This window comes from Mycobacterium sp. E2238 (genome assembly GCF_001672665.1).
Taxonomy (GTDB): Bacteria; Actinomycetota; Actinomycetes; order Mycobacteriales; family Mycobacteriaceae; genus Mycobacterium.
Genome location: NZ_LZKF01000182.1, coordinates 1 through 55,367 on the forward strand (window position 1 = coordinate 1; position 55,367 = coordinate 55,367).

44 protein-coding genes, 1 tRNA gene and 1 pseudogene are annotated in these 55,367 nt (G+C 68.4%); 16 read left to right on the top strand and 30 right to left on the bottom strand.

The genetic code is table 11. The features are described from left to right. A partial coding sequence (locus A5711_RS16290; protein ID WP_197520809.1) for a PirG occupies positions 1-927 on the bottom strand: 927 nt, incomplete at its 3' end. Between the two features lie 265 nt (positions 928-1,192). Between A5711_RS16290 and glf the strand changes: the two genes are divergently transcribed. The 11 genes from glf (at position 1,193) to A5711_RS16345 (ending at position 20,453) form a co-directional block, all read left to right on the top strand. Then, positions 1,193-2,416 (top strand): UDP-galactopyranose mutase, encoded by a 1,224-nt coding sequence (gene glf / locus A5711_RS16295; protein WP_067948242.1) that lies wholly within the window; start codon positions 1,193-1,195, stop codon positions 2,414-2,416. Further along, positions 2,416-4,305 carry a glycosyltransferase gene (locus tag A5711_RS16300; protein WP_067948244.1) on the top strand — a complete coding sequence of 630 codons (1,890 nt, stop codon included), beginning with the start codon at positions 2,416-2,418 and terminating at the stop codon, positions 4,303-4,305. Before glf ends, A5711_RS16300 begins: the two co-directional genes overlap by 1 nt. Beyond that, positions 4,298-4,837, top strand: coding sequence for a phosphatase PAP2 family protein (locus A5711_RS16305; RefSeq protein ID WP_067948246.1), 540 nt, complete (start codon positions 4,298-4,300; stop codon positions 4,835-4,837). Before A5711_RS16300 ends, A5711_RS16305 begins: the two co-directional genes overlap by 8 nt. Next, positions 4,830-5,747 carry a decaprenyl-phosphate phosphoribosyltransferase gene (locus A5711_RS16310; RefSeq protein WP_067948248.1) on the top strand — a complete coding sequence of 306 codons (918 nt, stop codon included), beginning with the start codon at positions 4,830-4,832 and terminating at the stop codon, positions 5,745-5,747. The genes A5711_RS16305 and A5711_RS16310 overlap by 8 nt, the downstream gene beginning before the upstream one ends. Then, positions 5,734-7,704, top strand: coding sequence for a terminal beta-(1->2)-arabinofuranosyltransferase (gene aftB / locus A5711_RS16315; protein ID WP_304442479.1), 1,971 nt, complete (start codon positions 5,734-5,736; stop codon positions 7,702-7,704). Before A5711_RS16310 ends, aftB begins: the two co-directional genes overlap by 14 nt. Positions 7,705-8,032: 328 nt before the next feature. After that, entirely contained in the window at positions 8,033-9,085 is a 1,053-nt protein-coding gene (locus A5711_RS16320; protein WP_067948253.1) for an esterase family protein, read from the top strand. A 156-nt stretch (positions 9,086-9,241) separates the two neighbouring features. Next, on the top strand, positions 9,242-10,144 hold the full coding sequence (locus A5711_RS16325) for an esterase family protein (RefSeq protein ID WP_067948319.1): 903 nt from the start codon (positions 9,242-9,244) through the stop codon (positions 10,142-10,144). Between the two features lie 183 nt (positions 10,145-10,327). Further along, the gene (locus A5711_RS16330; protein ID WP_067948255.1) at positions 10,328-11,338 is read left to right on the top strand and encodes a cutinase family protein; all 1,011 of its coding nucleotides are present in this window, start codon (positions 10,328-10,330) and stop codon (positions 11,336-11,338) included. Positions 11,339-11,626: 288 nt separating this feature from the next. Next, a complete protein-coding gene (gene fadD32 / locus A5711_RS16335; protein WP_067948257.1) occupies positions 11,627-13,525 on the top strand; it encodes a long-chain-fatty-acid--AMP ligase FadD32 in 1,899 nt (632 codons plus the stop codon). Between the two features lie 11 nt (positions 13,526-13,536). Then, positions 13,537-18,879, top strand: a complete 5,343-nt coding sequence (pks13, locus tag A5711_RS16340; protein ID WP_067948259.1) for a polyketide synthase Pks13 — start codon at positions 13,537-13,539, stop codon at positions 18,877-18,879. 8 nt (positions 18,880-18,887) lie between these two features. Then, on the top strand, positions 18,888-20,453 hold the full coding sequence (locus tag A5711_RS16345; protein WP_156744970.1) for an acyl-CoA carboxylase subunit beta: 1,566 nt from the start codon (positions 18,888-18,890) through the stop codon (positions 20,451-20,453). Positions 20,454-20,587: 134 nt separating this feature from the next. On the opposite strand, the gene A5711_RS16350 is transcribed toward A5711_RS16345, so the two are convergent. From A5711_RS16350 to A5711_RS16390, 9 genes are all read right to left on the bottom strand, one after another. Further along, positions 20,588-22,381, bottom strand: coding sequence for an acyl-CoA dehydrogenase family protein (locus tag A5711_RS16350; protein ID WP_067948263.1), 1,794 nt, complete (start codon positions 22,379-22,381; stop codon positions 20,588-20,590). A 10-nt stretch (positions 22,382-22,391) separates the two neighbouring features. After that, positions 22,392-22,838 (bottom strand): FHA domain-containing protein, encoded by a 447-nt coding sequence (locus tag A5711_RS16355; RefSeq protein ID WP_067948265.1) that lies wholly within the window; start codon positions 22,836-22,838, stop codon positions 22,392-22,394. Then, a complete protein-coding gene (locus A5711_RS16360) occupies positions 22,835-23,299 on the bottom strand; it encodes a hypothetical protein (protein WP_067948267.1) in 465 nt (154 codons plus the stop codon). Before A5711_RS16360 ends, A5711_RS16355 begins: the two co-directional genes overlap by 4 nt. Before the next feature lie 108 nt (positions 23,300-23,407). Next, complete coding sequence (locus tag A5711_RS16365) at positions 23,408-23,914, bottom strand: hypothetical protein (RefSeq protein ID WP_067948269.1); 507 nt, start codon at positions 23,912-23,914, stop codon at positions 23,408-23,410. 158 nt (positions 23,915-24,072) lie between these two features. Continuing rightward, positions 24,073-27,270 carry an arabinosyltransferase domain-containing protein gene (locus A5711_RS16370; RefSeq protein ID WP_067948270.1) on the bottom strand — a complete coding sequence of 1,066 codons (3,198 nt, stop codon included), beginning with the start codon at positions 27,268-27,270 and terminating at the stop codon, positions 24,073-24,075. Then, positions 27,267-30,593, bottom strand: a complete 3,327-nt coding sequence (locus A5711_RS16375; RefSeq protein WP_067948272.1) for an arabinosyltransferase domain-containing protein — start codon at positions 30,591-30,593, stop codon at positions 27,267-27,269. The genes A5711_RS16370 and A5711_RS16375 overlap by 4 nt, the downstream gene beginning before the upstream one ends. A 67-nt stretch (positions 30,594-30,660) precedes the next feature. Further along, complete coding sequence (locus A5711_RS16380; RefSeq protein ID WP_067948274.1) at positions 30,661-31,284, bottom strand: maleylpyruvate isomerase family mycothiol-dependent enzyme; 624 nt, start codon at positions 31,282-31,284, stop codon at positions 30,661-30,663. Beyond that, a complete protein-coding gene (locus A5711_RS16385; protein ID WP_067948276.1) occupies positions 31,281-31,766 on the bottom strand; it encodes an SRPBCC family protein in 486 nt (161 codons plus the stop codon). Before A5711_RS16385 ends, A5711_RS16380 begins: the two co-directional genes overlap by 4 nt. Continuing rightward, positions 31,763-32,089: a helix-turn-helix transcriptional regulator gene (locus A5711_RS16390; protein ID WP_067948278.1), complete on the bottom strand. Its 327-nt coding sequence runs from the start codon at positions 32,087-32,089 to the stop codon at positions 31,763-31,765. The genes A5711_RS16385 and A5711_RS16390 overlap by 4 nt, the downstream gene beginning before the upstream one ends. A gap of 131 nt (positions 32,090-32,220) precedes the next feature. Here A5711_RS16390 and A5711_RS26935 point away from each other — a divergent pair, with 131 nt between their 5' ends. Further along, the gene (locus tag A5711_RS26935) at positions 32,221-32,571 is read left to right on the top strand and encodes a hypothetical protein (protein ID WP_068010502.1); all 351 of its coding nucleotides are present in this window, start codon (positions 32,221-32,223) and stop codon (positions 32,569-32,571) included. Positions 32,572-32,574: 3 nt separating this feature from the next. Here A5711_RS26935 and A5711_RS16395 read toward each other — a convergent pair whose 3' ends face one another. The 9 genes from A5711_RS16395 to A5711_RS16435 form a co-directional block, all read right to left on the bottom strand. Continuing rightward, a complete protein-coding gene (locus A5711_RS16395) occupies positions 32,575-35,853 on the bottom strand; it encodes an arabinosyltransferase domain-containing protein (RefSeq protein ID WP_156744969.1) in 3,279 nt (1,092 codons plus the stop codon). Beyond that, positions 35,853-37,730, bottom strand: coding sequence for a galactan 5-O-arabinofuranosyltransferase (locus tag A5711_RS16400; RefSeq protein ID WP_067948282.1), 1,878 nt, complete (start codon positions 37,728-37,730; stop codon positions 35,853-35,855). Before A5711_RS16400 ends, A5711_RS16395 begins: the two co-directional genes overlap by 1 nt. A 2-nt stretch (positions 37,731-37,732) precedes the next feature. Beyond that, positions 37,733-38,497 carry a decaprenylphospho-beta-D-erythro-pentofuranosid-2-ulose 2-reductase gene (locus tag A5711_RS16405; RefSeq protein WP_067948284.1) on the bottom strand — a complete coding sequence of 255 codons (765 nt, stop codon included), beginning with the start codon at positions 38,495-38,497 and terminating at the stop codon, positions 37,733-37,735. 10 nt (positions 38,498-38,507) lie between these two features. Then, positions 38,508-39,899, bottom strand: coding sequence for an FAD-binding oxidoreductase (locus A5711_RS16410; RefSeq protein ID WP_067948286.1), 1,392 nt, complete (start codon positions 39,897-39,899; stop codon positions 38,508-38,510). Between the two features lie 32 nt (positions 39,900-39,931). Further along, complete coding sequence (locus tag A5711_RS16415; protein ID WP_067948288.1) at positions 39,932-40,360, bottom strand: GtrA family protein; 429 nt, start codon at positions 40,358-40,360, stop codon at positions 39,932-39,934. Between the two features lie 52 nt (positions 40,361-40,412). Further along, a complete protein-coding gene (locus tag A5711_RS16420) occupies positions 40,413-40,892 on the bottom strand; it encodes a GreA/GreB family elongation factor (RefSeq protein WP_067948290.1) in 480 nt (159 codons plus the stop codon). Between the two features lie 97 nt (positions 40,893-40,989). Next, a complete protein-coding gene (locus A5711_RS16425) occupies positions 40,990-42,129 on the bottom strand; it encodes a flotillin family protein (RefSeq protein WP_067948292.1) in 1,140 nt (379 codons plus the stop codon). Between the two features lie 57 nt (positions 42,130-42,186). Beyond that, positions 42,187-42,402, bottom strand: a complete 216-nt coding sequence (locus tag A5711_RS16430) for a hypothetical protein (protein ID WP_082953347.1) — start codon at positions 42,400-42,402, stop codon at positions 42,187-42,189. Positions 42,403-42,445: 43 nt separating this feature from the next. Then, positions 42,446-42,967 (bottom strand): 6-carboxytetrahydropterin synthase, encoded by a 522-nt coding sequence (locus A5711_RS16435; protein ID WP_067948296.1) that lies wholly within the window; start codon positions 42,965-42,967, stop codon positions 42,446-42,448. 90 nt (positions 42,968-43,057) lie between these two features. On the opposite strand from A5711_RS16435, the gene A5711_RS27660 reads away from it, so the two are divergent. Then, a complete protein-coding gene (locus A5711_RS27660; RefSeq protein WP_231986878.1) occupies positions 43,058-43,423 on the top strand; it encodes a DUF732 domain-containing protein in 366 nt (121 codons plus the stop codon). 56 nt (positions 43,424-43,479) lie between these two features. Here the strand turns inward: A5711_RS27660 and A5711_RS16445 are convergent, their stop codons facing one another. The 5 genes from A5711_RS16445 to A5711_RS16465 are packed head-to-tail and all read right to left on the bottom strand — an operon-like array spanning position 43,480 to position 48,565. Then, on the bottom strand, positions 43,480-44,310 hold the full coding sequence (locus tag A5711_RS16445; protein WP_067948300.1) for an ABC transporter permease: 831 nt from the start codon (positions 44,308-44,310) through the stop codon (positions 43,480-43,482). Then, a complete protein-coding gene (locus tag A5711_RS16450; protein WP_067948302.1) occupies positions 44,307-45,221 on the bottom strand; it encodes a glycosyltransferase in 915 nt (304 codons plus the stop codon). The genes A5711_RS16445 and A5711_RS16450 overlap by 4 nt, the downstream gene beginning before the upstream one ends. Next, positions 45,214-46,053 carry an ABC transporter ATP-binding protein gene (locus tag A5711_RS16455; RefSeq protein ID WP_067948305.1) on the bottom strand — a complete coding sequence of 280 codons (840 nt, stop codon included), beginning with the start codon at positions 46,051-46,053 and terminating at the stop codon, positions 45,214-45,216. Before A5711_RS16455 ends, A5711_RS16450 begins: the two co-directional genes overlap by 8 nt. A 10-nt stretch (positions 46,054-46,063) precedes the next feature. Further along, positions 46,064-46,570 (bottom strand): bacterial proteasome activator family protein, encoded by a 507-nt coding sequence (locus tag A5711_RS16460; RefSeq protein ID WP_067948307.1) that lies wholly within the window; start codon positions 46,568-46,570, stop codon positions 46,064-46,066. Between the two features lie 21 nt (positions 46,571-46,591). Then, a complete protein-coding gene (locus A5711_RS16465; RefSeq protein WP_067948309.1) occupies positions 46,592-48,565 on the bottom strand; it encodes a DUF6541 family protein in 1,974 nt (657 codons plus the stop codon). Between the two features lie 118 nt (positions 48,566-48,683). On the opposite strand from A5711_RS16465, the gene A5711_RS16470 reads away from it, so the two are divergent. Continuing rightward, a complete protein-coding gene (locus A5711_RS16470) occupies positions 48,684-49,880 on the top strand; it encodes a cysteine desulfurase-like protein (protein ID WP_067948311.1) in 1,197 nt (398 codons plus the stop codon). Between the two features lie 14 nt (positions 49,881-49,894). On the opposite strand, the gene A5711_RS16475 is transcribed toward A5711_RS16470, so the two are convergent. Then, positions 49,895-50,863, bottom strand: coding sequence for an NAD(P)H-quinone oxidoreductase (locus A5711_RS16475; RefSeq protein WP_067948321.1), 969 nt, complete (start codon positions 50,861-50,863; stop codon positions 49,895-49,897). Between the two features lie 37 nt (positions 50,864-50,900). On the opposite strand from A5711_RS16475, the gene A5711_RS16480 reads away from it, so the two are divergent. Continuing rightward, a tRNA-Ser gene (locus A5711_RS16480) sits at positions 50,901-50,987 on the top strand. Positions 50,988-50,991: 4 nt separating this feature from the next. Here A5711_RS16480 and A5711_RS16485 read toward each other — a convergent pair. From A5711_RS16485 to A5711_RS16500, 4 genes are read right to left on the bottom strand one after another with little or no spacing between them, the layout of a single operon-like run. Further along, positions 50,992-52,110 (bottom strand): hypothetical protein, encoded by a 1,119-nt coding sequence (locus A5711_RS16485; protein ID WP_067948313.1) that lies wholly within the window; start codon positions 52,108-52,110, stop codon positions 50,992-50,994. 34 nt (positions 52,111-52,144) lie between these two features. Next, positions 52,145-52,336: a hypothetical protein gene (locus A5711_RS16490; protein WP_066953390.1), complete on the bottom strand. Its 192-nt coding sequence runs from the start codon at positions 52,334-52,336 to the stop codon at positions 52,145-52,147. Positions 52,337-52,365: 29 nt separating this feature from the next. Then, complete coding sequence (gene lipE, locus A5711_RS16495; RefSeq protein WP_067948315.1) at positions 52,366-53,601, bottom strand: lipase LipE; 1,236 nt, start codon at positions 53,599-53,601, stop codon at positions 52,366-52,368. Between the two features lie 25 nt (positions 53,602-53,626). Next, on the bottom strand, positions 53,627-54,451 hold the full coding sequence (locus A5711_RS16500; protein WP_067948317.1) for a crotonase/enoyl-CoA hydratase family protein: 825 nt from the start codon (positions 54,449-54,451) through the stop codon (positions 53,627-53,629). A 23-nt stretch (positions 54,452-54,474) separates the two neighbouring features. Between A5711_RS16500 and A5711_RS16505 the strand changes: the two genes are divergently transcribed. Continuing rightward, the gene (locus A5711_RS16505) at positions 54,475-55,113 is read left to right on the top strand and encodes a TIGR03086 family metal-binding protein (protein ID WP_082975756.1); all 639 of its coding nucleotides are present in this window, start codon (positions 54,475-54,477) and stop codon (positions 55,111-55,113) included. 83 nt (positions 55,114-55,196) lie between these two features. Here A5711_RS16505 and A5711_RS16510 read toward each other — a convergent pair. Continuing rightward, positions 55,197-55,367, bottom strand: a pseudogene (locus A5711_RS16510) (TIGR03086 family protein); the annotation flags it as partial.

Sequence of the window (55,367 nt, forward strand, 5' to 3'; positions counted from 1 at the left end):
GGTGGCGGTGGCACCGGCCTCGGCGGCGGTGGCGGCAGCAGCAGTGGCGGCGGCGGCCTGGTCAACGACGTGCTGCATGCCCTGCGTGATTGCCGGCATTACCAGGCCTTTGAGCAGGTCGATGGCCTGGCCTGCACCGAGCTGGTTGGCCGCCTGCATCACGTCGTTGACCAGGCCGCCGCCGCCACTGCTGCTGCCGCCACCGCCGCCGAGGCCGGTGCCACCGCCACCGAGCGGTGATCCGTTGCCGAAGGACGACGGGTCGCCGAGGATCGGGTAGGTGCCGTCGGCGCCCGGGTCCAAACTGGCCGGAGCGGTGATCGGCACTTCACCCGCGGCCGTCGGGGTGCCCAGTCCGGGCGCGACTCCGGCCGGGCTGGTCAGCCCGGGGTTGGAAAGCGCCGGGTTGAGCCCCGCGCCCGGGGTCGCCACTCCGGCGCCCGGGGTGGTCGGCAGCGCGCCGGGCGCGGTGAGTCCCGGCGTCGTGGGCGTCAGGCCGGGGCTCGCCAGACCTGGGCTCGTCAGGCCCGGGCTCGTCAAGCCGGGGCTGGTCAAACCGGGACTGGTGAGTCCCGGGCTCGTCAAGCCCGGACTGGTCAGGCCTGGCGTCCCCAGCCCTGGCGTCCCCAGTCCCGGGGTCCCCAGCCCGGGGGTGGCCAGGCCAGGAGTGCTGGCGGCGGTGCCGCCGTTCAGCGCGGGCACCGGGGGCAGGTTAATCCCGAATTGCGACAGCCCCTGCGACAGCGCTCCCATCAGCTCGCCGGGCAGGTCGGTCATCACGGCAGCCTGCTTGAAGTCGTGGTGCTCGGGCTGCTTGCTGCCGGCCGTCGATTCGTAGACAAGGAAGTATGCGCAAGGACTCGCCACTGCCAGGGCGGCGACCGCGCTCATGGCTGTCGAAAGCTTGCGTCGGCGTCGGTTCGGCACGGAAGTCTCCTCAATCTGGACAACTCAATCTCAACTGTGTTGTTTCGGTGCGGCCTGCCGTTCTAGCCGGCGAGAACCACACAGAGTCGATGGTACGAGTGAGATTGCTGTGACTAGAGTGGCGATATTGAATCGTGAGGTAATTGCGACTCGGGCTGTGATCCTCCTTGGAGGCGTCCCGCGGGCGCCGTCATTTGGCCGAAGGCGGACTCCCTGGCCTCGCCAGATGGGTTAGGCCGACGCGGTCGGATACCCTAAGCAACCGATGACCGCTCGTTTCGATCTCCTCGTCGTCGGCTCTGGATTCTTCGGCCTGACCATTGCCGAGCGCGTGGCTACCCAACTCGGGAAGCGCGTGCTCGTGGTTGAACGCCGCCCGCACATCGGCGGCAACGCCTATTCCGAGGCCGAGCCGCAGACGGGCATCGAGGTCCACAAATACGGCGCCCACCTGTTCCACACCTCTAATAAGAGGGTCTGGGACTACGTGCGGCAGTTCACCGACTTCACCGACTACCGGCACCGGGTATTCGCCATGCACGACGGGCAGGCCTACCAGTTCCCGATGGGGCTGGGCCTGGTGTCGCAGTTCTTCGGCAGATACTTCACCCCGGACGAAGCGCGCAAGCTGATCGCCGAGCAGGCCGCCGAGATCAAAACCGAGGACGCGCAGAACTTCGAGGAGAAGGCGATCTCACTGGTCGGCCGGCCGCTCTACGAGGCATTCCTCAAGAACTACACCGCCAAGCAGTGGCAGACCGACCCCAAGGAACTGCCCGCGTCCAACATCACCCGGCTGCCGGTGCGCTACACCTTCGACAACCGATACTTCAGCGACACCTACGAGGGTCTGCCGGTAGACGGGTACACGGCGTGGCTGCAGAACATGGCCGCCGACGACCGCATCGAGGTCCGGCTGGACACCGACTGGTTCGAGGTCCGCGACCAGCTGCAGGCGGAAAGCCCGGATGCGCCCGTCGTGTACACCGGCCCGCTGGACCGCTACTTCGACTACGCCGAGGGCCGGCTCGGTTGGCGCACACTGGATTTCGAGGTCGAGGTGCTGCCGATCGGTGATTTCCAGGGCACCCCGGTGATGAACTACAACGACCCGGACCCGCCCTATACCCGCATCCACGAGTTCCGCCACTTCCACCCCGAGCGCGACTACCCCACCGACAAGACGGTGATCATGCGGGAGTTCTCGCGGTTCGCCGAGGACGACGACGAGCCCTACTATCCGATCAACACCGAGGCCGACCGCACCCTGCTCGCCGCGTACCGAGCGCGGGCGAAGGCCGAAACCGCCTCCAACAAGGTGCTTTTCGGTGGCCGGTTGGGCACCTATCAATACCTGGACATGCACATGGCGATTGCCAGCGCACTGAACATGTACGACAACACCGTCGCGCCGCACCTGCGCGACGGCAAAGCTTTAGTGGAGGAAGGCGCGGGGGGCGCGCCGGCGACGGGGAGGAGCGGCGCCTGATGACTGCTGTAAGCCTGCTTTCCAGGATCATCCTGCCGCGTCCGGGGGAGCCCCTCGACGTGCGCAAGCTGTACCTGGAGGAATCGACCACCAATGCGCGGCGCGCGCACGCGACCAGCCGCACTTCGCTGGAGATCGGCAAAGAGTCCGAGGTGTCGTTCGCCACCTACTTCAATGCGTTCCCCGCGAGCTACTGGCGTCGCTGGTCGATCTGCACGTCGGTGGTGCTGCGGGTAGAGCTGACCGGAACCGGACGCGTCGACCTGTACCGGACGAAGGCCACCGGGGTGCGGATCTCCGTGGACGGCCGCCAATTCGTCGGCACCGACGACCAGCCGGCAATCGTGGAGATCGAGGTGCCGCTCAAGCCGTTCGAGGACGGCGGCTGGATCTGGTTCGACATCACCACGGACACCGCGGTCAACCTGGTGAGCGGTGGCTGGTATGCGACCGAGCCCGCCCCGGGCACGGCCAACATCGCCGTCGGCATCCCCACGTTCAATCGGCCCGCCGACTGCGTCAACGCGCTGGCCGACCTGACCGCGGATCCGTTGGTGGACGAGGTGATTGGGGCGGTGATCGTCCCCGACCAGGGCACCCGCAAGGTGCGCGATCACCCGGACTTCCCGGCCGCCTCCGCCGGCCTGGGCAACCGGCTGTCCATCCACGACCAACCCAATCTCGGCGGTTCCGGCGGCTACAGCCGCGTGATGTACGAGGCGCTGAAAAACACGGACTGCCAACAGATTCTGTTCATGGACGACGACATCCGCATCGAGCCGGACACGATCCTGCGGGTGCTGGCGTTGCACCGCTTCGCCAAGACGCCGATGCTCATCGGCGGCCAGATGCTCAACCTGCAGGAGCCGTCGCACCTGCACATCATGGGCGAGGTCGTCAACCAGTCGAACTTCATGTGGACGGCCGCACCGCACGCGGAGTACGACCACGACTTCGCCCAATTCCCGTTGAACGACAAGAACGCCCGGAGCGCGCTGCTGCACCGGCGCATCGACGTCGACTTCAACGGCTGGTGGACGTGCATGATCCCGCGGCAGGTCGCCGAGGAGCTGGGCCAGCCGCTGCCGCTGTTCATCAAGTGGGACGACGCGGAATACGGCCTGCGTGCGGGAGAGCACGGGTATCCGACCGTCACGCTGCCCGGCGCGGCGATCTGGCACATGGCCTGGAGCGACAAGGACGACGCCATCGACTGGCAGGCGTACTTCCATCTGCGCAACCGACTGGTCGTCGCCGCGATGCACTGGGACGGTGACATCACCGGACTGGTTCGCAGCCACCTGAAGGCAACGCTGAAACACCTTGCCTGCCTTGAGTATTCGACCGTGGCGATCCAGAACCGGGCCATCGACGACTTCCTGGCCGGCCCCGAGCACATCTTCTCGATCCTGGAATCCGCTCTGCCCGAGGTACATCGGCTGCGCAAGGAATATCCGGACGCGGTGGTGCTCCCGGCGGCGAGCGAACTGCCGCCGCCGTCGAACAAGACCAGGGCGATGAAGCCGCCGGTCAACCCGGTGTCGATCGGTTATCGGCTGGCCCGCGGCATCGCGCACAACGCCACCAAGGCCGATGCCGAAGCCCACCGCCGCCCGCAATTCAACGTGCCGACCCAGGACGCGCGCTGGTTCCGGCTGTGCACCGTCGACGGCGTTACCGTGACGACGGCCGACGGGTGCGGCGTGGTGTACCGGCAGCGCGACCGCCGCAAGATGTTCCAGCTGCTGTTCGCCTCGCTGCGGCGGCAGCGCCGGCTGGTGAGCCGGTTCGACGAGATGCGCAAAACGTACCGGGACGCGTTGCCCGTGCTGTCCAGCAAGCAGAAGTGGGAGACGGCGCTGCTACCTGCCGAGCGAGAGCATGCCTGAATCGCCACCCCCTACGGGTGAGGTGGCCGCGCTGGTGGCTGTGCAGTCGGCCCTGGCCGACCAGCCCGGCGTGCTGACGGCGGCGCGCGGTCTGTCGCACTTCGGCGAGCACAGCATCGGTTGGCTGGCCGTCGCGGCCGTCGGCGCGCTGCTGATGCCGAAGCGGCGCCGGGAGTGGCTGGTGGCCGGGGCCGGCGCGTTCGCCGCACACGCCGCCGCCGTGTTGGTCAAGCGCGTGGTGCGGCGTCAGCGGCCCAACGATCCGGCGGTCGTGGTGAACGTCGGCACGCCCAGCCGGCTGAGTTTCCCGTCAGCACACGCCACCTCGACGACGGCCGCGGCCATCCTGATGGGCCGGATCACCGGCCTGCCGCTGCCCGCCGTCTTGGTTCCCCCGATGGCGTTGTCACGCATGCTGCTGGGGGTGCACTATCCCAGCGACGTGGCCTGCGGCATCGCCCTCGGAGCCATCGTCGCTCGAATCACCGTCCGGCTCGAGGGCCGGGCGCGGAAGGTCTGGCCGAATGAGTGAGGACGTGGTGACGGGCCCGTCGGGCAACGTGGTGATCGGGGTCGTCAAGGCGATCCGCCCGCGCCAGTGGGTGAAGAACGTTCTGGTGCTGGCCGCGCCGCTGGCCGCGTTGGGCGGCCCGGTGCGCTACCACTACCACGACGTGCTGGACAAGGCATACCCCGCCTTGGGCGCGTTCGTGGCGTTCTGCCTCGCCGCGTCGGCGATCTACCTGATCAATGACGTGCGCGACGTCGAGGCCGACCGCGAGCACCCCACCAAGCGGTTCCGCCCGATCGCCGCGGGCGTCGTGCCGGAATGGCTGGCGTATGCCCTGGCGGTGGTACTGGGCGTCGCCTCGCTGGTCATCGGCTGGTGGATCACCCCCAATCTGGCGTTGGTGATGGCCGTCTACCTCGCCATGCAACTGAGCTACTGCTATGGCCTCAAACACCAAGCGGTGATGGACATCTGCATCGTGTCGTCGGCGTATCTGCTGCGGGCCATCGCCGGGGGCGCGGCCACCGACATCCGCCTGACCCAGTGGTTCTTGCTGGTGATGGCCTTCGGGTCGCTGTTCATGGTGGCCGGCAAGCGGTACGCCGAGCTGCAACTGGCCGAGCGCACCGGGGCCAAGATCCGCAAGGCGCTGGAGAACTACACCAGCACCTATCTGCGGTTCGTCTGGACGTTGTCGGCCACGGCGCTGGTGGTTTGCTACGGGCTGTGGGCGTTCGACCGGGAGCACGGCGCGGCCGGCTGGTTCGTGGTGTCGATGGTCCCGTTCACCATCGCCATCCTGCGGTACGCGGTGGACGTGGACGGCGGGCTGGCTGGCGAGCCCGAGGACATCGCGCTGCGGGATCGGGTGTTGCAACTGCTGGCGCTGACGTGGATCGCGACAGTTGGAGCCGCCGTTGCCTTCGGCTAGCTCCGAACTGCAGGCCCTCAAGGCGCGCATGATGCGCGGACGGCCGGTCATCAGGCGGTTGGGCTGGCCGGTATTCCCCTACACCGCCCTGGTCCGGGTCAGCCTCTGGATCAGCGTGGTGGTTGTCGCCATCCTGTTCGCCTGGGGCGCCTGGCAGCGGCGCTGGATCGCCGACGACGGGCTGATCGTGCTGCGCACGGTTCGCAACCTGCTGGCCGGCAACGGCCCGGTCTTCAACCAGGGCGAGCGGGTGGAGGCCAACACCTCGACGGCCTGGACCTATCTGATGTATGTCGGCAGCTGGGTGGGCGGGCCGATGCGCATGGAATACGTCGCGCTGGCGCTGGCCCTGACGCTTTCGGTTGCGGGTGTGGCGCTGCTCATGCTGGGGGCCGCCCGGTTGTATGCGCCCAGCCTGCGGGGCCGCAGGGCCGTGATGCTGCCCGCCGGGGCGTTGGTCTACGTCGCGCTGCCGCCCGCGCGTGACTTCGCCACCTCGGGGCTGGAGAGCGGGCTGACCCTGGCTTACCTCGGGTTGCTCTGGTGGATGATGGTCTGCTGGGCCCAACCGGTGCGCAACCGCCCGGATCGCAGGCTCTTCATCGGTGCGCTGGCGTTCGTGGCCGGTTTCAGCGTCTTGGTCCGGCCCGATCTGGCGCTGATGGGCGGGCTGGCGCTGATCATGATGTTGATCGCGGCGCGGACGTGGCGCCGCCGGGTGCTGGTCGTGGTGGCGGGCGGCCTGCTGCCGGTGGGCTATGAAATCTTCCGGATGGGCTACTACGGCCTGCTGGTGCCCGGCACCGCCCTGGCCAAGGACGCGGCCGGCGACAAGTGGTCCCAGGGCATGATCTACCTCTCGAATTTCGATGCGCCCTACGCGGTCTGGGTGCCGGTGGTACTCCTCGTGCCGCTCGGGGTGCTGCTGCTCGCCGCCCGCCGCCGGCCCTCATTCCTGCGCCCCGCGCTGTCGCCCAACTACGGGCGGCTCGCCCGGGCGGTCCAAAGCCCCCCGGCCGTCGTGGCCTTCGTTCTGGTGAGCGGCCTGCTGCAGGCGCTCTACTGGATCCGGCAGGGCGGCGACTTCATGCACGGGCGGGTGCTGCTCGCGCCACTGTTCTGCCTGCTGGCCCCAGTGGCCGTGATCCCGGTGGCCATACCGGACGGCCAGGATTACTCGCGGGAGACGGGCTATTGGGTGCTCGGCGCGGCGAGTGCGCTGTGGCTGGGTGTGGCGGGTTGGTCGCTGTGGGCGGCGAATTCACCGGGAATGGGTGACGACGCCACCCACGTCACCTACACCGGCATCGTCGACGAGCGGCGCTTCTACGCGCAGGCCACCGGTCACGCGCATCCCCTGACCGCCGCCGACTACCTGGGGTATCCGAGGATGGCGGCCATCCTGACGGCGCTCGACAACACCCCGGACGGCGCGTTACTGCTGCCGTCGGGCAACTACATCCAGTGGGACTTGGTGCCGCAGGCGCAGCAGGGCCCCGACAAGCCGCCCCAAAAGCCGCAGCACACAGTGTTTTTCACCAACCTCGGCATGGTGGGCATGAACGTCGGGCTTGATGTCAGGGTGATCGACCAGATCGGATTGGCGAATCCGCTTGCGCAACACACGGAACGGTTGAAGCACGGCCGCATCGGGCACGACAAGAACCTCTTCCCGGATTGGGTGATCGCCGACGGACCGTGGGTGAAGGTGTATCCCGGCATCCCGGGTTATCTGGACCAGCAGTGGGTCGCGGAGGCGGTGACGGCCCTGCAATGCCCCGAGACGAAGGCGGTGCTGAGTTCGGTGCGCGCACCGATGACCCCGCACCGATTCCTTTCCAACCTGCTGCATTCCTATGAATTCACCAAATACCGGATCGACCGCGTTCCGCGTTATGAGCTCGCCAGGTGCGGTCTCCCAGTGCCCGAAGAGGTCCCGCCTCCGCCTCGCGAGTAAGCCGCGCGCAGAACTATTTTCAACCGATCTCAAAACGATCACGATTCACGCCCATGAAAGATTGCCAGCAACATCACATTTGGGCCTTCACCAGCTGGCACTCGTGCCCAAGCACATGCGCAAACGCCGCATAAGGCGTCGATGTTTCGCCTGGAAAACCCCGGGTAACGACCGCCGAATGACGCTTTGCGGGGCGGCCTCGATGCGACTCGACGGCTGTAGGTGTGGTTGACTACACGAGCACTGCTGCGCGGAGATCGTATGCAGTACGACCCAAATCATGGACGCGTCCGGGTGATGGGCGCGCCGAAAGGATGAGGAAGCAAGGATGACGCTTGTCGACAGGTTTCGCGGCGCCGTGGCAGGTATGCCGCGCCGGCTCGTGGTGGCGGCCGCCGGTGCGGCCCTGCTCTCGGGCCTGATTGGCGCCGTGGGGGGCTCGGCGACCGCCGGCGCGTTCTCGCGCCCCGGTCTGCCGGTGGAGTACCTGCAGGTTCCTTCCGCAGGAATGGGCCGCGATATCAAGGTCCAGTTCCAAAGCGGTGGGGCCAACGCACCCGCGCTCTACCTGCTCGACGGTATGCGCGCCCAGGACGACTTCAACGGCTGGGACATCAACACCCCGGCGTTCGAGTGGTACAACCAGTCGGGCATTGCCGTGGTCATGCCGGTCGGCGGCCAGTCCAGCTTCTACTCCGACTGGTACAAGCCCGCCTGCGGTAAGGCCGGCTGCACCACCTACAAGTGGGAGACCTTCCTGACCAGCGAGCTGCCGGCGTACCTCGCCGCGCAAAAGCAGGTCAAGTCGACCAACAACGCCGCCGTGGGTCTGTCGATGGCCGGATCGTCGGCCCTGATCCTGGCCGCATACCACCCGAACCAGTTCACTTACGCCGGCTCGCTGTCGGCGCTGCTGGACCCGTCCCAGGGCATGGGGCCGTCGTTGATCGGCCTGGCCATGGGTGACGCGGGTGGCTACAAGGCCGCCGACATGTGGGGCCCGAAGGAGGACCCGGCGTGGGCGCGCAACGACCCGTCGCTGCAGGTCAGCAAGCTGGTCGCCAACAACACCCGGATCTGGGTGTACTGCGGTAACGGCAAGCCGTCCGACCTCGGTGGCGACAACCTGCCCGCCAAGTTCCTGGAGGGCTTCGTGCGGACCAGCAACCTGAAGTTCCAGGACGCGTACAAAGCCGCTGGCGGCAACAACGCGGTGTGGAACTTCGACGCCAACGGCACGCACGACTGGCCGTACTGGGGTGCGCAGCTGCAGGCGATGAAGCCTGACCTGCAGGCGACCCTGGGCGCCACGCCTGGCGCCGGTCCGGCCACGGCCGCTCCGGCTCCCGCCGCTGCTGCCGGCAACGGCCAGGGCACCTAAGCCCAAGAACGACGCGACTGGCGGCGGAAACCTTCGGGTTTCCGCCGCTGGTTGTTTTGGTGTGTGATTTGTTTCACTACCCCGCGGGCGGGGGAGCTACGGCGCTGGCTAATGTGCTCCACAGCGACTAGACGATGGAGGGTGGACATGAGGGTCGTGCGGGGTATGCCAGCGCTTCTTCGGATGATCTCCGTGGTCGCGCTGGCGGTCGGCTTGATCGGTGTGACGGTGACGGGCGGACCGGCCGGCCGCGCGCGGGCGGCCGGTTACGAGAGTTTGATGGTGCCGTCGGCGGCGATGGGCCGCGACATCCCGGTGGCCTTCCTGGCCGGCGGTCCGCACGCGGTCTATCTGCTGGACGCATTCAACGCGGCCCCGGACGTCAGCAACTGGGTCACCGCGGGCAACGCGATGAACACGCTGGGCGGCAAAGGCATCTCGGTAGTGGCGCCTGCGGGCGGTGCGTGGAGCATGTACACCAACTGGGAGCAGGACGGCAGCAAGCAGTGGGACACCTTCCTGTCCAGCGAGCTGCCCAACTGGCTGTCCGCCAACAAGGGCCTGGCGCCCGGTGGCCACGCCGCCGTCGGCGCCTCGCAGGGTGGCTATGGCGCGATGGCGCTGGCCGCCTTCCACCCCGACCGCTTCGGCTTCGCGGGTTCGCTGTCCGGATTCCTGTATCCGTCCAGCACCAACTACAACGGCGCGATCCTGGCCGGCCTGCAGCAATTCGGCGGTGTGGACGGCAACGGGATGTGGGGCGCCCCGCAGCTGGGCCGGTGGAAGTGGCACGACCCCTACGTCCACGCCTCTCTGCTGGCGCAGAACAACACTCGCGTCTGGGTCTACAGCCCGACCAATATGGGCGGCGACGACGCCGCCATGATCGGCCAGGCGGGCGCGGCGATGGGCAGCTCCCGGGAGTTCTATCAGCAGTACCGCAGCAACGGCGGGCACAACGGTCACTTCGACTTCCCGGGCGGCGGCGACAACGGCTGGGGCTCGTGGTCGGGGCAGCTGGGCGCCATGTCGGGTGACATCGTCGGCGCCATTCGCTAGCGGCGATCGCGAGCGCGGCGCAGCCGGGTGAAGCGGGTCGGCGCCATTCGCTAGCGGGTCGGCGCCATTCGCCTGTGGTCGCTGTCCGACGGACGTCGTCGGGCGAGCCGGTACCGTGTAGTGGTGTGCGGCAGGGGTCGGGAGGACCGCGTCGCGATCCACCCACTCTGCTAGCAGGAGAACATGGCTACCAACGCCCAGCGTAAGCGCCACCGAGTCCTCGCCTGGGCCGCCGCGTGTGCGATGGCGGTCGTGGTGCTGTTGGTGATCGTGGCCGTGGTGGTCTTGCTGCGCCACCGCGAATCGCCGCCCAGTGCGGTGCCGCCCGGCGTGCTGCCGGCGCCGTCCACCACCACCCACCCGCACAAGCCCCGGCCCGCTTCGCAGGACGCGTCGTGTCCCGACGTCCAGTTGGTCAACGTCCCCGGCACCTGGGAGTCCGCCCCGCAGGACGATCCGGCCAACCCGATGCAATTTCCCAACGCGTTGCTGCACAAGGTGACCGCGGCGATCAGCCAGCAGTTCCCCGCGTCCAGGGTGCAGGAGTACACCACTCCCTACACCGCGCAGTTCCACAACCCGCTCAGCGGTGACACGCAGATGTCGTACAACGAAAGCCGCGCCGAGGGCACCCGTGCGACGGTCCAGGCGATGACGGACATGAACGCCAAGTGCCCGCTGACCAGTTACGTCTTGATGGGCTTTTCCCAAGGCGCGGTGATCGCCGGTGACATCGCCAGCGACATCGGCAACGGTCGCGGACCCGTCGACGACGACCTGGTGCTCGGTGTGACCTTGATCGCCGACGGTCGCCGCCAGCCCGGGGTGGGCAACGATGTCGGGCCCAACCCGCCGGGGCAGGGCGCCGAGGTCACGCTGCACGAGGTGCCGGTGCTGTCCGGGCTGGGGTTGACGATGACCGGGGCGCGGCCCGGAGGCTTCGGTGCGCTCAACGACAAGACCAACGAGATCTGCGCGCCGGGCGACCTCATCTGCGCCGCGCCGCAGGAGGCGTTCAGCGTGGCCAACCTGCCCAACACGCTCAACACGCTGGCGGGGAATGCCGGACAGCCAATCCACGCCTTGTACGCGACGACGGAGTTCTGGAATGCCGACGGGCAGGCGGCGACGGATTGGACCTTGAATTGGGTTCAAGGACTGATCAATAATGCGCCCCACCCCAAACATGGATGACCGGCGGCGGGACACAGCAGCCAGGAGCCCGTCACGGGTTCATATCAGCGGTACCTTGTGATTTGGTGTGCTGCGGGCAGCCCCTTAACATTAAGAGGAATTTAAGAGCTATAAGACTTTGTTGCGGACCCGGTCCTGCTAGACGCCGGCCTGTGATGAGCAGGAGGCCGGCGCCCGTGGCGCCGCGCGAGGGCTGGTCCGCGTAGAGATGGAAACCGTCGGCGTCGCCGACCAGAGGACAAAACGTCGGCGCACGCCGACCTAAAACAGGTGTGACAGGAGAGCGGAATGCCGTACCACAACCCGTTCATCGTGAATGGAAAGATCAGGTTCCCGGAGAACACCAACCTGGTCAAGCACGTTGAGAAGTGGGCGAGGGTCCGCGGCGACAAGCTTTCCTACCGTTTCATCGACTACTCCACCGAGCGCGACGGGGTGTACCGCGACATCGTCTGGCGCGACTTCAGCGCCCGCAACAGGGCGGTGGGCGCCCGGCTGCAGCAGGTCACCCAGCCCGGTGACCGCATCGCCATCCTGTGCCCCCAGAACCTGGACTACCTGATCGCCTTCTTCGGCGCGCTGTACGCCGGCCGGATCGCGGTGCCGCTGTTCGACCCGGGCGAGCCGGGCCACGTGGGCCGGCTGCACGCGGTGCTCGACGACTGCACGCCGTCGACCATCCTGACCACCACGGAGGCCGCGGAAGGCGTCCGCAAGTTCATCCGCGCGCGCTCGGCCAAGGAACGGCCCCGCGTGATCGCCGTCGACGCGGTGCCCAACGAGGTGGCGTCCACCTGGGTCGAGCCCGAGGCCGACGAGAACACCATCGCCTACCTGCAGTACACCTCCGGCTCCACCCGTACCCCGACCGGCGTGCAGATCACCCACCTGAACCTGCCCACCAACGTGCTGCAGGTGCTCAACGGCCTCGAGGGCAAGGAGGGCGACCGCGGTCTGTCCTGGCTGCCGTTCTTCCACGACATGGGCCTGATCACGGCGCTGCTGTCGCCGGTGCTCGGTTACAACTTCACGTTCATGACTCCGGCGGCGTTCGTGCGCCGGCCCGGCCGCTGGATCCGGGAGATGGCACGCAAGCCCGAAGACGCGCCGAACTGCGAGGTCGTCACCGTCGCGCCGAACTTCGCGTTCGAGCACGCCGCGGTGCGCGGCGTGCCCAAGGACGGCGAGCCACCGCTGGACCTGAGCAACGTCAAGGCGATCCTCAACGGCAGCGAGCCGGTGTCCCCGGCGTCGATGCGCAAGTTCTACGAGGCGTTCGCGCCCTACGGCCTGCGCGAGACGGCGATCAAGCCGTCCTACGGCCTGGCCGAGGCCACGCTGTTCGTGTCCACCACGCCCATGGACGAGGCGCCCAGGGTCATCCACGTCGACCGCGACGAGCTGAACAAGCAGCGCTTCGTCGAGGTGGCCCCCGATTCGCCCAAGGCCGTCGCGCAGGTTTCCGCCGGCATCATCGGCGTCGACGAGTGGGCCGTCATCGTGGACCCCGACACCGCCAGCGAGCTGCCCGACGGGCAGATCGGCGAGATCTGGTTGCACGGCAACAACATGGGCACCGGCTACTGGGGCAAGGAAGACGAGACCACCGAGACCTTCCGCAACCTCCTCAAGTCGCGCATCAGCCAGTCGCACGCCGAGGGCGCCCCGGACGACGGCATGTGGGTGCGCACCGGCGACTACGGCACCTACCACGACGGTCACCTCTACATCGCGGGCCGGATCAAGGACCTCGTCATCATCGACGGCCGCAACCACTACCCGCAGGACCTCGAGTACTCGGCCCAGGAGGCAAGCCGCGCCCTGCGCACCGGCTACGTGGCCGCGTTCTCCGTGCCGGCCAACCAGCTGCCGCAGGAGGTGTTCGACAACCCGCACACCGGCCTGAAGCACGACCCCGACGACAGCTCCGAGCAGTTGGTGATCGTGGCCGAGCGTGCCCCCGGCACGCACAAGCTCGAGTACCAGCCGATCGCGGACGAGATCCGGGCGGCCATCGCCGTCCGTCACGGGGTGACCATCCGCGACCTGCTGCTGGTGCAGGCCGGAACCATTCCGCGTACCTCCAGCGGGAAGATCGGGCGCCGCGCGTGCCGCGCCGCCTACCTCGACGGCAGCCTGCGTAGCGGTGTCGGTTCGCCGACCGCCTTCGCCGGCGCTAACGACTGAACCCAGGAACCATGGCTGAACTAGACGACCCCCAGGACCAGCAGGAGAATCCGCCCGCCAAGAAGACGGACTTAACGGTCCCCGAGATGCGCGAATGGCTGCGCAACTGGGTGGGCCGGGCCGTCGGGAAGTCACCGGACGACATCGACGAGTCGGTGCCGATGGTCGAGCTCGGCCTGTCGTCGCGCGACGCCGTGGCGATGGCCGCCGACATCGAGGACATGACCGGTGTCACCCTGTCGGTCGCGGTGGCGTTCCAGCATCCGACCATCGAGTCGCTCGCCACGCGGATCATCGAGGGCGAGCCCGAGATCGACACATCGGGCGACGACGTTTCGGACTGGACGCGCAACGGCCCGGCCGAGCGCGTCGACATCGCGATCGTGGGCTTGTCGACCCGGTTGCCCGGCGACATGAACAGCCCCGACGAGACGTGGCAAGCGCTGATGGAGGGCCGCGACGCGATCACCGACCTACCGGAGGGTCGCTGGGCGGAGTTCCTGGAGGAGCCGCGGCTGGCCGAGCGGATGGCGAAGGCCCGCACCCGCGGCGGCTACCTGAAGGACATCAAGGGTTTCGACTCCGAGTTCTTCGCGGTGGCCAAGACCGAAGCCGACAACATCGACCCGCAGCAGCGGATGGCGCTGGAGCTGACCTGGGAGGCGCTCGAGCAGGCGCACATCCCGGCGTCGAGCCTGCGCGGACAGTCCGTCGGCGTGTACGTCGGCGTCTCCAACAACGACTACAGCTTCCTGGCGGTGTCCGACCCGACCGTCGCGCACCCGTACGCCATCACCGGAACGGCGACGTCGATCATCGCCAACCGGGTCTCCTATTTCTATGACTTTCGGGGTCCGTCGGTCGCCGTCGACACCGCGTGCTCGAGCTCGCTGGTGGCCATCCACCAGGCCGTGCAGGGCCTGCGCAACGGCGAGGCCGACGTCGCGGTCGCCGGGGGTGTCAACGCGCTGATCACTCCCGTGGTGACGCTCGGTTTCGACGAGATCGGCCAGGTCTTGTCGCCCGACGGCCGGATCAAGTCGTTCTCCTCCGACGCCGACGGTTACACCCGCTCCGAGGGCGGCGGGATGCTGGTGCTCAAGCGGGTTGACGACGCCCGCCGCGACGGCGACCAGATTCTGGCCGTGATCGCGGGCAGCGCGGTCAACCACGACGGCCGGTCCAACGGCCTGATCGCGCCCAACCAGGACGCGCAGGCCGACGTGCTGCGCCGGGCCTACAAGGACGCCGGCATCGACCCGCGCACCGTCGACTACATCGAGGCGCACGGCACCGGGACCGTCCTGGGCGACCCCATCGAAGCCGAGGCCCTGGGCCGCGTCGTCGGCCGGGGACGTCCGGCCGACCGCCCGGCGCTGCTGGGTGCGGTGAAAACCAATGTGGGCCACCTGGAGTCGGCGGCCGGCGCCGCCAGCATGGCCAAGGTGGTGCTGGCCTTACAGCACGACAAGCTGCCGCCGTCGATCAACTTCGCCGGGCCCAGCCCCTACATCGACTTCGACGCGATGCGCCTGAAGGTCATCGACCAGGCCACCGACTGGCCGCGGTACGGCGGTTACGCGCTGGCCGGGGTGTCCAGCTTCGGCTTCGGTGGCGCCAACGCGCACCTGGTGGTGCGCGAGGTCTTGCCCCGTGACGTCGTGGAAAAAGAGGCGCGTGAGCCGGAACCCGAGCCCGAGGTGAAGGCCGCCGCTGACGCAGCCGAGGCCCCCACGATGGAAAGCCACGCGCTGCGGTTCGACGACTTCGGCAACATCATCCCGGATGCCGAGGCCCCCGAGGAGGACGAATACGAGCTGCCGGGCGTCACCGACGAGGCGCTGCGGCTCAAAGAGATCGCGCTGGAAGAGCTCGCCGCGCAGGAGGCGGAGGAGCCGACCAAGCCGCTGATCCCGCTCGCCGTGTCGGCGTTTCTGACCTCGCGCAAGAAGGCGGCGGCCGCCGAGCTGGCGGACTGGATGGAAAGCCCGGAGGGCCAGGCGTCGTCGCTGGAATCGATCGGGCGGGCGCTGTCGCGGCGCAACCACGGCCGCTCCCGCGCGGTGGTGCTGGCGCACGACCACGAGGAGGCCATCAAGGGCCTGCGCGCCGTCGCCGAGGGCAAGCAGCGGCCGGGCGTGTTCAGCGTCGACGGGCCGGTGACCAACGGCCCGGTGTGGGTGCTGGCCGGGTTCGGCGCGCAGCACCGCAAGATGGGCAAGAGCCTGTACCTGCGCAACGAGGTCTTCGCCGAGTGGATCGAGAAGGTCGACGCGCTGATCCAGGACGAGCTGGGCTACTCGGTGCTCGAGCTGATCCTCGACGACTCGCAGGACTACGGCATCGAGACCACCCAGGTCACCATCTTCGCGATCCAGATCGCGCTCGGTGAGCTGCTCAAGCATCACGGCGCCAGGCCCGCCGCGGTGGTGGGCCAGTCGCTGGGCGAGGCCGCCTCGGCGTACTTCGCCGGCGGTTTGTCGCTGCGCGACGCCACCCGGACGATCTGCTCCCGCTCGCACCTGATGGGTGAGGGCGAGGCGATGCTTTTCGGCGAGTACATCCGGCTGATGGCGCTGGTGGAGTACTCCGCCGACGAGATCAAGACGGTGTTCTCCGATTTCCCGGACCTGGAGGTGTGCGTCTACGCCGCCCCCACGCAGACCGTCATCGGCGGTCCGCCCGAGCAGGTGGACGCGATCATCGCCCGCGCGGAATCCGAGGGCAAGTTCGCCCGCAAGTTCCAGACCAAGGGCGCCAGCCACACGCAGCAGATGGACCCGCTGCTCGGCGAGCTCGCCGCGGAGCTGCAAGGCATCAAGCCGACCAGCCCGACCGTCGGCATCTACTCGACCGTGCACGAGGGCACCTACATCAAGCCCGGCGGCGAGCCGATCCACGACGTCGACTACTGGAAGAAGGGCCTGCGCCACAGCGTCTACTTCACCCACGGCGTCCGCAACGCCGTCGACAGCGGGCACACCACCTTCCTGGAGCTCGCGCCCAATCCGGTTGCGCTCATGCAGGTCGGGCTGACCACGGCCGCGGCCGGGCTGCACGACGCCCAGCTGATCCCGACGCTGGCCCGCAAGCAGGACGAGGTCGAATCGATGATCTCGACCATGGCGCAGCTCTACGTCTACGGCCACGACCTGAACATCTGGACGCTGTTCACCCGCGCCGCCGGGCCGGCCGACTACGCGAACATCCCGCCGACCCGGTTCAAGCGCAAGGAACACTGGCTGGACGTGCACTTCTCCGGCGACGCGTCGGTGATGATGCCGGGCAACCACGTCGCGCTGCCGGACGGTCGCCACGTGTGGGAGTACAAACCCCGCGGCCAGGCGGACCTGGCGGCGTTGGTGAAAGCCGCCGCGGCGGCGGTGCTGCCGGATGCGCAGCTGGCCGCCGCCGAGCAGCGCGCGGTTCCCGGCGAGAACGCCCGGCTGGTGACGACGCTGAGCCGGCACCCGGGCGGGGCCTCGGTGCAGGTGCACGCCCGCATCGATGAGTCCTTCACGCTGGTCTACGACGCGCTGGTGACGCGGGCCGGGGAAGCCGGCGTCACCCTGCCGACCGCGGTCGGTGCCGCAGCCGCGATCACGGCCCCGTCCAACGGAGCGGCCGTGTCGGAGGCCCCCGTCGACGAGGCGGATGCGGAAACCCTGACGGACAGCCTGACCAACCGGTACTTCTCGGGCAGCGTGGGCAAGTGGTCACCTGACACGGGCGAGACCGTCGCGGAGCGCCTGGGCATGATCGTCGGCGCGGCCATGGGCTACGAACCCGAGGACCTGCCGTGGGAGGTCCCGCTGATCGAGCTCGGCCTGGACTCGCTGATGGCGGTGCGAATCAAGAACCGGGTCGAATACGACTTCGACCTGCCGCCGATCCAGCTGGCCGCGGTGCGCGACGCCAACCTCTACAACATCGAGGAGCTGATCAAGTACGCGGTCGAGCACCGCGACGAGGTCGAGCAGCTGCACGAGTACCAGAAGACGCAGTCGGCCGAGGAGATCGCCCGGCTGCAGGCGGAAATGATGAGCGGCGCGTCGCCGAGCACGGTGACAGCCCCGGCGCCCGACCCGCAGGCGGAGCCGGAAACGCAACCAGCGCCACCGCCGCCGGCCTCGGACGTCCCCGTCCCGCCGCCCCCCACGGACCCGTCGGGACCCAACGGCAAAGGCGCCCAATCCAATGGGGCGGCGCAGCCGGCACCCAACCTGGCCGGGGCCGCCGAGGCGCTGAACCAGCAGGCGGTCGCCGCGGCGCTCAACTCCGACGTGCCGCCGCGCGACGCGGCCGAGCGGGTCACGTTCGCCACGTGGGCGATCGTCACCGGCAAGTCCCCGGGCGGCATCTTCAATCCGCTGCCCAAGCTGGACGACGAGCAGGCCGCCAAGATGGCGCAGCGCTTGTCGGAGCGCGCCGAGGGTCCGATCAGCGTCGAGGACGTGGTGACGTCGGAGAACATCGAGGCGCTGGCCGAGAAGGTGCGCGAGTACCTGGAGGCCGGCGTGATCGACGGGTTCGTCCGCACGCTGCGGCCGCGGCCCGAGGGCAGCACGAAACCGCCGGTGTTCGTGTTCCACCCGGCCGGCGGCTCGACGGTCGTCTACGAACCGCTCCTGAACCGGTTGCCCTCGGACACCCCGATGTATGGCTTCGAGCGGGTCGAGGGGTCGATCGAAGAGCGTGCCGCGCAATACATTCCGAAGCTGATCGAGATGCAGGGCGACGGGCCGTACATCCTGGCCGGCTGGTCGCTGGGCGGCGTCCTGGCCTACGCGTGCGCGATCGGGCTCAAGCGGCTCGGCAAGGACGTCCGGTGGGTCGGGCTGATCGACGCGGTCCGCGCGGGCGAAGAGGTCCCGCAGACCAAGGAGGAGATCCGTAAGCGCTGGGACCGCTACGCCCGGTTCGCCGAGAAGACGTTCAACGTCACCATCCCGGAGATCCCGTACGAGCAGCTCGAGGAGCTCGACGACGAGGGCCAGATCCGGTTCGTGCTCGAGGCGGTCAGCCAGAGCGGTGTCCAGATCCCGGCCGGGATCATCGAGCACCAGCGCACGTCGTACCTGGACAACCGGGCCATCGACACCGCACAGATCCAGCCGTACGACGGGCATGTCACCCTCTACATGGCCGATCGCTACCATGACGACGCGATCATGTTCGAGCCGCGGTACGCCGTTCGTCAGCCGGACGGCGGCTGGGGCGAGTACGTGTCCGACCTCGAGGTCGTGCCGATCGGTGGCGAGCACATCCAGGCCATCGACGAGCCGATCATCGCCAAGGTCGGCGCACACATGACCGAGGCACTCAACGCGATCGAGGCGAAAGTAGGCAAGTAGTGACGGAAATGCTGCCCGCTCCCGTTCAGCATTCGACGGCCGAGAAGCTGGCCGAGTTGCACGTTCGCCTGGAATTGGCCAAGGAGCCGGGCGGTGAGAAGGCGGTCGCCAAGCGCGACAAGAAGGGCATCCCCAGTGCCCGCGCCCGCATTCACGCGCTGGTCGACCCGGGCACCTTCCTCGAGGTCGGGGCGCTGGCCAAGACGCCGAACGACCCGAACGCGCTCTACGGTGACGGCTGCGTCACCGGGCACGCCATGATCGACGGCCGGCCGGTCGGGGTGTTCTCCCACGACCAGACGGTGTTCCAGGGCACGGTGGGCGAGATGTTCGGCCGCAAGGTCGCGCGGCTGATGGAGTGGTGCGCGATGGTGGGGTGCCCGATCATCGGCATCCAGGACTCGGGTGGCGCCCGGATTCAGGACGCGGTGACCTCGCTGGCGTGGTACGCCGAGTTGGGCCGCCGCCACGAGGCGCTGTCCGGGCTGGTGCCGCAGATCTCCCTCATCTTCGGCAAATGCGCTGGGGGAGCGGTGTATTCGCCCATCCAAGACGATCTGCTCGTCTCGGTGCGCGACCAGGGTTACTTCTTCGTCACCGGTCCCGACGTGATCAGGGAGGTCACCGGCGAGGACGTCACCCTCGACGAGCTCGGCGGCTCCGACGCGCAGGCCCGCTACGGCAACATCCACCAGGTGGTGGATTCGGAGGCCGAAGCGTTCCAGTACGTGCGTGAGTTCTTGTCGTTTCTGCCGTCCAACTGCTTCGACAGTCCGCCGATCATCAACCCCGGGCTGGAGCCGGAGGTCACGCCGACCGACCTGGAGCTCGACGCGATCGTGCCGGACTCCGACAATGCGGCCTACGACATGCACGAAATCCTGCTGCGCATCTTCGACGACGGCGACTTCCTCGAGGTCGCCGCGCAACACGGGCCGGCCATCATCACCGGGTACGCCCGGGTCGACGGGCGCCCCGTCGGCGTCATCGCCAACCAGCCCATGCACCTGGCCGGGTCGATCGACAACGAGGCCTCCGACAAGGCCGCGCGGTTCATCCGGTTCTGCGACGCGTTCAACATCCCGCTGGTGTTCGTGGTGGACACCCCGGGCTTCCTGCCGGGCGCCGAGGAGGAGAAGAGGGGCATCATCAAGCGCGGCGGCCGGTTCCTCTACTCGGTGGTCGAGGCCGACGTGCCGAAGGTGACGATCACCGTGCGCAAGTCCTACGGCGGCGCCTACGCCGTGATGGGATCCCGGCAGCTGACGTCGGACTTCAACTTCGCCTGGCCCACCGCGCGCATCGCGGTGATCGGCGCGGAGGGGGCCGCGCAGTTGCTGATGAAGCGGTTCCCGGATCCGACGACGCCCGAGGCGCAGCAGATCAAGAAGGACTTCATCGAGGGCTACAACCTGAACATGGCGATTCCGTGGACCGCCGCCGAACGCGGCTTCATCGACGCGGTCATCGACCCGCACCAGACCCGGCTGCTGCTGCGTAAGTCGCTGAAGTTGTTGCGGGACAAGCAATTATGGTTCCGCACCGCGCGCAAGCACGGGCTGATCCCGGTTTAACTCTGCTGCGGCACAATCACATTGGTCACACCCGCACCGCGGGTCCGACTATGCGCCGACCGCGAAAAGCGATATCGCAGGCGATATCGAATCTGCGGATTGGGTGGTGTGCCCGGCGTGCGACGGCGTGACTTCTAGCTCGTGAACGCGCCGTCGATGAGTTCGTCGAAGCGCTCCAGCGCCTCGTCGCAGTCGGCGTCGATGCCCCGCAGCGCCCCGCGGTCGGCGAGATACCGCTGCGCGTAGAGCCGGGCGACCAGCGCCTTGCGCTCCCCGCCGCGGGTGGCACGCTCCCAGGCGGCCTGCTCGGTGAGCAGCGCCGCCGCGTACACGTCACCCATGAATTGGGCCAGCGGGAACAGGCGCGCCTCGGCGATGTCGCGGTCCAGCTTGGACCATGCGGTGATCGCCGCGTCCAAATCCTCGATGCGCCCCGCGACCAGCCGGGTGGTGTCGTCGTCATCGGAAACCGACACGGCATCGCGTAGCCGCGCCAACAACGGCTCATGGGCGCGGGTCTGCTCGATGCCACGCCGCACGTCCAGGCAGAGGATGTTGTCGGGCCCTTCCCAGATGGTGTTCACCTGCGCGTCGCGCAGCAACCGGGCCACCGGCCAGGTCTCGATATAGCCGTTGCCGCCATGGATTTCGATCGCGTCGGACGCGGCGGTGATCCCGAGCCGGCACACCTTGAGCTTGGTGACCGGCACGGCGATGCGTTGCCGCATGCTGCGGGGCTGACGATGGTTGGTGGCGCCGGTGCCGTCGAAAACCATCGCCTGCGCGGCTTCGACGTCGACGACCAACTCGGCGAGCTTGCGCCGCATCAGCGGCTTGTCGATGAGTGCCCCGCCGAACGCGTGCCGCCGCCGGGCGTAACACAGCGACTCGACCAGGGCGCGGCGCGCGTTGCCGAGCCCGAACAGGGCGATGCCCAGGCGCGCGGCGTTGGTCAGCTCCATCATGCGGCCCAGCCCCTTGCCGTCCGACGGTCCCGCGTGTCCTCCTGAGCCGCTCGGCTCCTCGGATAGCAGAAACGCCTCGGCGTCAACGAATTCCACCTCGCCGGAGGCCACCGATCGGGTGCCGAGCTTGTCCTTCAGGCGGCGAACCCGCACCCCGTTGCGCGAACCGTCACGGCGGGTACGCAGCACCAGAAAGTTGGCGATGCCCCGCGACGAGTCGGGCGCGCCCTCCGGCTTGGCCATCACGACGAACGCCTCGCCGCCACAGTTTGACGCAAACCACTTGAAGCCGTTGAGAATCCACGCACCTTCATTTTCGCCGCTTACGCGTCGAGCCGTCGTCTCGAGCGCGGCCAGGTCCGAGCCGCCGGTGCGTTCGGTCAACAGTTGCGCCGTCTCGCCCGCCCACTCGCCCGAGGCGAACTTGGCCAGCACGTGCTCTCGCACGTCGGCCGGCGCGTAGGCGGCCACCAGCGACTGGACCATGCCGCCGCCGGTGCCCAGCGCGCAGCCCATCCCGATATCGGCCTGGTTGAGTAGATAGTTGGACGCGAACAGGCCTAGGCCCGAGCTCACTTTGGCGGCGCGCGCGTCGTCGCGCAGGGCCTGCTGGGCATCCAGGACCGCGCGCTTGGACTGGGTGAACGAGGCCGGCATGACGACCTGGCTCACGTCGTGTCCCCAGCGGTCATAACGCTCCAGCCGGGGCGGGTTGCGGTCGGTCTCCTCCGCCCATCGCGCGACCGGGCCGGCCATCAACTCGCCCATCCGCACCAGATGCGGCTCTACGACCGCGAGTTCGTCCGGTTGCAGGTAGTACGCCATGGTGAACTGCAGGGTGGGATCGGTGCGATACCAGTTGAGACCCACGGCCCCGCGGTAGTTTTCGGTTTGGTAGCGCTGCGACTTCTCCTCCGTGGAGAAGGGCAGCCTGTCCACCGCCTCTACGGCGTAGTCGCTCATGGAAGAGACGCTACGCGCCCGTGAGGAAAACCAGGCGAACCCTGCCGATCTGGATCTCGTCGCCGTTGGCCAGCACCGCCGAGTCGACGGGCTCCCGGTTGAGATAGGTGCGGTTCATACTGCCCACGTCGACGATGCGGAATTGGCCACCCTCGCTGCGCAATTCGGCGTGCCGACGGCTGACGGTGATGTCGTCGAGGTAGATGTCGCTTTCCGGATGCCGGCCCGCCGACATGACGGGTTGGGTCAAGGCAAACCGCGAGCCGGCGTTGGGGCCGCGCGTGACGACGAGCAGCGCCGAGCCCGGGCTCAGTGTCGGTGTGTCCTCGAGCGCCGCGGCGGCTGCGGTCGCAGGCGCGTCGAACTCGGCCGGCAGCGCGGTGCCGATGTCGCCGGTGAGTTCCTCCGAGCCTTCGCGCTGCGTCGGCCGGTTCGGCGTGGACCCGGTGCTGCTCACGCGGCTCGCGGCAGATCCGGGTTGGCCGCGGCCGCCTGCGACGTCGGCCGCGTCGGTGCCGGTGCCCAGCCGACGTAGGTCAGGTACACACCGACGAGGGCGAAGACGACGCACGCGGTGATCCACCAGGCCTGCGCGCCGATCATGTCGTTGGCGAGCGAGGCGAAGAACTTGGGGAAGGCCACCAGCAGCAGGCCCCGCAGCACGATCAGCCAGCCGAGCAGGGAAACGATGATCGCCGCGGCGCCGCGCCAGCTCTGGTGAGCGGCGACAATGGTCAGGCCGAGCAACAAGATGAAGGCGCCGGTGACGAAGGTCCACATCGAGTTCGCCTCGAACTGCGACAGCAGCGACTGCATGTCGGACACGCGCGCCACCGCCGTCACATCGACAATGACGAGGAAGGGACCGAGCACGCGGGAGAAGAAGCGTGTCGTGTGCGACTGTTGTGGAGCGTTCATTGCCGTACCTCTCATGCGGCGCCGGTCATTCGGCGATCTCCTTTATCGGAGCACTTGACCGCGGCGTCGAGATAGGGACTTATGGCACTGCCTGGCAGGGCGTGGGGCTTATACCGGTGCCACGAACTCGGACGTGTAAAACTCCGCCGGATTCTGCGAGTTCGGGTTGGCCCGCTCGATAATCACCCACACACCAGTGGTGCCGGGGTGAATGGTGTCTTGCACGGTCGCCGTTCCGTTGCCCGCCGGGTCGATGTCCATGCCGGAGAAGGCGGTGCCCGGATCACCCGGCCCGCAGGGACTCGACGACGGCCGCGGCATCTGGATGAGCCCGACGTCGAAGTGGGTGCCCGGCTCGGGCTCGTCGTACAGGTGCACCTCGGCGACCGCTTTTGACCCGGAGGTATGGATCAGGGCCGAACCGGTGCCCAGCCCGGGCCGGGGCACCTTGGGGGCGACGCTGACGCGGCTGAAATCGCAGCGCCGATAGTAATTGTCCAGGGCTACCGTGGTGCCGCCCTCGGCGGCCGCTTTGGCAATTTCGAACGCCGCCGCGGGGGTGATCACCACGGTGATCGTCGCCGCACATGTTCCGAGTCGTGTCAGCGCGTGCATGGGGGCCGCCTATTGGGTCCGTGTGAAGGGGATCACAGCGGAATAAGTATTGACCCGAAATTGGCGGAAATAAACCTACCGCGGACAATTACTCGACCGTCAATTTAATGCGGCTATTTGTCGGCTGACCAATTACTGGCGAGATCTATATAAAGCGGCTAAGGCTTAATGCGGATCGGTCCCGGGGACCACCACCCGGTGCGGGTCGCGGTGCCGAGGTCGAGCAGCGCGGGCTGGGCGTCGGCGACGGTGTCGAACTTGCGCAGCGATCCCCAGTCGCGGCCCCAGTCGTGGGACAGGTAGGTCGACATCACGTGAGCACGCAGGAGCAGGTCGGTGATGCCCAGCAGGCCGCCGTTGACCCCGTCCTGCCAGGTGTCGGTGTCCTGTTTTTTGGCGTTGTAATCCGGAGTGATCCGGAACTTGGGGATCTCGGTGACGCCGTTGGCGTGCAGCATCGGGTGCTGACACGGGAAGGCCAGCCCGACCGCCCAGTCCATCAGCACCGGCTGCGTCGAGCCGACGTACTCCTGCAACGAGCGCAGCTCCGGCACCCGCGGCGGGGTCAGAGCGATCCAGTCGTCCGGCGTGAGGGAGAGGTCTTCGGCGACCACCCGCACCGCGACGGCGTCGGCGGGCATCTGGGAGCGGGCGAAGCGCAGGTTCCGCCAAACCTTCGGTTGTTCCCCGTACAGGTCGTAAGGCACCAGGCGCCCGGCCGGAAGCACGGCGCCGCCGGGACCGGGCTTGCCGAATTCCAATTCCACGGTCTGCCCGTTGGTGTGGTGGTGCAGGATGCTGTTGCCGGCGATCGTGCCGGCGGCGGTCACCACTACCAGCGGGTGTCCGGCGTCGGGCTTGGGCAGTTGATACCACGCCGAGGTCAGCTTGCTCTGCTGTTGCGCGCCGCTGGTGTAGCTGCCCGCCAGCGGAACCTGATCGGGGTTGAGGCCGTACGGCAGCGGCACCGTCGATCCGTTGATACCCGGCGTCGTCAGCTTGAGCGGCGCGTCCCAGTCGTAGTCGGTGCCGGGCTGTGGCACTGACGTCTCCTTGACCGACTCGGCCAGCGTGCGATCCGGTACGCCGTTCGGGGTGAATCCGGTTGGGTTGACGCCACCCAGCGGCCCCAACGGGCCGTAATTGTCGGGCAGCGGCGCCATGAAGCCGGCGTTGCTGTCCGGCTCGACGAGCACGTCGTCGGCCAGCCCGCAACCGCCGCTGAATTCCCTCAGGTTGTCCCAGGCGTTGGAGTAGGTGGGGTACTGACGCACGATGCCGGCCGTCATCGACGCGATGAACACCACCGCCATGAATCCCGCCGCGACGGGAATGGGCGCTGCCGTCACCAGCCGCGCCAGCCGTCCCTCGCCGCGGCTCCTGGATGCGAAATGCAGGTACATCGCCCACAGGGCGGCGATCGCGAACAATGCGAAAAAGATTGTGCTGATCGTGATTCCGCCGATTTTCGGCATGCTGCTGTTGAACGGCACGCCGTAGCTGGAGACGTACCACCAGCCGTTGGTGGTGGCGAAGCACAGCGCCAAGATGAACAGCACCGCCGCCAGGAACGCCATCCGGTTGCGCGACCAGCGCAGCACCTCATGCGACACCAGCACCGCGGTCAGGGCGGCCATCGCGGCGCCCACCGCGGCGAACAGTCCGAAGTGGTGCACCCACTTGGTGGGCGTGAACATCAGGAAGAACATGGTGCCGAAGATGACGCCCATCAGCCGCCACGCCGGCCCGCGGGCCACACCGGGAACTCGCTTGCGCCGCAACATGATGAACACCGCCGTGAACAGGCACAGCGCGGTGATCAGGAAGCCGAAGCGGCGCGAGAGCGATCCGTCGACGGTGGGCAGAATCAGGTAGTAGTAGCGCAGGTTCTCGGTGTACCAGGCCTGGCTGGGCCCGATGTCGGTGCGAATCCTGGTGGCTTCCAACACCGTTGACAGCGTCTGATCGGCGAACACCACGGTCAGGATGACCGTGCCGGCGGCCAGCATGGGTGCCACCAGCGGCCAGGTGCCGACCAGGCGATGGCGGCGGACCAGAATCCGCAGGATCGGACGGCCACCGGCGACCAGCGCCGCCACCGCGATCAGTCCGGTGGGCTGGACGCCGAGGGTGAATGCCGCGGTGACGACCGCCAGCGCCGCGGGCGTCAGCCGGCTGTAGCGCATGGAGCGCTCGATCAGCACATAGGTGATCAGCGACCCGACGGCGATGATCGGCTCGGGTCGCAGACCGTTGTCGAACGGCATCCACGCGGTCAGCAGGACCAAGCCCGCCGCCCAATTCGCCGCCTTGCTGCCGGCCACCGCGGGCCCCAGCCGGGGCAGCACCTCACGCGAAAGCAGCAGCCAGCAAACGATTCCCGCGATCAGGTCCGGCAACCGCATCCACAGGCTGGCGTCGCTGACGTGTGTCATCAGCGCCAGCAGGTTGTAGTACCAGCCGAAGGGGTCCTCGGGGCTGCCGAACCAGCGGAAGTAGTTCGACATGTAGCCCGCGTGGTCCGCGACCCGGGCCATGCCCAGGATGTAGCCGTCGTCGGAAGAGTTGGCCCCGATCACGTGCCAGAGCACGAAACCGAAGATCACCACGACATCGGCCAGGGTGAAGGTGCGCCAGTTCGCGGGGATGAGCCGGCGCATCCGGTGGCCGTCCAGCTGGTCGAGGCGCCACAGCGCAACCAGCGCAACGATGGTGGACACGATCGCCACCACCATTGCGACCAGTTTCAAAGTCGTTGGGGTGGTGGAGAACCGGGTGTCGATGGTGGCCGACAGTTTCAACCCAGGCGGGGCGGGGCCGGTCAGGTCGGTGAACACCCCCACGATCTGTGGCCGCAGGTTCGGGTCGGGGAAGCCGCCGCTGATGGGTTTGCCCGCCGGATCATTCAGCCCGACGAAGGTGGCGAAGGCGCCGGCCTTCGTCGAGGTGATCTCGATGCGTTGACATTGCGGGGAGGCCACCTGGTCGCGCGCCGCGCTGGCGATCACCACGTTGCGGTCGGTGACGTCCACGCGCTTGCCGTTGACCACAACGAACAACGCGTTCAGCGCGGCGTCCTTGCCCTTTTTGGGTGCCGTGCTGAGCACCACCCCGCCCTCCGGCGGCAGGGCGCGCACCGCGGAGCAGGGCACGGTCGCCGTCACGTCGACCGGGGTGAGCGAAATCAGCGGGGCGGTAACGCTATTCAGTTGACCGCTCTGTGGCCAGTTCAGGGTCGCGGTGGTCTGCACGACGGGCAGCAGCGGGGTGGCCACCGACAACACGAATCCGACCAGGCCGGCGATGGTCGCCACCCAGCGCGTCACCCGCACGTCCTTGACGGTCTGCACGCTCATGGGAGTGCCCGAATCGGTCCCTGCCGGCTCCAGCCGCGCACTGTCATCACACCCTGTTCGATTACGGCGTCCGGCGCCTGATCAGCCGGCACCAACCGGAAGTACTGCTCCACGGATCCCCAGTCGCGGTACCAGTCGCCCCGCAGATACGTCGCGACCGTCGAGGTGCGCAGCATGGTCTGCAGGAACAGGAACGGTCCGCCGGCCTCACCGGACTGCCACCCGTTCGACGACGACGCCGTTTGTTTGTGATCGGGCAGGATTCGGTACTGCGGAAGTTCGGCAACGCCAAGGTGTTCGGAGAACGGCCGCTGGCACGGGAAATTCGCGGCGGTCGCGATGTCCATCAGCACCGGTGTCTGCGATCCCATCAATTGCTGCAGGGTTTGCAGCACCGGGACCCGCGGCGGCGTGAACGCGAACCACTGATCCGAACTCAGGTTCGGGTCGTAGGCGACGATGCGCGCCACATTCGCCTCGGGCGGCGCCCAGGTCAGCGGGAACCGCAGATTGCGCCACGCCGGCTCGGGCCCGATGTCGATCGGCTGCACCTCCCCGAGCGGCTGGGTGCTGCCGTCGGGGCGGGCGATGCCCCACTGCAATTTGAGCGACTGTCCGTAGGTGAAGGTGCCGTCCTCCTTGTACGACCAGATGGCGCCGGACGCCGACACCACGACGATCGGGCGGTCCGGCGTGCGGGGCGGCAGCTGGTACCAGGCCGAGGTGGCGGTGGCAGCCAGCGAGTTCTCGCCGTAGCTGCCCATCACCGGCGTGCGGGCCGGGTCTAGGCCGAACGGCAGCGCCGCGTGCGAGCCGTTGACGCCGGCGGGGCCCTTCCCGCCAGCGGTGCCCGCGGAGTCACTCATGGCGGCGTTCGGCTTGTTCGGTGACGCGTCGGAATTCACCACCCCCGGTTTGGTGACCACCGGATAGGACCTCAGGTCATCGCCGACGCCGTCGGGTTTGAAGCCGACCGGGTTGGCGCCGCCGAGCGGCCCGTCCGGGCCGAACGTCTGCCCGGGCGCCGGCTGCAGCATGCCGGCGTTGGGGTCGGGCTCGGTCAGCACGTCGTCGGCCATCGCGCAGCTGGCGGGCGACAGGCCCGAACTGATGGCGGCCAGATTGGCCTTCCCGGTGGTGTAGAGCGGGTAGCGGAACACCGCGCCCTTGGTCAGCGAGGCGACTTCGCCGACCACCATGATGGTCGCGACCACCAGCAGCGGGGTCGACGCCAGCACCCGGTTGCGCCGGTTGTCCTTGACCTCGGTGTGTCCGGCGTAGTCCATCCGGAAGTGCTGCCAGGCGGCCAGCAGCCCGGTGAGGATCGACAACGTCAGGAACATCGACGTCACGGGGTGGCTGGCGACCACCGGCTGGATGTCGTACCACGGCACCCCGTAGTTGCCGACGTAGAACCAGCCGTTGATGCCGGAGGTCGCCACCGCCACCACGAACAGCAGGGCCGTGACGTACAGCGTCAGGTTGCGGCGGTTGTGCAGGCCGATCCGCGCCAGCGCGAACGCGGTTACCGCACCCAGCGCCCCGGCCAGTCCGGCGAACGCGCCGAACTGGACGGCCCACTTCGTCGGGGTGAACGTCAAGAGCAACAGGCCGACGGCCGTGGTGCCGATCAACCGCCAGGCCGGCCCGCTGGCGACCCCGGGCACCCCGCCCCGGCGCAGCAGGATGACCAGCATGCCGAACAGGCACAGCAGCAGCACCAGCACCGCGAATCGCCTCGCCATCGACCCGTCGGGGTTGGACTCCACCGTGAGGAAGTAGTAGCGAAGCCAGTCCTGGTACCACGCGATCGTCGGCCCGACCTTGTATTTGATGCGCGCCGACTCGGCGACGGTCGCCAGCGTTTGGCTGCGGAACACCACGACGGTGATCAGCGACAGCGACGCCGCCAGCACCGCCAGCGGGGCGAGCAGCCCGTCGGTCACCCGGCGCCGCCGGATCGTCTGGGCGACGGCCCGCGCCCCGGTCAGCAGCGCCGCGACGGCGATCAGGCCCTGCGGCGCCAGCGTCGCGGTGAGCATCGCGACGAAGATGGCGACGGCGGCCGGGGCCAGGCGTTGCAGCGCGATCGCGCGTTCGACCAGGATCCAGGTGACCAGCACGCCGAGGGCGATCAGCGGCTCGGGCCGCAGACCGTTGTTGAACGGCAGCCAGGCGGCCAGAAACACCGCGCCCGCGGTGAAGACGGCCACCCGGTTCGCCGCCAGTCCGCCCCTGGCGGGCCCCAGCCTGCGCAGGATCAAGTGGCTGATCACCAGCCAGCAGGCGATGCCGGCCAGCGTGGCCGGCAGCCGCATCCACACGCCTGCGGTGCTCACCGACGCCAGCCTGGACAGCAGCCCCAGGTACCAGTCGAACGGCGCGTCCGTCGTGCCGAAGTAGCGGTAGTAGTCGACGATGTAGCCGGCCTTCGGGGCGACGCGGGCGATGGTCAGGTTGTAGCCGTCGTCGGACGATGTGGCGCCGATGACGTGCCAGAGCAGCAGCGTCGCGATCACTCCGGCGTCGGCGATCCAGGTGGCGATGCCGACGCGCCGCCACGAATTCCAGCGCGCACGGGGACGGTACCGGGAGAGCCAGGCGATCGGGGACTGCCAATTGATCAGGGTGCCGCCACCCCGGCTGCGCCGGTCGAGCGCGGCCAGCGCGATGACGGCCGTCAGGACGGCCAGCGCGCCCACGCCCATGGCGAGCTGCTTGAGGGCCGTTGGGGCCGTGATGAACCGGGTGTCGATGTCGACGCGGGCCGACAGCCCGGGCTGTGCGGGCACCTTCAGGTCGGTGAAGATCCCGCCGACCTGCGGCTTCTTCTCCGAGGGCAGTATCCCGGAGGCGCCTGGCATGCCGACGAACTCCGCACCGGCCGCGCCCGCGTCGGCCCAGGCGTGCAGCACGCTGCAGGCCCCGCCGGCGACCGCCGGGCGCGGTGCCGCCACGGCCACGGTGTCGCGGAACGCGACGACCACCAGGTCCTTGTCCGCGCGCACGAACAGCCCGTTCTTGCCGGCGTCCATGCCGCCGGCGGGCAGGGTGGAGACCACCAGTCCGCCGCCGGGGGGCAGGGTGGCGATCGCCGCGCACGGGATGGAGATGTCCAGCGCGCGCGGCGCCCCGGACACCAGGGGAGCGGTGATCTGGGTGATGTGACCGTCCGCGGTGCCCTGCGGCCACAGCACGGTCGCGGTGGTCTGTTTCACCGGGAGCAACGGGACCAGCACGCACAACAGCAGACCCACGAGGCCGGCGACGACTGCCACCAAGCGAGGGATCCGCTGCGAACGCTGATCATCGTCGTGGGGCACGAGGCTCGATCGTAAGCGAAGCTGCTTTGTCCGCTGAGGACGCGGGGCCGCGCGGGGCCGCCCGGCCTCAGCGGGCCAGCCGCGCGGCGAGCGTGTCGAGACCCGGGCCGGCGAGGTCGGCGAGCGCCGCGCGGCGGCCGGACATCGCCATCAGCAGCGCCTCACCCGGTCCGGTGACTTCCGGCCCGTGGCCGTGTTCCCAGTCGACATCGGTGGCGCGCAGGCGCAGGCCCCTGATCCGGCGGCCGGCGCCGAGCCTGGGGTTGCCCGGCACCAGGCCGAGGACCCGTTCGAGCCGATCGGCCGGCACGCTGCGCGGCCGGCCCAGCGCGCGACGGATGTCTTGGTGATGGATGGTGCCGTCGACGAGCGCGATCATCCCGCCGAAACCTGCTGTCAGCCCGCGTGGTTCGAGATGGGCACGCAGTAAGTCGAGCAGCTGCCCGGCGGTCAGGTCGGCGAGTTCGTCGACGCCCACCTGGTTGGCCCGGACGACCCAGCCCTTGGCGAAGCGCTTCAGCAGCCCCAGTATGCCGAGCTCTTCGTAGCTGATCACATGCGCGACAACGCCTTTCACGGTCCACTTCGAGCACAGGCTGGGGGCGTCCCACTGCTGCGGCGTCAGGGTGGCCAGGAAATCCGCCAGGTCGGCCCGCTCGTCGTGGGCCATGCTCATCAGGGTGGCAGTCATTGCCGGGCCCCGGCGAGCAGCAGCCGGCCGTAGCGGTCCAGGTACAGCGGCCAGCCCGCGTCACCGTCGACACCCTCGGCGACGGATTCCCACCCGGGTCCGTGGCGGTCCAGGTGGCGATGCTCGAGGTCGACCCGGGTGCGGTCATCGGACTCGGCGGTGAAGCGCACTTCGACTTCACTGGTTTTCGATTGGTCGGGTTCCAGTTGCCAGGTTGGGCCGATATCCCAGGTGAACACGAGGCGGCGGGGTGGCTCGTAGGCCAAGATCCGCGCCCAGCGGCATACGCTGCCGTCGACGCCGCGGTCGTAGATGTGCCCGCCCACCCGGCGCTCGAAGACCGTCTCGGCGATCGCGACCGCCAGCAGATTGTGCTCCCGAGGTTTGAAGTCGCCGAACTGCTCGGTGAAGACGGCGAATGCCCGCTCGATCGGCGCGTTGACCACGACGTGGTGTGTGACATTCGGAATCCGTTGCGTCACAGGGGTTCTCCTTTACTCTCATCGATCTTCTGGGCGTAGCCGGCCAGCGCCTGCGACCAGAACCGGTCGAGATCGGCGCGCAACGCCTCGAGGCCCGTCGGGTCGAGTTGATAGACGCGCCGGGTGCCTGCCGCGCGGTCGCGCACCAGCCCCGCGCATTTGAGCACCTTGAGGTGTTGCGAAACGGCCGGCCTGCTGACGGGCAGATGCCGCGCCAGTTCCCCGACGGCGGCCGGGCCGTGCGCGAGCCGCTCCAAGATGGCCCTGCGCGTCCGGTCCGCCAGGGCGTCCCAGGCATCCCCATCGGTTTGGTAAGCCGCCACAAACCGTAAGCCTACGCTTACCGATAGCGGCGCGGCAATGCCTGCGACGCCGGGGATCGGGGCAACGGGCCATCGATCGGACGCGCGCGACCTTGGGATCGGTAGCGGGCCCGACCTTCTGCACTGGCGGGATGAACATCCTCCGCGTCACAAAGCGGGTACTCGCTGGTGCATTGCTTTCGGGCGGCTTCGTCGTCGTCGGGTCGGGCCTGGCCGCGGGAACCGGCCATGCTCAGCCCGCCCCGATGGTGTGCCAGGACCCAAGCCGCGGGCCGAGCCCCACCAACAGCTGCACCTACCAATGGTGCCCAGGCTCACCGGAGCTGAAGAATATGCCGGACTGGGACAGAAACGTCTGCCACCCTTGGTATTTCGATCAGAACAGCCCGGTGACCAATTCGACCATCATCGAAGGTTTTCCACCGCCGCGGCCGCCGTCGCCGCCGTGCATCCCGTTCATCAACTGCCTGCCCGGGTTGTGACGGCTAGGTCTTGCGCAGGGGCGCGGGATTCCACAGGCCGCTGCGGGTTGCCGTGCCGAGCTGCAGGCGGGCGGGCTGCGCATCGGCGTAATAGGGCGTCAGCCGTTGCAGCGAGCCCCAGTCGCGCGACCAGTCGTCCTTCAGATAGGTGGCCATGGTGGTCGCCTTTACCAGCAGCTCGGTGACGCCCAGCGGTCCGCCACCGTTGTTGTCCATTACCGGCGAGTTGGCCTCCGCGCCGAAACGGTCCGGCAGGATGCGCCATTTCGGCGTCTCGTCGACGCCGTTTTGATGGCCGAACGGCCGCTGGCAGGGGAACGCCAGCCCCACCAACCAGTCCAGGAACACCGGGTCCCGCGATCCCACCACGTCCTGCAGCGTGCGCAGCTGCGGGATCCGCGGCGGTGTGAGCGCGATCCAGTGCTGCGGCGCCAGGTCCTCGTCGTCGGCGACCAACCGGATCTGGGTGGCGCCGGTGGGGATGGCCGACAAGGGCAACCGCAAGTTACGCCAGGCCGGGGAGGCGCCCACATCGGCGAGCTGGAACGACCCGCCGGGGTGTCCGTGGGCGGCTTCGTCATCGGTGGCCCATTGCACCTGGACCTCGCGGGGGTCGAAGCGGCCGGCAGCGCTCACCACCAGCAGCGGCCGCGCCTGGTCGCGGGTGGGCAGTCGGTACCAGCCCGACCGCAGGTGGGCGGGCACCTGGATGCCGGGTCGCCAGCTGCCCAGGACGGGCGTGCGCGACGGATCGAGGTTGTAGGGCAGCTGGGCAACCGAACCGTTGATTCCCGGCGCCGGAGTGGTGCCGCCCTCGGTGCCGGCTTCGGCGCCGGTAACCAGCTTGTCGTCGTTGATGAAGCTGCGGTCACCCGGCCGCTCCATCACGGGGTCGGCGCGGACGTCCGCGGGAATCCCGTTGGGCGTGAAGGCTTCCGAGAGGCCCGCGCCAAGTGCGTCGCCCACCGTGGCGCTCACCGGCGACAGCGTGCCGGCGTTGGGGTCCTGTTCCACCAGCACGTCCTCGGCCAGTCCGCACGACTTGCCGGTCAGCGCCTCGAGGTTGGAGCGGCCCACCGTCCACGCGGGGTACTGGTCGGTCATCGCCAGGGTCAGCGATGCCACCTCGAACACCACCAGCAGCCATGTCGCAATCGCCAAGGGGGACTGGACGATTCCGGCGGCCCGCGCGCCGAGGCGGGTTTTCGGTGCGCCGTTTTCGGGATCGACGAAATGGAACCACGCGGCCAGCAGGAGCACCACGACGGTCAGCCCGAGCAGCGCGGTGGCGAAGGCATAGTGCCACGCCGGGAACGAATTCGACCATGGCACACCGAAATTGGAGACATACCACCAGCCGTTGACGCTGGCGAACGACAAGGCCACCAGGAACAGCACGACGGCGGCGAACATGGTGCGGTTGCGCCGGGATCGCATCGCCACGGACGTCACGGCTATCGCGGCCAGCGCGCCTAGCGGTCCGGCCAGCCCGGCGAACACCCCGAAGTGGTGGGTCCACTTGGTGGGAGTGAACATCATCGCGAGGAACGAGATGATGGTGATCCCGACGATGCGGCGGCTCGGCCCGGCGGCCGTGCCCGGAATCCGGCCCTTGCGCAACGACATTGCGACCGTGATCCCGAGCGCCAGGACCAGCGCCAGCACGGCGAAGCGGCGGGCGACCGACCCGTCGGGACTGGCCATGAACAGCCGCTCGTAGCGGATGTGTTCGTCGAACCAACTCAGGCTGGGCCCGACGGCGCGCTTGAGCATGCTGGCCTGAACCTCGCCGGCCAGCGTCTGGTCGCGGAATATGAGGATGGCGGTGACGGTGACCGCGGCGAACAGGGGCGCCACCAAAGGCAGCGCGCCGAACCGCTTGGACCGGCGGTGCAGGATGGTCCGCAGCGGTCCGATCGCGACGAGCAGCGCACCGATCGAGGCGATACCCGTCGGTCCGGAAAACAGCGTCAGCGCACCGATGATGCAGGCGACCGCCACCGGCAGCAGGCGGCTGGTGGCCACCGCGCGTTCCACCGAGCACCAGGTCAGCAGGATGCCCAGCGCGATGATCGGCTCGGGCCGCAGGCCGTTGTTGAGCGGCAGCCAAACGGCCAGGAACATGCCGGCCGCCGTCCACGCCGCGCCGCGGCTCAGCTTCACGGCGTGACCCAGGCGGGGCATGACCTCCCGGCTGATCACCCACCAGCACGTCAGCGCCATGGCCAGGGTGGGCAACCGCATCCAGATGCTGGCGGTGCTGACGTGGGCCCACAGCGCGAGCAGGTCGTAGTACCAACCGAAGGGGGCCTCCGGCGTGCCGAACCAGCGGTAGTAGTTGGCCATGTAACCGGCGTGCTCGGAGACTCGGGCCATGGTCAGGATGTAGCCGTCGTCGGACGTGTTGGCCCCGACGAACTGCCACCACACCAGCACCGCGATCACCAGGGCGTCCAGGCCGCCGACTGACCACCAGCGCGACGGCAGGAAGCGGCGATGCCGGCTGCCGTCCGCGGTGTCGAGCAGGTGCAGCGCGACCAGGGCGGCGGCGGTCAGCACGACCCCGAGGACCATCGCCGCCATCTTCAGTTGGGTGGGGCTGCTGCTGTAGCGGGTGTCGACGGTCGCCGAGAAGGTCAGGCCCGGCGGCGCCGGCCCCGCCAGATCGGTGAAGACACCGACGATTTGGGGCCGGAAGTCATAGCCGCTCTTCTCCCCGCGCAGCGGCGAGCCGGGATGCTCGGCGTTGGGGCCCTGGGTCAGCCCGACGAACTCGGCGGTGACGCGGTCGGCGTGCGCGGTGAAGGTCAACCGCTGGCAGGCGGGGCTGAGCACCTGGCTCAGCGGGGCGGTCACCACCGCCACGTTGCGCACCACCACCACCAGGTAGTCGTTGGCGCGTTGGATGAGCAGCCCGCGGTCGACGGCCTTGGGAGCCTGCTTGGGCACCGTCGACAACAGCACCGTCTTCGCCGCGTTCGCCGGGCCGGCGAGGCCCGCGGCGGCCTGGCACGGCACGGTGACGTTGAGGTCGGTGGCGACGTACCCGATCAGCGGCGCGTCGACGCTCTCGAAGTTGCCGTTCTGCGGCCAGTTGAGCTGGGCGGTGGTCTGGTTGACCGGCAGCAGCGGGGTGGCGATGGCCAGCAGCGCCCCGAGCAGCCCGGCGACGGTCGCAACCAACCGAGTGATCCGGTGGTTCGCTCCCGTGTCGGTCACGGTGGTAGATGCTAGTTCTTCGACGCTCGGCGGCCCCTTTGGAGGCACGGTGTCGGTGCTCATCAGCGGCCTGCCGGGGGCTTGCGGATGGCCACCACGAACGGGCCGGCGCTGCGGACCACGAACTGCGGGCTGTCGAAGAGGGCGGCCCGCAGGTCGACGGTGTAGCGACGGACGTTGGGCTGGTTGGGATACACGTCCTCGGCAAGCCGCAGCGTGTAGTTGCCGTTCGCGCCGCGCCGCATGAGAAACACCGTGGGCGGTGGCCAGGGGCAGGTGTCGAGTGCGTGGATGAGGTCGTCGGCGGACTTGAGTTTCGACCACTTGTTGATCTGGGCGGCCCGCAGGTCGAACTGCGCCAGCGGGTTGGCGTAGTGCGACGTCAATCCCTGGAATCCCCAATAGGGATAGAAGGACAGGAAGCTGTAGTCGGCGGTCATCACGACGGTCTGATCGCGGGGCCTGCCGGTCGCCGTGGCGATGGCGTGGTCGATGTCGGGGTAGAACTTCTCCGAACTCGGCGGGCGGCGGTCTCCGCGCTGGCCGTTGCCGTCGGTGTCGGTGTAGGCGATGGTGAGATCCGGGCGCAGCACGTCGGGGATGTCCTGGCTGAACGCGATCGCGGCTGCCAGGCCGACGGCGCCGGCGACGGGAAGGACGGCCCGGCCGCGCGCGGACAGCGCCCGGACGGCCTCGACGAAGCCGAATGCCCCGGCGGCCACCAGCAGCACGGTCAACGTGGGTTGCAGCCGGAAGGACAGCAGCGTGGTGCGCGCCAGCGTGGTCAGCATCGACAGCAGCGACCACAGGTAGACGGCCAGCACCCCAATGGCCAGGGCCCCCGCCCGCACGGACGACCCGGCCCGCACCACCAACCAGAGGGCGCCCAGCAGGCAGACCGCGCCCAGCAGGGAGAACTGCAGCATCGGGAAGGTCAGCACGGCGCCGTCGGCCGGCAGGTAGTGCTGGGCGCTGCCGGAGTTGCTGACCGGGCTTCGCACCGCGCGCAACAGGAACGGCAGCCAGGTGGTGCTCGCGATGGCCGCGGCGAGGACCGCGACGACGGCCAGCCGGCGCAGCGGGTCGAGCGCAGCCCTGGCGCCGCCCCGCCGCCAGCGCAGGCCGGCCAGCCACACGGCCATCAGCAGGACGGTGAACGCGCCGAACGCGAACAGCAGCAGGTACCAGGTGGCCATCCAGCCGACGAATAGTCCGGCGCCGACGATCGCGGCCCAGCCGCCGTTGCGCTCGCCGCCGCGCAGACCCGACCAGGTCAGCACCAGCACCGGCGGCAGCAGCACGGTGATCATGGCCGCGTAGGGCTCGGGCGAGCCGTAGGCGAGCGTCGCCGCCGCCGTCGCGGTGGTGACGATCAGCGCGTACTCGAAGCGCACCATCCGCCACCACAGCACCAGGGCGACGGCCACCGCGATCGTGATGGAGGTGACGGCCCACGGCTTGTAGACCTCCCAGGCCGGTGTGCCGCTCAGCGCCGCGGCGCGCCCGCCGAGCCAGAACCAGCCGGGCGGGTAGAACGGCGGCAGCCCGATGTAGGTCATGTCGCGCAGGGCGGGGCTGTCGGCGAGCCGGGTCAGGTATTCGGTGCGGAACTGCTGGTCGACGGAGATGCCGAACAGGTACAGCTTGGTCGCGCCCAGCGGCATGCCCAGCGTCACGACGGTGAACGCGGACACAAACGCCAGCCCGCCCAGCTGCGCGAGCCAGCGAAACCGGCCGGAGCGTCCCCAGGCCCAGCCCACGGCGACCAGACCGGCCAGGCAGCCGACCTGCCCCACGGTGGTCAGCGCGTGCAACTGGTTGGACGACGGGAAGGCCGGCCACTGCACGCGGGAGATGGCGACCAGCGAGATCACCGCGACCACGACGGCCACCGCCACCGCGACCGCCATCTGGCCCAGGACGGCCAGCGCGTTGCGCATGATCAGATTGGCAGCTTGCGGAAGACGCTCCGCGGGATGTGTCGCAACACCATCATCACGTAGCGGAATGCTGCTGGCGCCCAAACCAATTCCTTACCCTTTGCGGCGGCGGTCACGGCGAGGTTGGCGACGTACTCCTTGTCCACGGTCAACGGAGCTTCCTTGACGTGCGCGCTCATCCGGGTGCGCACCTGACCCGGGCGGATCACCAGGACGCGAACCCCGTACTCGCGCAGCGCCTCTCCCAGGCCCAGATAGAAGCCGTCCAGTCCCGCCTTGGTGGAGCCGTAGACGAAGTTGGACCGCCGCACCCGCTCGCCGGCGGCCGAGCTCATCGCGATGATCTGGCCGAAGCCCTGGGCGCGCATCTTCTCGCCCAGCAGCACACCCACCGAAACCGCTGCGGTGTAATTGATCTCGGCGGCCAAGACGGCCTTGCGCTGGTCCTGCCACAGCTCCTCGGCGTCGCCGAGGATGCCGAAGGCGACGATGGCCACGTCGACGTCACCGTGGGCGAAGGCAGCGTCGATCGTTTTCGGGTGGCTGTCGGGGTCGGTGGCCTCGAAATCGATCAGCTCGACCGAGCGCGCGCCCGCCGCCTTCATCTGGGCGACCGCGGCGTCGCGGCCCGGGTCGTTCGGCATGGCGGCCAGCACGATGCGGGCGTGCGCGTTCTGCAGGTAGCGCTCACAGATAGCCAGCCCGATCTCGGAGGTACCGCCGAGTAGCAGGATGGTCTGCGGATTTCCCACGGCATCTAAAACCATTGGCGCACCATTACAACAGCTCCAAACGTCGGGCCATGTCCGAGGCGAACACCCCGGCGGGATCAACCTTGCGGCGCACCGCGATCCACTCGTCGATGCGCGGGTACATGGCGTGGAAGGTCTCGGCACTCGCGCGGGAATCCTTGGCGGTGTACACCCGGCCGCCGAACTCCAGGACCCGCCGGTCGAGTTCGTTGAGGAACTCGTTGATGCCCGGCTTGTTGGGGAAATCCATCGCGACGTTCCAGCCGGCCATCGGGAAACTCAACGGCGCGCGGTTGCCCGGCCCGAACAGTTTGAAAACGTTCAGCGCCGAGTAGTGGCCGCGGGTCTGGATCCAGCGGATGATGGCCTTGAACTCGTCCATCGCGTCCGGCGGCACCAGGAACTGGTGTTGCGCGAAACCCATTGGGCCGTAAGCGTTGTTCCAGCCACTGACCAGGTCGAGCATGTGGTAGAACTGCGACAGGTTCATGATCTTGCCGGTGTAGTTACCGCCCAACCGGTAGTACACCTCGCCGATCGCCATGAAGGACAGCTTGTTCATCGCGCTGACGGGAAATACGTTCGGCACCGTCAACAGTTGTGGCGCATCGAATTTCAGCGGATCCTTGGCCAGCTTCTTGGGCAGTTGGTCGAGCTTCGCCAGGCTGCCGCGGCTGACGGCGGCCCGGCCGAGCTTGGGGGGCGGACTGATCAGGTCGAACCAGGCGCTCGAGTAGGTGTAGTTGGCCTCGCTGCCGTCGAGGTGCACGGCGACCGTTTCGTCGAGGTCTTTGGTGGCCACCCCGTCGGCGACGAAATAGGCCGTCTCGGTGGGCGTCATCTCGATGGTCGCGCGCAGCACGATCCCGGTCAGGCCGTTGCCGCCGACGGTGACCCAGAACAGCTCGGCGTCATCCCCGTCGGGGGTGAGGGTGCGGACGCTGCCGTCGGCCATCAGCAGGTCCATCGAGCGCACGTGGTTGCCGAAGCTGCCCGCGCTGTGGTGGTTCTTGCCGTGGATGTCGCAGGCGATCGCGCCGCCGACCGTGACCTGGCGGGTGCCCGGCAGCACCGGGACCCACAGCCCGAACGGGAGCGCCGCCTTCATCAGCTGGTCCAGGCTGACGCCGGCGTCGACGTCGACCAGCCGGGTGTCGGCGCTGATCGAGTGGATGCGGTTGAGCCCGGTCATGTCGATCACCAGGCCGCCGCCGTTTTGCGCGTTGTCGCCGTAGGACCGGCCCAGCCCGCGCGCAATGACGCCGCGACCGTGCGGGCCGCCGGATTCGGCGACCCGGGCGACGGCCTTCGCGATCACCTCGGGGTCGCGGGTCGAGAGCACCTCGGCCACCGACGGCGCGGTGCGGCCGAAGCCGGTCAGCCGGGTAGTGGTGGTGGGAATATCGGTGCTCAACATCGTCACAGAGGGTACCGCTTGCGAGCGTCGGCTCAGCGGATGCGGAAGATTACCGCCCGCTGTACGACGAAGTTGATCACCGTCGCGGTGCCCTGCGCTATCACGAACGCGACGGGTATCGCCCACCCGCGGTAGTGCAAAAGCGCCAGGCACAGATGGTTCAGGCCGACCTGCACGGCGAAGGTGATGCCGTAGAGAACCATGACCGCGACGAACCGCGCGGTGCTCGGGGCGGCCTGGAACGTCCACCGGCGGTTGATCAGATAGGCGGTGATGGTGCCCACGACGAAGCTGCTGGCCTTGGCCAGGTCGACCTGGACGCCAACGGCTTTGTACAGCGCCAGGTACAGGCCGAAGTCGACGATCCCCGCCAGGCCGCCGGTGACGACGAACCGCGTCACCTGTGTCGTCAGACTCAACTGCGGGCTCGGCGGCGCGGCGTCGGGCAGCGGGGCAACCATTGGGGGGAGTTTAACGGGACCGGCGGGGCCTCCCGGGACCCGACGGGACGCGTTACCGGGGCAGCTTGACCGATATGAGCTCGACCTGATCCTCGCCCTGCGGGGTCGAGTAGGTCACAGTGTCGCCGGCCTTGTGTCCGGCCAAGGCCTGGGCCAGGGGGCTGCGCGCCGTCAGCGTCTCGCCTTCCCGGCCGACCGGCGTCTCTTCGACGATGGAGATCACGTGCATCGTGACCACTTCCCCGTCGGAGAACCGAAGGGTCACCTCGGTGCCACCCGGCAGCGTTTCCGACGCGTCGGGCTGCGACGGCCCGGTCCGCATGCGCCGGTCCAGCTCGTTGATCCGGTCGCTGAGCCCAACCAGCTCCTCGGCGCGCTGAATCGCCTCGGCCGCGTCGCCGTGATCGCCCACCATGCCGCGGTCGTTCCGGACCTCCACCTCCAGGCGGTCCCGCCGCTGCCGCAGCCGCTCCAGCTCAGCGGCCAGGTTCGCCCGCGCCGCGTCCGCTGCTGATTGGACCTTTTTGCTCACGTCGATGGACCTTTCGCCCCGTTTGCTCAAGTGGCGTTCCAGTGTCGCACCACGACGAGGCGGCCGCCACCATTATCGAGTAAGCGGCGGGTCCCACTCAGCGACTGGTCGAGCCGGATTCGGAGTTCGTGGTGAGCGGCGGTGCGCCGTCCTCGTCGTCGTAGTACTCGACGGTGCCCCGCAGGGCGTCGAAGATCGCCCTGCCCTGGGCGACCAGGCCGCTGGCCACCTCGGTGAGCCCTTCGGCGCCGTTGAGCACGGTCACGTTGGCATTGGCGAGCCCCCGGGCCGCCTTCTCCACGATCTCGGGCAGCTGGTCGATGAGCGCCTTGTCCAGCGCGACCCGGTTGTGCGACGCCGCCGCCTCCGCCTGGATCTTCATCTTCTCCGCATCGGCGACGGCCAGGATGCGCACGCGTTCGGCCTCGGCCTCGGCGGGTTTGACCACTTCGGCGACCAGTTCCTGCTGGCGCAGCTCGGCCGCGCGTTCGGCCAGTTCGGTGCGCATCTGCAGCACCTCGCGCTGGGCCTCGGCCTCGGCCAGCGGCCCGGCCTGCGCGGCTTCGGCCTGGGCCTTATCCACCTCGGCCTTGTACTGCGCCTTGACGATCGCGGTTTGGCGGGCGAATTCGGCCTGCTTGCGCTGGGATTCCTGCTCGGCTTCGGCGGCCGCCTGGTTGGCCTGCGCCTGCGCGATCTGCGCCTGCTGCTGGATCGCGGCGTTGTGCGGTGCCGACATGGCGTCGATGTAACCCAGGCCGTCGTCGTCGATGGACTGGATCTGCAGGGCGTCGACGGTCAGCCCGATGCGGGCCATCTCTTCCTTGGACCCGTCGAGGACTTCGGTCGCCAGTTTCTGGCGCTCCCGGATGATCTCCTCGACCGTCATCGAGCCGATGATCGAGCGCAGGTGACCGGCGAAGATCCGGCCGGTCAGCACGGACATCTGGTCCTGCTCGGACAGGAATCGCTGTGCCGCGCTGATGATGCTCTCGGTGTCGTTGCCGACCTTGAAAGCGATCACCGCCCGGACGTTGAGGGTGATGCCCTGTTGGGTCACGCACTTCTCGGCGACCTCCGCCTCGCACATGGCCAGCGTGAGGAACCGAGCCTTGCGGAAGACCGGCAGGATGAACGCACCGTGACCGGTCACCACGCGGAACGGGGCGTTGCTTCTGGTTCGGGCACCGGAGATGAGCATCGCCTCGTCGGGGGCGGGCACCTTGTAACCGAGCATCGGGAACTCCTTTTTCGGGTTTCGCTGTTGTATCCCGGCGATCCGGGCCGTCTTGGGTCAGGCGAGGCCCTGCCAGGGCTCGACCACCACCGTCCGGGCGTCCCTGACTTCGACCACCAGCACCTCGGCGCCCTTGGGCAGGGGATGGTCGGACCACGCCAAAAACGCTTCCTTCGCACCCCGCACGGTGACCAGCACCTCGCCGGCGCCACGGTCCCCGCGGGTTGCCACGGTCAACGTCCCAACACAGCCGATTGCCGCGGCGTCGCTCACGAACGCATACTCTCGCATCGGCAATGCGGGCGTCGTGTTTCGTCTAAACGGGCCCGGCCGTGAGGGTGACGACGTGGTTGCGGCTCTCCCGGGCCTTGATGCGGGACACCCAGACCCGGCCGCCGGTCGCCAGCCCGACGATGTCTTCGACCGTTTCGAACGTCCAGGCGGCCGTGCCCGCCATCCCGGTGTCGTCCATGATCCGTAGGTCGATGACGCCGCGGTCGGCCAGCAGCTCGAACAGATCGCGCTGTGGGTCGTCGACCGCGATCAGGGTGGTGTGGTCGAACTGGTCGCGCAGTGCCATCCTGACCTCGTCGAGGGTGCCCTCGTCGATCACCGCGTCGGTGCCGGTTTCGGTTTCGGCACAGGCGAACTCGATGTCGAAGGCCCGCTCGTAGCCGTGCAGGAAGAAGCGTTTGCCGTGATTGGCCCACGAGCGATGGCAGCAGGGCAGGTTGTCGAACAGCCTGCGCTGGTGGAACCTGGCCGTGCGGCCCAGTGGCGCGTCGGCGCGGTGCACCGTGGCGACGCGGTCGCCGTCGACGAAGAGGGTGTTGCGCATGGGTCCCAGCCTCCGGCGCACGCCTTGCGGGATCCTCAACGAATTCTTGGAGCCGTCCCTCGATCGCGGTCGGTGCCTATCTTGGTAGGTGTGAAGGTTGGTCCCGGACGGTGGTCGTCGACGGCGGTGGCGGCGGTGCTGGCCGTTGCCGCGCTGCTTTCCGCGGCCCCGGCGTCGGCGGATCCACCCGACGACGCGTTCCTGGGGGCCCTGGCGGACAACGGGATCGTGCTGAACGACGACGCCGCGATCTCGATGGCCCGCTCGGTCTGCGCCGGGCTCGACCGAAACCAGAAATCGAGCGTCCTGGCGATGAAGGTGATGAAAGACGCCAACCTCTCGGCGCGGCAAGCCGGGTTCTTCGTCGGCGCTTCCGTGTCCGCCTACTGCCCGCAATACAAGGGGCAGGGCGACGGTTCGGTGGACTGGCTGAATCCGCTGCCCCCGCTCATGTGAGCGCTACATCGATTGCCCGGCTCCTCACGCCGCGTGCGCGGCGCATCGTCGCCGGGCTAGACCCAGTACGGCACCCGGGCGCGGTACTGCCGCATCGCGAACGCCGCCAGCACCCAGCCGACGACCGTTAGCACCCCCACCACGGCCCAGTGCCGCAGCTCCTGATGGGCGCCCAGCAGGGGGGCGCGAACGATGTCGAGATAGTGCAGCAGCGGATTGAGCTCGACGATCTTCGACCAGCGCCCGGCGCCCTGCTGCCGCAACGTGTCGTCGTTCCAGATGATCGGGGTCATGAAGAACAGCAACTGCACGACGGAGAACAGCAGCGGGCCGATGTCGCGGTAGCGGGTCGCCAGGATGCCGAAACACAGTGACACCCAAATGCAATTGAGGACGATCAGACCCAGCGCCGGGATCACCGACAGGTCCGCCCACGACCACGCCTTGGGATAGATGATCGCGATGACGGCGTAGATGACGATGTTGTGCGCGAACAAGATCATCTGCCGCCACACCAGCCGGTAGACGTGCACGCTCAGCGGCGTCGGCAACTGCTTGATCAGTCCCTCGTTGGCGACGAAGACGTCGGCGCCCTCGAGGATGGCCGCGTTGATGAGGTTCCAGATGATCAGCCCGAGCGTGACGTACGGCAGGTGCACGGAGAGCTCGAGGTGAAACAGCTTGGAGTACAGGCCACCCATGGCGACGGCGGTGGTGCCGGTCGCGATGGTGATCCAGAACGGCCCCAGCACGGAGCGGCGGTAGCGCTGCTTGATGTCCTGCCAGCCCAGGTGCAGCCACAACTCGTGCCGACGGAAGCCGGCCACCAGGTCGGCCCGGGCGCGGGTGAAGGTCCGCGACTGCGCGGCGGCGTCGATGAATGTCAAGTGGAGTCTCCCGGTTTGCCGAACTGCTCCCGACGCCCCAAGCGGCGCAACCGAATCCACTCGGACAGCCCCTTGGGGTCGCGGCGGGTGATCAGGAAGTACCAGCCGAACCGAACCCATTCCTGGGGCAGCAGCTTGCGCAGGCCCGGTTGGGACAGCAGGTAGCCGCGGTTGCGATAGGTGTAGAACCGCTTAGTCGGATTGTCGGGGTACTGGGTGTGCATGCGGCCGCCCAGAATCGGGCGGAACTCGTCGGATCCGCAGGGATGCAAGTAGATCGCGTCCAGGCAGGTGCCGAATGGTAGGCCGGACCGAACCAGCCTGCGATGCAACTCCACCTCGTCGCCGCGGATGAACAGCCGCATGTCCGGGACGCCGACCGCATCCAGGGTGGGCGCCCGGAACAGCGCGCCGTTGAACAGCGACGCGATCCCGGGCAACAGGTCCTGTCCCGCTTCGGTGCGCAATTCGCTTGCGCGCCTGCGCCATACCAGGCCACGGCGCAACGGGAACGCCAGCCGTTCCGGGTCGTCGGAGTTGCACACCATCGGCGAGACTTCGGCCAGGCCGTGCTTTTCGGCGCAGGCCAGTAGCGTGGCCAGCACGCGGGAGTCCTGCGGCCGACCGTCGTCGTCGGCCAGCCACACCCAGTCGGCGCCCTGCGCCAGCGCGTGCAGCATGCCGAGCGCGAAACCCCCCGCACCGCCGAGATTTCGGCGGGAGGGCAGGTACGTCGTCGAGATCGGCTGGGCCGCAACCAGTTCCCGGATGCGGGCGTCGGCGCCACCGTCGTTGTCGACGACGATCAGATGATCCGGTAGCCGGGTCTGCGCGCTGAGCGTGTCCAGCGACTTGGCGAGTTCGTCGGCGCGCCGGTGCGTGACCACGACGGCGATGATGGATTCACTCATCCCCGGATGCGCTCTGCGACAGCGGTTCGTCGGTGCGGCCCTGCTGGCGGGTCTCATCCAGTACTTCGCGCACGTGCCGGGCCGCGTCCTCGCCCTCGTAGGCGCGCACCACGTCTTCAATGTCACCGGCCTGGCGAATGACTCCGTGGTCGATCCACATCGCGGTCTTGCACAACCGGGCCAGGAACTCGTTGGAATGGCTGGCGAACACCAGGATTCCGGACCGCTCGACCAGGCCCTGCAGCCGCGACTGTGCCTTCTTCAGGAAGTCGGCGTCGACCGCGCCGATCCCTTCGTCGAGCAGCAGTATCTCGGGGTCGATGCTGGTGACGACGCCCATCGCGAGGCGGACTCGCATCCCGGTGGAGTAGGTCCGCAGCGGCATCGACAGGTAATCGCCCAGCTCGGTGAACTCGGCGATCTCGTCGACCTTGGCCAGCATCTGCTTGCGGGTCTGCCCGAGGAACAGCCCGCGGATGATGATGTTCTCGTAACCGGAGATCTCCGGGTCCATGCCGACACCCAGATCGAAGACCGGTGCGACCCGGCCGGTGACCGTCGCCCAGCCGCGGGTTGGTTCGTAGATGCCCGAAAGCAGGCGCAGCAGAGTCGATTTGCCGGCCCCGTTGTGACCGACCAGACCCACCCGGTCGCCCAGCTCGAGCGACATGGTGATGTCGCGCAACGCCTCGACGACGACCACGTTGGAGCTGTTGCGGCCGATCGTGCCGCCCGCCTTGCCCAGGAAGGCTTTCTTCAGGGAGCGCGACTTCGCGTCGAAAATGGGGAATTCCACCCACGCGTTGTGCGTCTCGATGTGAGGACCCGCCACCGTGCTTCGCTTACAGGTACTGACCGTGCCCGGACGCGCCCGGCTTGCCGACGCCGGGGGGCAGCGCGCCCTGGCGCATGTTCTCCAGCTGCGCGCGGGCGGCCATCTGCTGGGCGAACAGCGCCGTCTGGATGCCGTGGAATAGCCCCTCCAGCCAGCCGACCAGCTGGGCCTGGGCGATGCGCAATTCCGCGTCCGACGGCGCCGAGTCCTCGTTGAACGGCAGGGTGAGGCGGTCGAGCTCTTCGCGCAGTTCCGGCGCCAGGCCCTCTTCGAGCTCGCGGATGCTGGTCGCGTGGATCTCGCGCAGGCGGTTGCGGCTGGCCTCGTCGAGCGGCGCGGCACGCACCTCCTCAAGGAGTTGCTTGATCATCGTCCCGATGCGCATCACCTTGGCGGGCTGCTCAACCAGATCGGTCAGGGAGCGCTCGTCGGAGTCGTCCTCCGCCACCGCCGTGGTCCGCGGGTCGACGCCGCCGATGATCTCGATGTCATCGTCGTCGTTGCGGGTAGTCAATCCATCACCATCCTTTGCGGACTAAGAGTGCGGCGCCGCGCCGCTTCCGCGCCATTCGTAGATTCGGGCTCCACCATTGTCGTAGATCAGCGCCCACGACTTCGATTTATCCAGTGACACTAGTCCGTCGGGTACGGCGAAGCCCCGGACCGTCGGCGTGCTGGTGTAGATGTACCGGATATTGAGCGCCTTAATCGCCTCGACCACCCGCGGATCGGACTCGCCCTTGCGGGCTCCGGTCCAGAAGATGTAGCGGTTGGGTCCGGGGCCCATTTGCTGCGGGTAGTCATAGTGGGTCCACAGGGGGTGCAGGTCGGCGACGGCGTACATCCAGGCGGTTCCGTCGGTGTTGGCGTTGCCGATCACGGTGGTGTGCGCGCCCGGAAGCGTGGCCAGGTAGGCCATCGCCATCAGGTCGCGTTGGTCGATCATCACCGAGTCGTACTTGTCGCCGAACAGGACCAGGTGCCGATAGAAGTAGTGGCGGGCGGTGAAGACGGTCGTCGCCAGCAACAGCACGGCCGTGGCCGCGGTCCACGCCGGCGCGGGTGACGGTCGGGACCGGTCGGCGACTCGTTTGGCGCCGGCGACCACCCCGGTGACGATGACGAACAACGCGACGCCGGCCATAGGTTGCAGCAGCAGAGTGATGGCCGCCGAGATCCGGCGCGGGTCCTTGTAGAAAAACTCCCCGAACGCCCCGGCCAGCGCGCCGAGTGGGCCGCCCAGCGGTGTTCCCGCGTCGACGTCCACCACCACCAACAACAGCCATACGGCCAGCGGCCACCAGATCTTCTTGTAGGCGAAGAGGATCCCGCCGAGGATCGCCAGCGACATGAGCCCGTACTGGTAGGGGAAGTCGTTGAGATGACGCGAGTGCTGGAAGACGGCGTCGAACAGGCCCCGCTTCTTGCTGAGGTGGGTCAGGAACGAGTGCCCGGCGATGATGTCTTCCTGCTGCCGCACGCTGATGAACTGCGGCAACAGGATCAGCCCGGTGGCCGTCGTCACGCCGGCGACCGTCACGGCGTCGGCGACCCGGCCGCGCACCGGGCGCCGCAGCACGTCCAGCAACCACCAGGCCACCACGAACAGCACGACGATGAACCCGCCGGTCAGGTGGACCGACATCACCCCCACGAAGGCCAGCACCGCCACCGGGATGCGGTCGCGGTGCCGCAGCGTCGAGGCGATCAGCACGAACGTCGGGATGGCGACCCCGTAGGCCGCCAGGTTGGGCATCGCGGCGACGCCGAACTCGACGTAGGGGAGGGCGGTGAACGACGCCGACAGCGCGGCGGCGGTGGCGGCCGCGGCGGCGGTGCGCCATTCACACCAGGTCCCGCGCATCAACCGCCAGGTCAGCATCGCCGCGCTGGTGGGAAACAGCCAGACCGAGGCCGCCACCGAGCTCACCGTGTAGCCGGTGGTGGGCGCCGCCCCGGTGAGCTGACAGAAAACCGCGGTCAGGGCGTGGAACACCGACGGGTAGTACAGCGTCTGGTGCGTTTCGACGTTGCGCAGCTCGCCCATGTGCGTCGACGACGCCTGCCCGGTGTCGAGGATGAACCGCACCTCGTTGGCGTGCCAGACCGCGTCCCAGGTGCTGGGGATGGTCTGCCAATGCGCACCCAGACCGCGATAGGCCGCCCACATGATCAGCAGCGACCCGAGCAGCACCCCGGCCGCCACCGTCACCGCCGGCCACCGGCCGATCCCGCGGGCCTCCGCCTCGACGTCGCGGTAGCGGCCGACCAGCAACTGCAGGACCGTCATCAGCAGGCACACCCCGACCAGCGTCGCCAGCGCCGTCCAGCCGTTCCACGGGATTCCGACCGCGCCGAACGGGATGATCGCCAACGCGATCGCGCCGTAGGTCAGGGCCGGGCCCACCGCGACGGCGACAGGCCAACTGAGCTGACTGATTCGCGCGACGATCGCCCCGGGCGCTATCAGCAAAAACAATGCGATCAGCGTTCCGAACCAGAGGCCCACTCGACTAGTATGGCTGGCCGGGTGTCCTGCCTCGGGAAGCCACCGGCCGGCTTGAAGCTGTATGGCACCCGCTACGGTCACAGTTTCGCGGAAATGCGCAAGCTCTAAGGTGGCTGGCATGGCTTACGACGTCGCCCGGGTGCGCGGACTGCATCCGTCGCTGGGTGACGGGTGGGTGCACTTCGACGCGCCGGCCGGGATGCTCATCCCCGATTCCGTCGCGACCACCGTTTCGACCGCCTTCCGCAGGTCCAGCGCCACCACGGCGGGCGCCCACCCGTCCGCGCAGCGCAGCGCCGCCATCCTGGAGGCGGCGCGGGCGGCGGTGGCCGACCTCTTCAACGTCGACCCGGCGGGCGTGGTGCTCGGGGCCGACCGCGCCATCCTGCTGTCGGCGCTGGCCGAGGCGTCGTCGTCGCGCGCCGGGCTGGGCTACGAGGTGGTCGTCAGCCGCCTCGACGACGAGGCGAACATCGCCCCGTGGCTGCGGGCTGCGCACCGCTACGGCGCCAAGGTGAAGTGGGCCGAGATCGACATCGAGACCGGCGAGCTGCCGACCTGGCAGTGGGAGGGTCTGATCGGGAAGTCGACCAGGCTGGTGGCCGTCGCATCCGCGTCCGCGACGCTGGGCACGGTCACCGACCTGCGAGCCATGACCAAGCTGGTGCACGACGTGGGCGGGCTGGTCGTGGTCGATCATTCCGCCGCGGCGCCGTACCGGTTGCTCGACGTCAAGGAGAGCGACGCCGACGTGGTGGCGGTGAACGCCCTGGCGTGGGGCGGTCCGCCGATCGGCGCGGTGGTGTTCCGCGATCCGGCGCTGCTCAACTCGTTCAGCTCCATCTCGACGGACCCCAAGGCGACCGGCGCGGCGCGGCTCGAGATCGGCGCGCACCAGTTCGGTCTGCTCGCCGGGGTGGTCGCCAGCATCGAGTACCTGGCCGCACTCGACGAGTCCGCCCGCGGTAGCCGCCGCGAACGCCTGTCGGTGTCGATGCAATCGGCCAGCCTCTACCTGAACCGGATCTTCGATTACCTCATGGTGTCGCTGCGGTCGTTGCCGTTGGTCATGGTGATCGGCCGTCCGGAGGTGCGGATCCCCGTGGTCAGCTTCGCCTTGAACGGCGTGCCCGCCGAACGGGTGGTGCAGCGGCTGGCGGACAACGGAATCCTGGCCGTCACCAACGAGAATTCCCGCGCGCTCGACGTGCTGGGCGTCAACGACATCGGCGGCGCGGTCACCGTCGGGCTCGCGCACTATTCGACGACGGCCGAGGTGGACCAGTTGGTCCGCGCGCTGGCCTCCCTGGGCTGAGCTTTCAGGGGCCGCTAGACCGTCAGCACGATCTTGCCGGTCACCTTGCTCGACGTCAGCTGTTGATGTGCCTCCGCGGCCTGCTGGATGGGCATGCGGGCGCCGATGATCGGCCGGACGCGGCCCTCGGCGATCATCGGCCACACCGACCCGATCACCGCCTGCACGATCTCCGTCTTGCTGTTCGGGCCGGTCACCGGCCGGGCGCGCAGCGTGGTGCCGATGACCCGCGCGCGCTTGCCGAGCAGCTTGGCGATGTTGAGCTCGCCCTTGATGCCGCCCTGCATGCCGATGATGACCAGCTGCCCGTCGGTCGCCAGAGCGTCGATATTGCGGTCCAGGTAGGCGGCGCCCATGATGTCCAGGATCACGTCAGCCCCACCGCATTCGCGCAGCCGCTCGACGAAGTCCTCGTCGCGGTAGTTGATGGTGATCTCGGCGCCCAGCTCGCGGCAGAACTCCAGCTTCTCCACCGAGCCGGCCGTGACGGCCACCCGGACGCCCAGCGCCCGCGCGACCTGGATCGCGTGGCTCCCGATCCCGCTGGCGCCGCCGTGCACCAGCAGCAGCTGCCCCTTGCCGAGGTGGGCGGTCAGCACCAGGTTCGACCACACCGTGCAGGCCACTTCCGGCAGCCCGGCCGCGTCGACGAGGTCGACTCCAGAGGGAATCGGCATCACCTGGCCGGCGGGGACGGCGACGTATTCGGCGTATCCGCCGCCGGCCAGCAGCGCGCAAACCTCTTGGCCGACGGGCCAATCCGAGACGCCGTCGCCGGTTTCCGCGACGACGCCCGACACCTCCATGCCGATGATTTCGCTGGCGCCCGGTGGCGGCGGGTATTTGCCGGCGGCCTGCAGCAGGTCGGCGCGGTTCACGCCGGCCGCGGTGACCTTGATCAGCACCTCGCCGGGCCCGGCGGACGCGTCTGGGACGTCTTGCCAGGACAGCTGATCGGGGGATTCGGCGACTATGGCGCGCATGGTGGCCACGCTACCGACCCCCGTTACCCTTACTCGTGGTGGCGTGGCAGAGCGGCCTAATGCACTCGCCTTGAAAGCGAGAGACGGCTAACACCGTCCGGGGGTTCAAATCCCTCCGCCACCGCGTGTCAGCCGGCGGGCTGGTGCAGCGTTAGGGCGTAGCGAAGCAGCGCACCGACACCGTCGGCCGGTGCGATCCGCTCGTCGGTGCGCACCAGCGACGCCCCGATGGAAACCGCGAACAGGGGCAGCGCCTCGTCGGCCCGCAGCGTCTTGGCGGGCGCGGCGCCCTGCTCCGACAGCACGTTCTCATTCGGGGCGATCGTCGTCAGCGCCTCGTCGGCGACCACGGTGGCGTCGCCGAGATCGCCGACGATCAACGTGTCGACCGCGCCCTGGCGCAGCGCGGAGCAGACGGCGTCGAGCCCCTCGGCGGCGAGCCCGGACTGCCGGCCCACCTCGGCGGTGAACCGACCGGCGGCAGCGTCGATCACCTTCAACCGTCGCTCGACGAAAGCGGCTTCGATGGCCCGCTGCACTTCCTCGTCGTCGTGGCCGCTGTGCCGCGCGCCCACTTGTAGCTGAATTACCTTGTCGTGCAGCCGATCCGGCAGGGTGGCCAGCAGGTCCGAGCGCGACCGCACCTCGCCGACGATGAAGACCAGCTCGATGGACTTGTCGTCGACGAGCTGTCCGATCCGGTCGGCGACGGCGCGCACGTTCTTGCGGGCGGCTTCGTCGGTGCGCAGTTGCGGGTCGCCGTATCCGGCGGTTTCTGCCCCGGCGGCTTTATGCACGGGATAGCCTCCGCCGTCGACTGTTTCCGTTCGCAGCGTGCCGTTGACGTGGGTGGTGATGTCGGCGCCGGTGTGGTCGACCACCACCAGCAGATAGTCGGGGTAGTCGAAGCCGAGTTCGACGAGCGGAAGGACGAACGGCAATTCGGAGACCCGGACGACCGCTTCGGCGGTGGGCCGGGTCAGATGTTCGTTGAGCAGCACGCCCTCGGCGCTCGCCACCACGCCGCGGCCACTGCGGCCGATCGGCGGACGCAAATCCTGCACGGCACGGCCGATTTCCTCGGTCACCGCCGCGGGCGCGCCCTGCCGTTCCAGGTCTTCCTTCAGCGCCCGCCATTTGAGGTCGAGCTGAGCTTCGGCGTCGTGGGTGTCATGCGAGTCGTCGAAGTAGACCGACGCGAACGGCGCGGGGGCCTCTAGCAGCTTGCGGAAGCGTTCAGAGTCCATGTCTTTGGGTGCCCGACGAGGCGGGCCGCAAACACTAGTAGCTGCGATCGCCTTCGCTGCTGTCGAAGAACCGCCATTCGCCGTCGGCTTCGACCTCCATGCGCCAGCCCAGTTCGTTGCCCTCGACCGCCTCATCGGCGAACCACGCGTGCGCCTTGTCGGCGCTTTCGATGTCCTTCGTCGCGACGACGTCGCCCTTCGGGTTGAGCACTCGGTAGGTAGCCATGGCGGCAGTGTTCCCACCGGAGGCGACCCTCAACCGGCGGGGATCTCGGCGGTGATCGTGTCCATCAGGGCGGTGTACCGCTTGGCTTCCGGGTCGCGCCCGGGCTTTCCGCTGCTGACCACGCCGGCGGCCAGGCCGCGCGCCGGGTCGGCCCAGATCGCGATGTTGACCAGGCCGAGGTTGCCGAACGCGTGCGGCGAGTTGAGCCCGAACGGACCCCAGCGGTTCGTTCCGAGGATGAATCCGGTGCCCCACCGGGCCGGTTGCAGCCCGACCGCGAAATCCGGTCGCAGTCGGCGGCATTCCTTGATCGCGCCGTACATCGTCTCCGGGCTCATCACCCGCACGCCGTCGAGATTCCCACCGCGACGCCAGATTTCGGCGAACCGTGACATCTCGTGCGCGGTCGACACCGTGTTGGACGACGGGATGATGGTGGTGAGAAACATCGGGGTGTTGGTGATCGGGATCATCTCGTGCACGGTCCCACCGATCGCCTTGCGGAAGATCTGCGCGACCACCGGCGGCAACGGGCGGCCCGTCGCGTGGCTCGGCGCCACCAGGGGCAGGTCCTCCTTGGCGACACCGAAGTTGGTCCACCGGAAGCCGAGAGGGTCGAGGACCTCAGTGGCGAGGATCTCGCGAATCTCCTTGCCGGTGGCCGCGTAAACGATCTCGCGCACCAGCGGACCCCAGGTCAGCGCGTGGTAGATGTGCACCAGTCCCGGCCGGTAGAGGGGGCGCAGCTCACCCAGCTTTTGTTGCGCGTACTCGTGGTCGTCCGCGCGTTTGACGTCGGGTTTGGGCCCGGTCGGGAAGGGAAGCCCGGCGCTGTGGGTCATGACGTGCCGGATGGTGATCCGATGCTTGCCGTGACTGGTGAACGTGGGGATGTAGTCGCAGACCCGGTCGTCGAGCGAGAACACGCCACGCTCGACGAGCATGTGCACCACCGTGGCCGCCATTCCCTTGGCCGCCGAGTACACGCAGAACGGAGTGTCCGGCGTGACGGGGATCTTCTCGGCGTCGGGCGGGTCGCTCGGCGCGTTGCCCCAGCCGTGGCCGATCGCGCGGTTGAGCACGACGCGCCCGTGCCGACGGATGCACAGCTGGATGGCGGGTTGGAAGCCGCCCTGGTACCAGTGCCGCGCGGCGCCCCAGATCCGCTCGACCGCGGCGCTGTCGATTTCCGAGTGGTCTTCGTCGCCGATCGTCGTCACGGCGTCCAGGTCGCCCGGGACGCGGATCTTGCCGTCTGGTGTCACCTCAGCGAGGGTACGTGGCGCCGGATCACTCCCCGGTGAACCGCGGCGGCCGCTTCTCGAATGTCGCCGCGATGCCCTCGGTCAGGTCCTTCGACGGCAGGAAGGCGGCGTTCCAAGCGGCCACGTAGCGCAGGCTCTCCGACACCGCGGCGACGCGCTGCTGGTCGAGGACGTCCTTGATGCCGTGCACGGCCAGCGGCGGGTTGGCGGCGATCTCGGCCGCGGTGGCATGCGCGGCGGCCAGGGTCGCCTCTGGGTCGTCGTACACGTCGTTGACCAGGCCGATCGTCTCGGCCCGGGCCGCGTCGATGTCCTTACCGGTCAGCGCGAGTTCGCGCAGGTGCCCGTCGCTCAGGATGTACGGGAGGCGGGCCAGGCTGCCGACGTCGGCGACGATCGCCAGCTTGACCTCGCGCACCGAGAATTTGGCGTCGGAGCTGGCGTAGCGGATGTCGACCGCGGAGATCAGGTCGACCCCGCCGCCGATGCACCAGCCATGCACCGAGGCGATGGTCGGGGTGCGGCAATCCGCGACCGCGGTGATCGCGCCCTGCATGCGCTTGACCTCCGCGTGGAAGACCGCCCGCGGGCCGGCCAGCGCGTCCCCGGACAGCAGCGGGGTGAACGAGCCGCCCATCGCGGGCACGTCCAGGCCGTAGCTGAAGTTCCTCCCGGAGCCGGTGATGACGATGGCCCGCACTTCGGGGTCGGCGTCCAGCGCCGCGAACAGCTCCGGCATCTCCGACCAGAACGCCGGGCCCATCGCGTTGCCCTTGCCCGGGCCGATCAGCGTCACCTGGGCGACGTGATCTTTCGTTTCCACCGTGACGGATTCGTATGCTTGCGCCATATCGAGACCGTAGCGTGGCAAACATGGCTCCTGATTTGCGGCCCGGCCCCCATTCGCCGCCCACCGACGAACTGCACAGCGCTGAGGACACGCTCGGGGTTTTGCAGCGGGTGCTGCACACCATCGCCGCTGACGACCTGTCGCGGCAGACCCCGTGTGCGGAGTTCGACGTCGCACAGCTGACCGATCACCTGCTGAACTCGATCACCGCCCTGGGTGGCATGGTCGGCGCGGAGGTCCCGGAGCGCGACGAAGCCGATTCGGTGGAACGCCAGGTGGTAGCGGCGGCCCGGCCCGCGCTGGACGCCTGGCACCGCCACGGCCTGGACGGGTCGGTGCCGTTCGGCAAGACCGAGATGCCCGCGAAGAGTGCGTGCGCCGTCCTGTCAATCGAATTCCTGGTCCACGCTTGGGATTACGCAGCAGCCGTGGGACACGAGATCAACGCGCCCGAGCCGCTGTCCGAGTACGTGTTGGGGCTGGCGCGCAAGGTCATCAGGCCGGAGTTCCGCGGGGAGGTCACTGCGACGATGGTCTACGACGGCCAGCCGGTGCACGACCACTTCAAGAAGATCGACGACGATGCCGTGATGGGAATCATGAACGGCAAGGGCGTCCGGGATAACGGCCGGTACTACTACTTCTACCTCGAACGCGTGTAGCGGCTGAGCCTTCGAATGTGCGGCTGGACGCACATTCGGCGACCAGTGCGCGGCTGGACGCACACTCGGCCAAGCGACGAGCGTTACCGCGCGGGGTTGCGGCCGGTGAACGCGACCAACTGCTCGAGCGCGCCGGCATCTTCGGGCACGTCCACCGGGTCGTCGAACCCCGCGCCGCCGCGGAACTCCGGCCTGATGACCTTGCGCGCCAGCCCCAACACGTACTCGGACAGCGGCTCGGGCGCGTTGATCTC

Bases quoted from the DNA above. Each gene is read 5' to 3' on its own strand.
- glf (WP_067948242.1), top strand. From the start codon at position 1,193: ATGACCGCTCGTTTCGATCTCCTCGTCGTCGGCTCTGGATTCTTCGGC.
- A5711_RS16300 (WP_067948244.1), top strand. From the start codon at position 2,416: ATGACTGCTGTAAGCCTGCTTTCCAGGATCATCCTGCCGCGTCCGGGG.
- A5711_RS16305 (WP_067948246.1), top strand. From the start codon at position 4,298: ATGCCTGAATCGCCACCCCCTACGGGTGAGGTGGCCGCGCTGGTGGCT.
- A5711_RS16310 (WP_067948248.1), top strand. From the start codon at position 4,830: ATGAGTGAGGACGTGGTGACGGGCCCGTCGGGCAACGTGGTGATCGGG.
- A5711_RS16320 (WP_067948253.1), top strand. From the start codon at position 8,033: ATGACGCTTGTCGACAGGTTTCGCGGCGCCGTGGCAGGTATGCCGCGC.
- A5711_RS16330 (WP_067948255.1), top strand. From the start codon at position 10,328: ATGGCTACCAACGCCCAGCGTAAGCGCCACCGAGTCCTCGCCTGGGCC.
- fadD32 (WP_067948257.1), top strand. From the start codon at position 11,627: ATGCCGTACCACAACCCGTTCATCGTGAATGGAAAGATCAGGTTCCCG.
- pks13 (WP_067948259.1), top strand. From the start codon at position 13,537: ATGGCTGAACTAGACGACCCCCAGGACCAGCAGGAGAATCCGCCCGCC.
- A5711_RS16345 (WP_156744970.1), top strand. From the start codon at position 18,888: ATGCTGCCCGCTCCCGTTCAGCATTCGACGGCCGAGAAGCTGGCCGAG.
- A5711_RS16350 (WP_067948263.1), bottom strand. From the start codon at position 22,381: ATGAGCGACTACGCCGTAGAGGCGGTGGACAGGCTGCCCTTCTCCACG.
- A5711_RS16360 (WP_067948267.1), bottom strand. From the start codon at position 23,299: ATGAACGCTCCACAACAGTCGCACACGACACGCTTCTTCTCCCGCGTG.
- A5711_RS16365 (WP_067948269.1), bottom strand. From the start codon at position 23,914: ATGCACGCGCTGACACGACTCGGAACATGTGCGGCGACGATCACCGTG.
- A5711_RS16370 (WP_067948270.1), bottom strand. From the start codon at position 27,270: ATGAGCGTGCAGACCGTCAAGGACGTGCGGGTGACGCGCTGGGTGGCG.
- A5711_RS16380 (WP_067948274.1), bottom strand. From the start codon at position 31,284: ATGACTGCCACCCTGATGAGCATGGCCCACGACGAGCGGGCCGACCTG.
- A5711_RS26935 (WP_068010502.1), top strand. From the start codon at position 32,221: ATGAACATCCTCCGCGTCACAAAGCGGGTACTCGCTGGTGCATTGCTT.
- A5711_RS16395 (WP_156744969.1), bottom strand. From the start codon at position 35,853: ATGAGCACCGACACCGTGCCTCCAAAGGGGCCGCCGAGCGTCGAAGAA.
- A5711_RS16400 (WP_067948282.1), bottom strand. From the start codon at position 37,730: ATGCGCAACGCGCTGGCCGTCCTGGGCCAGATGGCGGTCGCGGTGGCG.
- A5711_RS16405 (WP_067948284.1), bottom strand. From the start codon at position 38,497: ATGGTTTTAGATGCCGTGGGAAATCCGCAGACCATCCTGCTACTCGGC.
- A5711_RS16410 (WP_067948286.1), bottom strand. From the start codon at position 39,899: ATGTTGAGCACCGATATTCCCACCACCACTACCCGGCTGACCGGCTTC.
- A5711_RS16415 (WP_067948288.1), bottom strand. From the start codon at position 40,360: ATGGTTGCCCCGCTGCCCGACGCCGCGCCGCCGAGCCCGCAGTTGAGT.
- A5711_RS16425 (WP_067948292.1), bottom strand. From the start codon at position 42,129: ATGCTCGGTTACAAGGTGCCCGCCCCCGACGAGGCGATGCTCATCTCC.
- A5711_RS16435 (WP_067948296.1), bottom strand. From the start codon at position 42,967: ATGCGCAACACCCTCTTCGTCGACGGCGACCGCGTCGCCACGGTGCAC.
- A5711_RS16450 (WP_067948302.1), bottom strand. From the start codon at position 45,221: ATGAGTGAATCCATCATCGCCGTCGTGGTCACGCACCGGCGCGCCGAC.
- A5711_RS16470 (WP_067948311.1), top strand. From the start codon at position 48,684: ATGGCTTACGACGTCGCCCGGGTGCGCGGACTGCATCCGTCGCTGGGT.
- A5711_RS16475 (WP_067948321.1), bottom strand. From the start codon at position 50,863: ATGCGCGCCATAGTCGCCGAATCCCCCGATCAGCTGTCCTGGCAAGAC.
- A5711_RS16485 (WP_067948313.1), bottom strand. From the start codon at position 52,110: ATGGACTCTGAACGCTTCCGCAAGCTGCTAGAGGCCCCCGCGCCGTTC.
- A5711_RS16490 (WP_066953390.1), bottom strand. From the start codon at position 52,336: ATGGCTACCTACCGAGTGCTCAACCCGAAGGGCGACGTCGTCGCGACG.
- A5711_RS16500 (WP_067948317.1), bottom strand. From the start codon at position 54,451: ATGGCGCAAGCATACGAATCCGTCACGGTGGAAACGAAAGATCACGTC.
- A5711_RS16505 (WP_082975756.1), top strand. From the start codon at position 54,475: ATGGCTCCTGATTTGCGGCCCGGCCCCCATTCGCCGCCCACCGACGAA.